This is a genomic window from Niabella yanshanensis, from assembly GCF_034424215.1.
Classification (GTDB): domain Bacteria; phylum Bacteroidota; class Bacteroidia; order Chitinophagales; family Chitinophagaceae; genus Niabella; species Niabella yanshanensis.
In genome coordinates, this window is record NZ_CP139960.1 from 4,556,044 (window position 1) to 4,613,714 (window position 57,671).

Here is a 57,671-nt window from a genome sequence, read left to right on the forward strand (position 1 = left end):
GGCGCTATAAATAAATCGGCGCCATCGGGCTTTTTAAAGTTGAGCCGCACTCTCTCAAACCATGCCTGTAATCCTTGCATGTACATAGCAATCCATTTTTGTGACCCCAGGCTGTTTTTCCAGTTCGCACTATTGAAAGGAACCGAATTGATGTAAGTAGTGGCAGCTGCATCAGCGACATTCCAGAATTTCATATTTTCTTTGATAGCTGCGTTGTAAAAAGAGTCAGCAGTACCTCCCGTGCTCATGCCGCGTTGGGCTGCTTCTGCTAAGAGAAAGTTTACCTCAGACGCCGTCATTAAAATGCCCGGGAAATCAGGTGCATATACTCTTGTGCCCGGAATAGAGTATTTCTGGGCATCGCTTGCTGTTTGTGAACCCAAACCATAAGGCTTTCCAATAATGGTCTGCGATTCGGTAGCGCGCCGTGCATAAATTGCTAACCTGGGGTCGTTTAGAGATTGCATAAAATCTACCATCGTTTTGCTGACTACAAATTCAATAAGCGGACGGGCAAAGTCATTGTATGGATATTGGTTAGGGGCCTGACTTGTATAAGGAAATAATGCATCATCTGTCGATGCTACAATTACCCCATTTTTAATAGCCGCTTCAATCGCTGTTTTGGCTTCACCAGCTTTTACATCACTCATGCGCATAGCAATTCGCAGGATCAGGGAATTGGCCAGTTTTTTCCATTTAGTGATATCCCCCTTATAAATTACATCTCCAGAAGCAAATGATGGCTTTTCAGGATCTAATGCAGCCTGGCATTCATTTAGCTTTCTGATGAGGTCACTATATATTGTGGCTGCATCATCGTATACCGGCGTAGCATTTTCTTCTCCAATTGCCTCGCTGTAAGGTATGTTACCGTAGGTGTCGGCAAGGATATGGTATATCCATACGCGTATAATACCTGCGATAGCATTCTGATTAGCTACCGGTTCGGGAATAGGTGCATTTTCATTAATAATCGTAATCTCCTTTAAGTCTTTTAAAGAACGGCTGTACAAAGACCAAAGCGTGGAATTACTCCCTTCGTCCAGATTATATCTACTGTTTTCTTCTTTATCGGTAGCGGCCCAATATTGAGCATAGTGCATGCCGACTCTATTGTTGACAATCGAGTTGTAAAGAATATCTGAAGCACTTTTTTCAGCAGATAAAATTAATTGTTCCGGTGTTGCAACAGATGGTTTTACTGGATCTGTATTTAATGTATCGAATTTGCTACATGAAAAAATAGCGAATGAGATAGCAAGTAAAAATATTTTATTATGAAGTTTGTTCATGCGTTTGCTTTTTATTGTAGAGCTATATTGAAATGCTTGCGGACTTTAAAAGCCGATATTCAGGTTGAGTCCCATAGATCTGATAGACGGCAGTGCTCCCCCTTCCAGTCCCTGGATATTACCGGTTCCGTTAGTGATGGCCGAAGGGTCTACATTCGGCGCATTGGACTTAATCAACCAAAGGTTTCTCCCGTATAATGATAGTGTGATGTTGTTAGCACTTATTTTCTGGGCCCAGCTATCGGGTAACTGATAACCCAGCGTTACTTCCCTTAGATAAACATAACTGGCATCATATACATTTGCAGCGTTAATATTCCGGCCAAAATTATTTTTAAAATGGTCATTGGCCGATATGGTCTTGGAGTAAGGTGTGCCATCTTTTAATACACCGGAAACATTCACCCCGTTTTCCCGGATATTACCAGCTGCTGTTTCTTCCAGTAAACCTGAATACTGGCCATACATATTAGTGTAGGAGAAGAACTTGCCACCCTGGCTAAAGTCCACAAGTGCGCTTAGTGTGACATTTTTGTAAGCAAATGTATTAGATACGCCACCAACGTAGTCGGGGTATACGCTTCCCAGGGGAACAACAGTTGAGGTTTTCACATAATGACCTAAGGTATCGATTACCTTCTGGCCGTTGAGATAGGTATAGTCAAAACCTACAAGAGTACCCAGAGGTTGTCCTTTTACAGCAACTATAGAAACCTGGTTTAAACGGCGCTCGGTACCAATAGTTATTTTATCTACAACTTCTCGGCCATTTTGAGCAAGGTCTACTACCTTGTTCCGGTTCTTGGAAAAATTAACGCCAATGTTCCATTTAAAGTTTTCTGTTTGTATGGGTGTTCCGTCGATACGCAGTTCAATTCCCTTGTTACTAACACTACCCGCGTTTATAACAAATTGGTTGTACCCGGAAGTTGGCGACACATTTACCGGTATGATCTGATTTCTGGTAATGCGGTCATAGTAGGTGAAATCCACACCCAATCGGCTGTTAAACATTTTGAGCTCTATGCCTGCTTCTTTTTCAGTGGTTTTTTCAGGGAGTAGATTAATGCTGTTCTTAATATCATCTGCGGTAAGGTAAGGAACCCCATTGAATAGTTGCGGTGAGCTGTAAGTCTGTAAAATTCTGTAGGGTTCCGTATCACTTCCTACTTGGGCAATGCCGGCTCTTATTTTACCAAAGCTCAACCATTTGGCGTCTTGTATCCACTCAGAGAATATGACAGAAGTAGAGGCCGAAGGGTAGAAATAAGAATTATTGGCCGAGTATAAAGCCGAAGACCAATCGTTTCTTCCGGTCAGTTCAAGAAAGATGGTGTTATTATAACCTAAAGAAGTAGTCCCAAATAAAGAATTGATTTGCTTGCGGGGCATTGACTCGATTATTGTAGGAGGCGCAGATATATTACCCAATGTGTATACTCCCGGGGTGATTAAACCGGCACCAGCCGGGGTAGATCCGGTAAACAAACGTACAGTTTGTTTCATAATGTTACCTCCGACTGTCGCGCCTAAATTGAATCGTTCTCCCAGGTCTTTTTTGATATTTGTTGTAAACATATAGTTCACTTCACGGAAGTCAATGGTGTTACGGGCATAACTCCCTACAAAGTAATCTTTGGCTGATCTTTCTTCCTGTAGTGTGTTGTAGCTGTCCATAAATGCCTGTGCATTAAAAGATAGCCAATCCAGTGGTTTATATTCCAGGCCAACGGAGCCGAACAACCTGCTACGGTCATCATTCTGATACTCCATAAAACGTGTCCAGTAAGGGTTATTGGCGAACAGAGGTTTAGGATTGTCAAAGCGGGTTCGGTTCCAGCTGATCTGGCTGCCATCTGCATATTGATAATCTTTCATACGCTCCATGTCCCATTGGCGCTGTCCGTATTCACTAAAAAGATTCATCACATTTTGCCCTGTAAAACCCGTTCCCGGTCTCCCTTTCGCCTTGGTGTAGGAGTAGCGTACTCCAGCCGAGGCAATCAGATTGTCTGCAATTTTATAAGTTCCGTTCAAACCTAGGTTGGTTCTTGAAAGTCTGGAGTTGGGTAACACAAAACGTTGGCGGGTGTCGGCAAACCCGATGCGTATAGCGCCTTTGTCGTTGCTTCCACCAACACTTACACTATTAGTCACCGTAAGTCCAGTTTCGAAGAAGCTTTTGATGTTGTCGGGATTAGGTGACCATGGGGCTGTTCTACCAAAATCCGGATTACCCTTTTCCCTGTCAAACGACCAGTAATGACGAACCAGGCGTCCATCGAGGGCTGGCCCCCAGGATTCGTCAACTCCATATTCAGGTAACAGGTCATATCCTCCGAGAACGGGGTCGTTGTAAGTGGGAGAATTACCGCTTAAAAACTGTTCAGGATTTTTGTTATAGAATAATGTGTCGAATGTTGTTTTAGATCCGCCGCCATAGCTGTTTTGGTATTTGGGTAATACATAAACTTTGTCTGTTTGAACATTAAGACTATAATTAACCCCTATTTTGTTTTTACCTCCATTGGTTTTCTTGGTGGTCACCAATACAACACCATTTTGTCCACGGCTGCCATATAAAGCGGTTGCAGCTGCGCTTTTTAATACTGATATCTGGTCGATATCATCAGGGTTGATATCCTGTATCGGACTACCATAGTCAAAACCTCCACCGCCGATTTGCTGGCCATAAGAATTTGTATTTAAGTTGCTGAAGGGGATGCCGTCTACCACGAATAATGCGTTGTTGTCACCCAGTATCGATTTAGGTCCTCTGATAGTTACCTTGCTGGAGCCGCCCATAGAACCTGTATTAGTCGCTATCTGCACACCGGCTACACGTCCTGCCAGGTTGTTAACAAAGTTGGTTTCCTTTGCCGTTTGAATATCGCTGCCATCTACTTCAGACACTGCATAGCCAACCGCCCGGCTTTTTTTGGAAATACCTAATGCGGTTACTGTTACTTCTTCGAGTTGTTCGGGTGCGGTTTGCTGTAACTGTATCGTTAATGCGTCGGCAGTAGTAAGCATCCTTTCCTGTGCGGCAACACCAACAGCAGAGAAGCGTACTTTGGCATTGGGGATAAAGGGAATTGAGAAACTGCCGTCAGCCCCAGCAGTGTATAATTTACCATCTGGATATTCTATACTGGCAGAGGGCAGCGGTTCTCCTGCACTATTAGTTACCGTTCCCTTTATAAAAACGGTATCGCCATTATTAGTAACTGCGGGGGTCGTAGCAACGCTGTTCTTTCCTGCCGCTGTACTGTCAGTTAGTGTAGCTGCCTGTTTTTTAGCAGAATCCACCACTGTTTGCGCCTGGCCGGCAATGGTATCTTTAATACTACTGCTTTTTTTCCAGGGGCCTACTTCAATCTCACTATTGTCTTTAATGTTGATCAGCACGCTGTCTGTGGCAGGGGCCACAAAAAACAGGTTTAAATTCAGCAGGCTGTTCCTTATTTGTATGGAATCGCCCTTGTTGGCTTTTAAACTAAAAATGCCATCCATATCCGTTTTTGCGGTATCGGCCGACCCTGTTTTATAAAGGTAAGTGTCGCTTAAGCCGATGCCTGTTTTGCCGATTACTTTGCCATTGATATTTTGCGCCTTCGACAGGTTAGAACAGGAAATGAAGATTGCAATGAAAAGTAATACACGGTTTAGCTTTAATAACATAGTTTGTTCGATAGGGTTTGGTAAGAGTATCTATTGCCTGCCAACCCTAACAATAATTTAGCCAAAGGTTTGTTTAAGAAATTAGAAATTCGTTAAAACTCAAAATAGAAAATGCCTGCAAGAGAAATCTTACAGGCATTTGAATAAAAATTAATTGCTTATGTATACTTGATTAAGCTACTGCTTTCTTTACCAGGTCTGCCGCTTCGCTTAATAAGATAGCAGATTGCACTTTTAAGCCACTCTCATCAATTAGCTTCTTGGCTTCTGTTGCGTTGGTGCCCTGTAATCTAACAATGATAGGAATTTCAATGTTGCCCATGTTTTTATAAGCTTCGATAACACCTGCAGCAACACGATCACAACGAACGATACCGCCAAAGATATTGATCAGGATCGCTTTTACTGCAGGATCCTTCATAATGATCTTGAAACCAGCTTCAACAGTTTGTGCATTGGCAGTACCACCTACATCCAGGAAGTTGGCAGGCTCACCACCACTCAATTTAATCATATCCATGGTAGCCATAGCGAGCCCGGCTCCGTTTACCATACAACCTACATTACCATCCAGCTTCACAAAGTTCAGGTTGTGTTTGCCGGCTTCTACTTCAGTTGGGTCTTCCTCAGTAATATCTCTCAGTGTCGCCAGGTCTGCATGACGAATCATTGCATTATCATCCAGGCTCATCTTACAATCTACTGCAATGATCTTATCATCAGCAGCTTTGAACAGCGGGTTGATCTCCAGCATGCCGCAGTCTAATCCTACATAAGCGTTGTATAAATTAATAACAAACTTTACGCAGTTTTTAAAAGCTTCACCTTTTAAGCCCAGGTTAAAGGCAATTTTTCTTGCCTGGAATCCCTGAAGGCCACCTGACGGGTGAACCAACTCTTTGAATATTTTCTCAGGAGTATCATGCGCCACATCTTCAATATTCATACCACCTTCGGTACTGTACATGATCACATTTTTACCACTGGAACGATCTAATAAAATAGAAAGGTAAAACTCCTGCCTTTCGCTTGGGCCATCATAATACATATCCTGGCCTACAAATATTTTGTTTACTACTTTACCCGCCGGGCCGGTTTGAACAGTTACCAGGGTACCCCCTAATATGCCCTGGGCAAACTCCTGGATATCTTCTAAAGATTTTGCAACTTTTACACCATTAACGCCTGTTTCTTTTACGGTGCCTTTTCCACGACCACCGGCATGGATCTGCGCTTTCACAACAGCAAACTTACTGCCGCTGTCAGTTTTTATCTTACGGTAAGCTTCCTCAGCTTCCTGAACAGAACTACATGCGTAGCCTTCCTGCACGGGTACATTGTATTTTTTTAATAACTCTTTCGCCTGATATTCATGAAGGTTCATAGTAAAAAACTTTTGGCACGAAGATAAGAGGAAAGTTTAAAGTTTGTATTCAAAGTTTAGCTCAAGGCCCTGCTTCACAGATTGAATAGGCTGTTTCATCGAATATTGCTTTTTTGTAAACAATGTTTTTGCAATTTTCAGTTTAAATTTTTTCAATATGAAATGCTTAAACATGAAACTATTATTAGTGAGTTTAATCACCATGGGGTTGGGTGTGGTTGCCAACGCTCAGACATCAACGGTTTCCAAAGATTCAATCAGGTTGTTGCAGTACAATAAGGACTTGGCAAAACTAAACGTAGATCTATACGAGGAAAAAATAAAGCTCGCGCAGAGTCAAAATGATCTGATCGGTCTCAGAACCGATTTACAGAAGGCTAATGAAAAGGCCGAACAGTCGGCAGCGGATAGCAAAAATGCTGCTGCGAAGATGTCAGACAATGTAGGTGATAAAGCTGCAGCCAAAAAAGCAAAAAAAGACGCAGATCGCGCAGCCGGCGATAATAAACAGGCGGTGAGGCTTACATCGAAAGTGGCTGATAAAGAGGAGCGTTTTATCAGGTCCGAAAAGAATATCAGCGAGATCCAAAAAAAGATCGACCGGCTGACTGCTCAATATAACAAATAGTCGCTCCGTATCTCAACAGAAAGAGTCTGCTACTATGGGCAGGCTCTTTTTTTTCAGTCAACGGTAAGCATCTATATCCACTTCCTCCAATGGTGATCCTCCATCAATATATAATTTCCCGCCTGGTTGAAGCAATTTCGCGATATTTTTTTAAGGCTGCCGCTTCTTTGCCGGAATGTCTGCCGTCCAGGGCTCCTACACGAATGGCAAATGCCAGGTTAAACGGCTCAACTGCAGTTTGAAGTGTCAATGTTTCAATGGCCGCCTGGATAAAACTGATTTTTCCTGCTGAAATAGCTTCTTCACAATTTTTCTGCGCCTGCGCGATAGCTTTTGCAGACCGGTCGATTCCCATAATATAAATAGGATCGAACCGGTAAGCGATCTCTCTGGCCGCTATACCGGTACCGCAACCAATCTCCAAAATACGCATGCCGTCGCGAAGCGGCAGCGCATCAACAATGTCTAAAAGGCGTTTGGATACCGGTGGTGTCATAACTAAACTGTTTAAAGCAGGAATCTTTAATTTTCAGGTTGTTGTAAGCGCATTTTCAACAAAGGGTAATCTAATCCCAGATCATCCTTGTCTGATCTTTCATAAATACTAAAACCACGTTTCAGATAAAACCTGACAGCTTTGGTATTCTGCTCATTTACATCTATCCAACACGCCTTATGATCATTTAGCGCGAAGCGAATTAATTTTGTTCCGAGGCCTTTGCCTGCATACCGGGGCTCAATAAAGAGCATTTCTATCTTACGATTTACTATTGATATAAATCCAGCCATTTGATGCCCATCCAGCAGGCAATAAACATTCAGAACACTGAAATCCAGTGCTCTTAAAATATTTTTAATCGTATCGAAATCTTTTTGAGCCAAAAAATCATGAGTGGCTAATACCGATGTTTCCCAAACCGAGAGGAGGGATGTTCGATAGGAATCGTCGTATTTTACGATCTGAAAGTTCATACTAAATGAAGCGATTTTTGAATATAGAACCCGTATAATCTTAAAATATTAATAAAACTACGGCCTGCAAAGGTATTAACGTTTTGAACTTCTGCTAAGCTATTCCCTTTCACTATATTTGCTCACTTAAATAATATCCCAATGAGTGAGATTATTGTGCAAAAAGTAAACGAAACAGCTGCTTTTTTAAAGGCTCAGTATGAAGGACAGCCACAGGTGGCGATCATATTGGGAAGCGGGCTTGGGAATTTTGTACAAAAAATAAAAGTAGAAAAGGAAGTTCCCTATACTGATATACCCAATTTTCCGGTATCTACTGTTAAGGGACATTCGGGTAAATTGATCTTTGGCGAGCTTTCGGGTAAAAAGGTTGTTGCCATGAGTGGTCGTTTTCATTATTATGAAGGGTATACTCCGCAGGAAGTTGTATTTCCGATAAGGGTGCTAAAGATGCTTGGCATACAAACGCTTTTGTTAAGCAATGCAGCCGGCGGCGTTAACGAAGCTTTTAGTGTAGGGGATATTATGATTATTAATGATCATATCAGTTTCAGCACCCCTAATCCGCTTATTGGTAAAAACGTAGAGGAGTGGGGAACCCGTTTTCCCGATATGAGCGAGCCTTATAAAAAACATTTGATTACCAAAGCAAAGCAAATAGGTGAGGCAGCTTCCATAAAATTGCATGAGGGAGTTTACTTTGTAGTAACAGGACCAACTTTCGAGACCAGGGCGGAGTACCGGCTGATCAAAATCGTTGGAGCTGACGCGGTTGGGATGAGCACGGTGCAGGAATGTATCGTAGCTAACCATATGGGAATGGAAGTTTTTGCAGTGAGCGTAATTACTGATCTGGGTATCAGGGATGAAGAAAACGTAATTACCCATGAGGAGGTGTTAGAGGCTGCTAACGCCGCAGAGCCTAAACTGGCGCATTTGTTTACCGAGTTGATAAAAGCTTTATAGAGATTTAATGAGGGGTATCTTTTTACTGGTATTTATTTTTGTGGGCGTTTCTGCATATGCTCAAAGTCCTGTCAGGGGTGTTAGCGACAGGTTCAGAGGTATTGCGAATGCCGGATCAGGAGCTGATTCTATAGGGCGAAGGAACAAGTTTGAAGATTCGGTAACCATTAGTTATCGCTACCTCGATACGGCGAGAGCCTACCGCGTGGATTCCTCGATCAACGATTTTACAGTAAAATATCCCATTCCGGCAGACTATTACCACCTTTCTAATACAGGGGCGGCAGCGCAGTCTTTTTTATTTGCCCCCAATATGAAATCCGGCTGGGACGCGGGTTTTCATGCCTATGATATTTATAAATTTACAGTAGATAAAGCCCGATTTTTCACAGTTACCAGACCTTACTCAGAAATCAGTTACATGTTAGGTACGCGCAGCGAACAGATGATTGAGCTGATGCATACACAAAATATTAAACCTCAGTGGAACGCCAGTATTCATTACAGGATGGTGGGTGCCCCGGGTATTTACCGCAATCAAAAAACCAGTCACAATAATTATGCTATCACCAACTGGTTTCAAACCCAGGACAGGCGATATACGAATTATGTAGCCATTATCGCCAATAAGCTGAAAGGCAGCGAAAGCGGGGGGATACTTAACGATCAGAATTATATAGATAACCCTGATTTTGCGGACCGCTCTACGGTATATACGAAGTTGGGAGGAGAGTCTGGGTTTGGATCGGGAATTTTTAATACAGATATTTCTACGGGCAATACCTACGAAGATTTCAATGCAATTATGCGTCATCAGTATGATCTGGGGCGTAAAGATTCACTGGTGAATGACAGTACCGTCATACCCCTGTTTTTTCCCCGCGTCCGTTTAGAGCATACTATACGGTATAGTGCATATAAATACATGTTCTCCGATGCGAGCCCCCGGCCAGAATATTATAGTGAATATTATGATATGCCTTCGGTAAACTCCCTTTTTCGCAGGGAAGACTTTTGGAAGGAGCTGATGAATGACTTCTCTATTTACACGTTTCCCGATGAAAAGAACACACAACAGTTTCTGAAAGTAGGGGTTGCCTTGCAAAATCTTACCGGTATATTCAGGGATGGAATTACAGAAACTACGGACGGGATTAACTATGCTGATGATAAACAGAATAAAGGTTACAACCTGATGGGGCATGGTGAGTATCGGAACCGTACCAAAAACCAACGTTGGGATCTGTTAGCCAGGGGTAACATGTATTTTGTCGGGATGAATGCCGGGGACTATGATGTGGCGGCAAGTATTCAAAGTTCTTTCGGGGATAAAATCGGATCGCTTAAATTAGGTTTTGAAAATGCAAACCGAACGCCTTCCTATGTAACGAACGCCAATAGTTCCTTCTACTTTATGAGGGATACTGTAAATCTCAGAAAGGAGAACAGTTCACACCTGTATGCTACTTTATACCAACCCCTGCTCAAGTTACGATTAACAGGGAATTACTATCTGGTGAATAATTATACGTACTATACTGATTTTTATAATATCAACCAGGCCGCTCTTTTTAATTTATTACAGATATCTGCGCATAAAACCTTTGCATTTGGTAAAAAACGTCAATACAAGTGGATGACGGACAATTATTTTCAACAGGTAATCGGGAACGGACCTGTTAATGTGCCTTCCTGGTTAACCCGTAACCGTATTATGTATGAGGGTAATCTGGGCTTCAATAATCTCAAAATTGCAATGGGCTTCGATACAAGGTATCGCACTAATTATAAAGCTAACAACTACTCACCTCTGCTGGGACAGTTCTTCTACCAGGATAGCACTACAGTGAAATACAAACTTCCTGATATTGCCGCTTTTGTTCATTTCCGGATTAATTCTTTCAGGGCTTTTTTGCGTGCCGAAAACCTGAACACATTCCGAAGCCTGGTTGGGGTGGATGGCAAAACTTCTTACGGCTTTACCAACAGCAACTTTGCAGCGCCCGACTATCCTTATGCAGGAATGATTATACGATTCGGTATTTTTTGGGGCTTTGTTAATTAGTTTATTTCGCATCAATCATAGGGTTGTAGATGCGAAGATAAATTGATGCAGCCCGCTTCATGCAAAATCTGGATCAATCGATTCAATTAACCGCCTCTTACGATTATTAATAAGTTCAGATATCAGCTTTCGGGATTCATTGCTGACCGAAATCCATTACTTCCCCGAAAATGTTGTTCTCTTAACCGGTTGTTACAATGAAACGATAAAATAAGCTTTCGTATTACAATTTGTTTACTTTGAATTACGTCGTGTGGTTAGTTATCGTTCGTATGAGACCGTTTGCATTGACTGAGGGCAAAAAAGGGGTGGTTCCAGCGCAAAAAAACATTATTTTCCGGCATCAATATCAGTGATAAGAATTAATTTTAATGATTACTTATATATCGCTGTGCTACTACTGTCATGTTGAGGAAAAGCAAAAAGAATGTAAAGTTTTCTGTTGAGGAAGTTATTAACCTGCTGAACAAATCCTCCCGGGGAGCTTTGGTAGGCAGCATGGTAGCTGCTTTAATATGTATGATGTATTTTGCCGGCACTGTAAAAACCGGACTTCCGCTGATAGTTGATGTTTTTATCGTAGTGGGAGTATCGCTGATGCTTCCTTTTTTAATATTTGGATTGGCATACTATATATATACGGTTATTCAAAACGTCAATAAGTATATTGTTATTGCTGTCATTGGAACATTTTTATTTACCAGGTTTTTACCGGATGAAAAGTTTAACCGGCCCTTTATTTTTTTAGAGCTTATTTCGGGTATACTCGTCGGTATCGCATTCCATCTTAAAACCCGACTAATTGTCAGGTGGTTGTTCGTTTGCCTTGCAGTAGCAATTAACGTGTCGATGTTCGCCTTGCTCGTTAGTAAAGGTAGCACGCATGCTTTACCGGTTACTGATCGGTATTGGGAGCAAAAAGCCAGTAAACATCTTACATCTGTCGAAGATCCGATAAAACACCGCCCCTTCGCCGTTAAAGAGTTTAGCTACGGATCGGGTACAGATAAGCAGCGGGCTGAATATGGGCCCGATGTTCAATTGCGAACAATGCCAGTCAATGCCTCTCCATTTATGCAGCCTGCTTCAAAAATTAAATCTTTATTGAGAAAAACCTATTGGGGATTTGGCCTTGATCAATTGCCATTGAATGCAAGGGTATGGATGCCGCAGCAACCCGGTACCTTCTCCCTGGTCGTTTTTGTACATGGCAATCACTTAATGACCGATTATTCGGAAAAAGGATATGCTTACATGGGAAGCTTACTGGCCAGCCAGGGATTTATAGTTGTATCTATTGATGAGAATTTTTTAAATGAAAGTTGGTTTAATGATTTTTGGTTTACCGAAGTAAACGCCAGGGCCTGGTTGATTTTAAAACACCTGGAATATTTGCGTACCTGGAGTGCAAATCCCGGAAATCCTTTTTACCGACGGGTTGATATGAACAATATCTGCCTTGCTGGGCACTCGCGCGGCGCGGACGCAGTTGCGGTGGCGCTCACCCTCAACGGGCTTGACCGGTACCCGTATGACGGGCAGATTAATTTCAATTTCAGATTTTCAATTAAAAGCATTGTACAGTTGGCTCCCGCCGGCCGGCAATCACCAGGATTTGAAATCCCCCTTGAAAATAGTGGTGCTAATTTCCTGATTTTGCATGGGAGCCATGATCAGGACGTCTATTATTGTGAAGGTATCAGGTCATTTAACCGGGTTAAGACGGATACCGCTCACAAGAATCTTAAAGCAATGCTTTATATATATAAAGCTAACCACGGGCAATTTAACAGTGTTTGGGGTATAAAGGATTTACGTTTCCCCAACCAGTATTTTGTCAATTCTGCCGGCCTGTTAAGTGGTGCAGATCAGCAACGCATTGCGGGCACCTACGTATCTGCTTTTTTAAAAGCAACTATGCTAGGAGAAAAAAAATATATACCTTTTTTAAAAGATTGCAGAACCGGTTTCGATTTTTTACCGCGCAATTACTATGTAAGCCAGTTTGAAGACTACTCGTTCCGCTACCTGGCAGATTATGAGGAAGATCAAAACTTACGAACAACGGATTTACAAGGCTGTTTCATAGAGGCCGGTAATTTGAAAAAATGGTATGAAAGAGTATTACCCCTCAGAAACGGAGATGCATTGGGCCAGGAAAATAAAGGAGTGTTCCTGGAATGGGGTAATGCGAATAACCCGGTCCCGCCCTATTATACCATCAATTTGTCCGGCAGCTTACCTGGAGCCAGGATCCCCTGGAATTCTGAAAATTTATTTTTTTCCATTGCTAACAATAGCGATCAAATTAATCAGGTAAACTTTTCTATTGAATTGAGGACCCCAACCAGGATTTATAGAAAATCTTTTAGTGATTTTTATACAGCGGCCCCTTTGCTAAAGACGGAACTTGCGAAATGGAACTATCTGTCAGATCTCAAAAAAGATATGCCGGTTGAGCGGGTACTCCAGTTTATTCAATTGCCTTTTTCTGCATTTAAAGAAGCTGATGCCGACTTTAATCCCCAGCAGATAGAGCAGATCAGTTTTGTATTTGATAAACAGCCTGCCGGCTCCGTTATCATCGACAAAATTGGATACAATTAGCCAGGCTGTCTTTCTGAAAGAAGAAGCCCCGGCGCCTGTTATTGAACGTTGCCATCTAAATCCTGCTTAAACACACCGGCATCCATTTTATTGAGATGCATACAACTGGTTCGTATTTCCGCTGGCCGGAAGGGATGACAAACCATTGTAATAATTTTTGATACCGGGTTACTATAATGTAGGATATAGGTTATTAAAGCACTAAATAAAATAAAAAGCCGCCCTTTTGAGGCGGCATTTATATTTGTGGGTTTCTGATGTTATTAACCAAAGATTCCTTTTCGCAGGCTCCTGATACCTTCACCGATTTTAAATCCGTTGTGATATACTTCTATTTTATAATCACCGGCTTTAAAACCTTCTAAATTTTTGATAGGGAAAGAAACACCTTTGCGGGTACCGGTTTCATATTCTACAGGAATTTTTGCTGTGAAGTTCCTGTCACCATCCTGGCGGGTAGTCATAGCGCCGGAGCCTAATTCAGAATTTTGAACGATAGCGCCCTTAGGATCGGTAACAATCACATAAAGATCAGCCGGACCAGATGTAGTAATCCTGTTTTCGATATTAAACGCGATCTGCAGTTTATCTACCTTCCTGGCAAAGCTGGTTTCTCTTTCCTTACCATTTTTTCTTTCTTTTAAAGGGGTAACTGACATACCTGAAGCTGCCAGTGTACTGGCTACATCAACCGTATTCGCCAATTCATCATTTTCTGCAGTGCGCATATCAAGATTCTGGCTCAAAACATTTTTTTCAGACGTCAAATGTGTGTTACGCGCTGTTAACTCCTGGTTCTCACCTTTAAGTTGTGTAACCTGAGCTTCCAGCCTTCCGATCTGCCCATTCAATTCGCCTATTAACTGACGCGCTCTTTTTAAATCAGCAGCTGTTGCGTTATTGTCGCTTAATATTTTATTGATTTCAGCCTTTCTTGAATCGATTTCTTTTTGCAGGGCTGTTTTTTCGCCCTGCAGATTGTTGTTCGCCCCTGTAATTGAATCCAGGCGCATTTCTGCCAGGTTGAACATTTGTCTTAGCGAATCTGATTCAGACATAACAGTTTCGGTTTGCGCATCAGTACCAGAAAAGACATTTCCGCCTTCACTGCCTGAATTTTTATTCCAAAGCATAAAACCCCAGGTTCCGAGTAATGCGGCTACTAAGAGGCCGATAATAAGGTTTCTACCACCGTTGGAACTAGAGGGCGTATTATTGGATGGCTGCTGAGAGGCAGAGGGATAATTTGTGTTTGCCATAAAACAATAATTTTTTAATTTAAAAACTGCACTAAAAAAACTGCAAATTAATGCAGTAGGTTAAAGAATTTCCTAATATTTTTAAAAATGTCTTTTCAGTGGAAACATAAATTATGCCAAACCAAGAAAGCTTGGCGCTATCATCGTTATTTTGATAATATTTTGGGATTTAAAATTATCTTGCGTGCATGTCTGTGGATAAGGTAATATCAGATTGGAAGAAAAGTGCTTATAAACCAGTGTATTGGATAGAAGGCGACGAGGAGTTTTATGTCGATCAGCTGGTAGATTATGCTGAGCATCATATATTAAATGAGAGTGAAGCCTCTTTTAACCTCACCATTTTTTACGGGAAGGATGCCGCCTGGCCGGATGTTTTAAATGCCTGCCGTAAATATCCCATGTTCTCCGACAGGCAGGTAGTAATTGTAAAGGAGGCCCAGCAAATGAAAGATGTGGACAAGCTGGAGCCGTATATTCAAACACCTCTTTCATCCACCATATTGGTGGTGGCGTTTAAAGATAAGAAACTCGATTCGCGTACCAGGTTTGCTAAACTGGTAAAAGACAAAACAGAATATATAGTTACCAAGAAATTATATGATAATGCATTGCCCGAATGGGTAAATACAGTTGTAAAGAATATGGGGTATACCATTTCGCCCAAGGCCAACAGCCTGATTGTAGACCATATTGGTAACGACCTGAGCCGGATTAAAAATGAGGTTGATAAAATACTCATTAATCTGGGCGCCCGGAAATCCATTACTGAAGAGGATGTGGAGAGCTATGTAGGTATCAGCAAGGAATTTAATGTATTTGAATTGCAGAACGCTATTGCTACACGTAATCTGGCAAAGGCTGTACGTATCATCCAGTATTTCGCTGCCAACCCCAAAATAGCGCCCATACAACTGGTACTGCCATCTTTGTATTCTTTTTTCAATAAAACCTATATGGTTTACGGCGCTTCCGGCGGAGAAGATGCTATTGCCAAGCAGATTGGCGTCGGGCCTTTTTTTGTAAAGAGTTATTTACAGGCCTCAAAAACGTATAGCTTCAGAGATGTAGAGAAAATATTGCTGCTGTTACATAGCTATAACCTCAAAAGCCTCGGCATTAACACCGCCAGGGTAGAGGATGCGGAGCTATTAAAGGAAATGGTGGTAAAGATTATGATGTAGGTTTGATAAGTTGGCTGGTTGATGGGTTTAAAAGTTGAGAAGGTTGAAGAGGTGATAAGGCCACTGCCATTCAGCAGATCATTCAGAGCATCCATGAACCGTATCCGGTCCCGCACATCCCACATCCATCAAATAACCAATGTTCAACGCAAAGACAATTGTCATCCGGCAAACCAGCATCCAGTAACCAGCATCCCCTTCCCGGCGATAACTTTTAAGTCCCGGCTATAATCCCTTATCTATGAACGATCACCTATAAAATTTCATCTGCTTTCTGTCTGCTATCAACTGTCCGCTGTCGTCCCTCCTTATTCCTCCTGTCCCATCCACATAGCCCCACCCACGCTGTTACGTGCAGCTCCGGTTACCGAGCTTAGTACATTATATTCTTCGCGCCAGCGTAATACGCCAATCAAAGCCATAATCAACGCCTCTTTGTATTGGACCAGTTGCTCATCCGGGATGACCACCTTTATAGATCCCAGTGCTTCCTGTAAGCGCTCTATCAGATAGCCATTCAATGCGCCTCCACCAGTTACCAGTAACTGTTCTTCCCCGTCGGTGGATACCCGGTGGGGCATGATGGCATTTTTGATCTGTCTTACAATATGTGCCACATAAGTATGTAGCGCATCTTCAGTCGAGAGCCCGTATTTTTTGATAATGGGATATACGATATCAGTGCCAAAGCTATTAGCTAATGATTTGGGAATCGGATGGGTGTAATAAGCCAGCCCGTTGAGCTCATTCAGCAGGGACTGGTTGATCTGGCCACTTCTGGCAAGCGCGCCGTCCCTGTCAAAGTCCTGTCCGGCTTCCTGAGCCAGCATATTTAAAACACGGTTGGCTGCACAAATATCAAAGGCCTTATACCCCTCATTGCTGATAGAAATATTGGCAATGCCGCCGATATTGAGAAAGTATTGGTAATTCGAAAAAAACAATTGCTCCCCAATGGGTACAATAGGCGCTCCCTGCCCTCCAAAGGCAATGTCCATCGCCCTGAGATCTGTAACAACCGGTAATTGCGTTGTTGCGGCAATAGCAGCTCCGTCTCCCAGTTGTGCTGTCATTTTTTTTGAAGGAATATGAAACGTAGTATGTCCATGTGATGCTATAACGGCCACTTTAAACTGCAGCTGGTATTTTTCTATAAACTCATTAACACGCGCTCCAATATAATGGCCATATGCGGTATGCAAAAGCTGGTAATCTAATGCGGACAGCGAAGTGGCATTTTTTAATTGATCGACCCATTCACTACTGTAAGGAACACAGTCGGCATGAACCAGCTCATAACTCCATTTGCCTCCATTCTCTAAAATTTCGGCAAACACAATATCCAATCCGTCGAGAGAGCTACCGCTCATTAAGCCTATAGCACGATAAACCATGATAGAACTAAAACATTTTAAGTAATAAAAAGAACAGGAATGTGTTGACCTGTGAATGGAGCTATAGCGGGTATAACGCCTGTCTCACTCAACAACAGCGCCTGCCCCACGGGGCGATCATTTATATTCTCAGGCCAGGCTCATAAAAAATATAAATCCTGTATGTTTGCGAAAGTAATAAAACACACCAGTAATTATATCGCTCAACAAAAAAAGCCAATACCAATGATCATAAACTTAAGTGAGAATCATAGCCTGCTGAGTAACTGGGTAAGCGAATTAAGAGATGTGGAAGTGCAAAATGACCGTATGCGGTTCAGGCGCAATTTAGAACGTATTGGTGAAGTGATCGCTTATGAAATCAGTAAAACACTACCTTTCGAAATAGTGGAGACGCAAACGCCTTTAGGTATTTCTAATAGTAAAAAATTATCAGAACAGCCGGTATTGGCTACCATTTTGCGTGCAGGCTTAGCCCTGCATCAGGGACTGTTGAGCTATTTCGATAAAGGAGATAATGCATTTGTATCAGCTTACCGCAAGCATCATAAGGATGGCAGCTTTGAAATAGAGATTGAATATATAAGTACGCCGGAGCTTGATAACCGTATTGTTATTATTTCGGATCCGATGCTGGCCACGGGAGCTTCACTGGTGAAAACCGTACAGTTTCTTAAAAATGAAGGCAAACCCAAAGACATTCATATCGCTGCTGCAATTGCCTGCGTAGATGGTTTGGAATATGTAACACGGGAAGTACCTGAAGCAATCATCTGGTGTGGAGATATCGATGAGGAAATTACAGCAAAGGGCTATATCGTTCCAGGGCTGGGAGACGCCGGAGATCTCGCTTACGGCAATAAAACACAAAATTGATCTGTAATCGTATAATAAACTAATGGAAGCAGCCTGCAGGACTGCTTTTTTGTCTGTGGCCAAGTTTTTTAAAAGTTTGATGCTGTGGGCATTACTTATTAATATTTAATGGCGTTGCATGAAAAAAATCTAAAAAAAATTAATGATCATTAATTACTGTTTATGTACTTTTCCGGTTAACGTAAATTTTGGTGCAATATGAATCAATCTACCAACCGGTTTCTGGACCTGGTTAGCAAACGAAATGCAGGAGAACCGGAGTTTCTGCAGGCCGTTACCGAAGTAGCAGAGTCGCTGATACCTTATATAGCGTCGCAGCCTAGATATAAAAACAGTAAAATATTGGAGCGTATCGCCGAGCCGGAGCGCGTGGTTATATTCAGGGTTGCGTGGTTAGATGATAAGGGTGAGGTGCAGGTTAACCGGGGCTTTCGCGTTCAGATGAACAGTGCGATAGGTCCTTACAAAGGTGGGCTGCGGTTTCATCCTACTGTTACACTCAGCGTATTAAAGTTTCTTGCTTTTGAGCAGGTATTTAAAAACAGCCTGACCGGTTTGCCTATGGGCGGAGGAAAAGGAGGGTCTGACTTTGATCCCAAGGGGAAGTCTGAAAACGAGATTATGAAATTTTGCCAAAGTTTTATGACAGAGTTGTACCGGCATGTAGGAGATGATGTAGATATTCCGGCTGGTGATATCGGTGTGGGTAAAAGGGAGATCGGCTACTTATTTGGACAGTACAAGCGAATCACAGGTACTTTTAATGGTGTATTAACCGGCAAGGCTTTTGAGTGGGGCGGTAGTTTGATACGGCCCGAAGCAACTGGCTATGGGCTGGTTTATTTTGTGGAAGAGATGCTGAAGGACAGGGAAGAGACCCTCGTTGGTAAAAAGGTACTCATTTCCGGTTCAGGTAATGTAGCCCAGTTCGCGGCGGAAAAATGCATCAATCACGGAGCTAAAGTGCTGACGATGTCCGATTCTGAAGGATTTATATACGACCCGTTGGGGATAGACCTGGAAAAGCTGGAATTTATCAAAGAACTTAAAAATGAACGCAGGGGCCGTATTAAGGCGTATGCAGATCATTTTGGCTGTGAATATCATGCCGGGGAAAAGCCGTGGAAGATCAAATGTGATATAGCATTGCCGAATGCCACACAAAATGAACTGGCATTAGCAGATGCAGAAATGCTGATTAATAATGGTTGCTATTGTGTTGCCGAAGGGGCTAATATGCCCTGCACACCTGAAGCGGTAGCCGCTTTTAATAATGCCAGAGTTTTATATGCGCCGGGTAAAGCGGCCAATGCCGGCGGTGTAGCGGTTTCGGGCCTGGAGATGTCGCAGAATTCATTACGGTATAGCTGGGGAAGGGAGAAAGTAGATCATAAGCTTAAAGCGATCATGACGGATATTCATCATATCTGCGTTAAATACGGTAAAGATGAGCAGGGCCATATTAATTACGAAAAAGGGGCTAATGTCGGTGGATTTGTAAAAGTTGCCGAAGCCATGTTGTCGCAAGGGGTAGTGTAAAACGGATAGGCAGGCAACCGGGCAAGCAGGAGACCGTTAATTGTAGTATCATTGTGCAAATTATCGCTATGTCTGCACAGGTTTATCTTATTCCCACTTTTTTGCACGAGGAGGCATTACATGTACTGCCAGCCTATTTACTGGATGCAATCAAAAAATGTAATGTGCTTTTTGTAGAAAATGAGCGCTCAGCCAGGCGGTATATCAAGCAGTTAAAAAAAGAAATTGTTATTGACGACTATAAGTGGTTTACGATTGGCAAGGCAGAGCAGGAGGTGGTTCAGGCTTTCCGGACCTGTTTAAAAGAAGGTCAAACTATTGGCATTATCAGCGAAGCCGGTTGCCCGGGTGTAGCCGATCCGGGACAGCTGCTGGTAGGGGTAGCTCAGGAAACCGGGGCGACGGTTGCGCCATTAGTAGGCCCCAGTTCTATTTTACTGGCGCTGATGGCCAGCGGCATGAACGGTCAGCAATTTGCTTTTAACGGGTATCTCCCCATAGATAACCAGCAAAGAATAAAAACCGTAAAAGAGCTTGAGGTTGAATCCAATAAGAAAAATAGCACGCAGATTTTCATTGAAACGCCTTACCGTAATAACCAGATGCTGGAAACCCTGTTAAAGGCCTGTCAGCCCGCCACCCAAATATGCGTAGCTGTTAATATTACCGGGCCTGATGAAGTAATTAAAACGCTTACGGTGCAGCAATGGAAGCAGCAAACCATCGAATTGCATAAAAAACCGGCAATCTTCCTGTTAAAAGCCTGATACAGGTGCTGCCTCCTTCATAGAGATGATGCTGTCTACAATATACCGGGTGTTGCCACGCCAGGGTAAAGCGCCGTTATATTCTTTATAATGCAGGTCAAATCTTTTGCCTGAGTTCATTTTCAGGATATCAAATACTTTTTTGTCTTTAATGGAAAATTCGAATTCGTTGGACTGAACGCCACCGGCCGCAGAGCCTCTTATGCCTTCCTGTATCAGCTTGCCTTCGTAAGTTTTAAAAATCTGGCCTTTTTCCACCGCAAAATTTAAATAACCCGACTTTACGCCGTCTGAAGTATAAGGGTAGTAGAACTTCCAGTAGATATATCCGGCTCCCAGCAGTAAGATCAGCAAAATAGCCATGAAAAAGTACCTGGCGCAGCCACCGCGTTTTTTAGGCGGCACGGTTGATGCTGGAATAGGTTCTATAGGCATAAAAAGGTTTTATTAATTAAACTTTAATAATACAATATTAATTTATTGCACTAAATTTGCGGCTCTAAAAGTACTATTTGTTTTTATATGAACAATCTTTTAAGTCATACCAAACATTTCATGTTTCACCCCGACATTACAACCGGTGTGTACGCGGTAGGCTTTGATGTGTTTATATTTTCGCCACGTCCCCAACGCTGTTGTCCTCTATTCTGACAGGACATACCTATCGCCAAAGGCGCCTGTCAGTGGAAAAATTCGGAACCTAACAAACTTTCGGGCAGGCACCCAACACAATTTAGAAATACAAATAGTGGACAATCAGGAAATTATAGTAAGAGTAGCTGTCTCTGAAGATAAAAAATATTCTACGATCATTACCGATGAGATGGAATCTTCGGCTAAGGCGAGAGGCACCGGTATCGCCAAGAGAAGCCCGGAGTACATCGAAAAAAAGATTGACGAAGGCAAGGCCGTTATTGCCCTTACCAAAGGTGGTGATTGGGTAGGGTTTTGTTATATAGAAACCTGGAGCCATAACGAATATGTAGCGAACTCTGGTCTTATCGTTTCGCCTAATTTCCGCAAAAGCGGCGTTGCTAAAAAAATCAAGCAGACTATTTTTAATTTAAGCAGGAAGCTATATCCCCAGGCGAAGATATTTGGTCTCACAACCGGGTTGGCTGTCATGAAGATCAATAGCGAACTGGGATATGAACCGGTTACTTATTCGGAATTAACGCAGGACGAGCAGTTCTGGGCGGGATGTAAGAGTTGTGTCAATTACGAGATCCTGATGAGCAAGGAAAGAAAAAACTGTATGTGTACGGCTATGTTGTACGATCCCAAAGATCATTACGAGCCAGAAGAAACAAAAGCTTTTTTTGAAGAGAATCAGTCGAGCCTGGAGCGGTTATTACGTTTCAAGCAGTGGAAATTTTTAAAGCCTTTTCGTCGCAAAGAAAAAAATGGCGGTGGCGGCTCCTCGTTAAAAGTATTTTTTAATTCACTTTTTCATTAAAATAAATTATTAGATGGCTAAAAAAGTTGTTTTAGGTTTCAGCGGTGGTTTAGACACTACTTTTTGTGCAAAGTATCTAACCGAAGAAAAAGGCTATGAAGTACATAGCATCATCGTAAACACCGGAGGTTTTAGTGAACAGGAGTTAGAGCAGGTAGAAGCCCATGCTAAAAAGCTGGGGGTGAAATCGCACAAAACAGTGAACGCTGTTAAAAACTATTACGATTCCATCATCAAATACCTGGTATTTGGTAATATTTTAAAAAACAATACCTACCCCTTGAGCGTATCTGCCGAGAGGTTGAGCCAGGCGCTTCATATAGCTGATTACGCAAAACGTCTCAATGCAGATGCAGTTGCACATGGCAGTACAGGTGCGGGTAACGACCAGGTGCGTTTTGATATGGTGTTAAATATCATAGCACCGGGTACAGAGATCATGACGCCGATCCGCGATCTGAAATTGAGCCGTGAATCGGAAATTGAATACCTGAAGAGCAAAGGTGTTGAAATGAACTTCGAAAAAGCCGTTTACTCAATTAATAAAGGACTTTGGGGCACCAGTGTGGGTGGAAAAGAGACGTTGAACTCGAAAGGATTATTGCCTGAAGAAGCATGGCCTACACAGGTTACGAAAACAGGTAGCGAAGAGATTAGCCTGGAATTTGAAAAAGGCGAGTTGGTGAAGGTAAATGAGAAAGCTTTCGATCACCCTACAGAAGCTATTCAATATTTGCAAACGATTGCCGGTCCTTATGGTATCGGGCGTGATATTCACGTGGGCGATACGATCATCGGTATTAAAGGCCGCGTAGGATTTGAAGCAGCAGCTCCTATGCTGATCTTAAAAGGACATCATGCGCTGGAGAAACATGTGTTAAGTAAATGGCAGTTACAGTGGAAAGACCAGGTGTCGCAGTTTTACGGAACCTGGTTGCATGAGGGGCAGATCCTCGATCCCGTAATGCGTGATATGGAAGCTTATCTCGAAAGCAGCCAGCGCAATGTGACAGGAAAAGTATTTATACAGTTACATCCGTATCGTTACCAGATAATAGGTATTGAAAGTGAGTTTGACCTGATGAACAGCGCTTTTGGCAGCTATGGTGAAATGAACGCCGGCTTTACCGGCGACGATGTAAAAGGCTTTACCCGTATATTTGGTAATCAAACAGCCATTTACCACCTGGTAAAAGAAAGCGTGAATCAAAGAAACGCAAGCGAATTCTAAATCGAGCTGACAGTTAATAGATGACAGTTGACAGAAAAAGTCATAGCTATCATCCGGCCTCTGTCAACTATCAACTTTATAATAATGATAAACGTAGGAATCATTGGCGGAGCAGGATATACAGGAGGAGAGTTGATTAGGCTACTGATCAACCATCCTGAAGTACATATCAGCTATATTCATAGTCGCAGCAATGCTGATAAATATGTTTATGAAGTACACAAAGACCTGATTGGCGATACTGATTTAAAGTTTAACGGTGAGGTTTTACAGGATATTGATTGTTTATTTCTTTGCCTGGGACATGGCGAATCTACAAAGTTCCTGCAGGAGCAGCCTATCAACGAATCTATCAAAATTATTGACCTTGCTAACGATTTTCGTTTAAGAAAGGACAATATACAGGAGGCTATTAACCGGACCTTTGTATACGGTTTGCCCGAGCTTAATAAGGACTCGATTAAAACGGCTCAAAACATTGCAAATCCCGGCTGTTTTGCTACAACCATACAACTGGGCTTATTACCTCTTGCCAAGGCAGGGTTACTAAAAGATATCTATACAACAGGTATAACCGGCAGTACAGGGGCCGGACAGTCGTTAAGCGCCACTTCTCATTTCAGTTGGAGGGCCAACAATATACAGGCTTATAAAACCCTGACGCATCAGCACCTGGGAGAAATAGGCGAATCCTTACACCAGCTTCAGGGTGATGATACCGATTTTGATCTGAGTTTTGTTCCCTGGCGTGGTGATTTTACCCGCGGTATTTTTGTAAGCTCTACGGTTACTACCGATCTGGCTTTAGAAGAGCTGTATCCCTTATTTGAAGATTTTTATAAAGACCATCCGTTTACACAGGTAAGCAAAACCCCTGTTTTCTTAAAGCAGGTGGTAAATACCAATAAAGCGGTTATACATTTGGAGAAAGCTGGTAATAAACTGGTAGTGCACTCTGCGCTGGATAACCTCTTAAAAGGTGCCAGCGGACAGGCCGTGCACAACATGAACCTGGTATTTGGGCTGGATGAAACGTCCGGATTAAGATTGAAGCCGGTTGCTTTTTAGCAGATCCGTTTTATCAGGAGCAGTATTAATTAGCAGGCTGGCGATTGTTGAACGTGTTGATGCTTTTAAAGCGAATCAGTAATTTCACTGTTCAGAGAGTTATTCACTTATGGCTAAATATGAACGACTAAAGATCGGTCGCGGGTATATCAGCGGCTATTGTTCCATTTTTCTTTCAATTCTGGCGCTGGGAGGTATGCTGTGCTTCCGGTATCCCGAACGGTTAACGACGCCTGAGTTCAGGGAAATATATACCGGTGAAAGCATGGCCACATTGATTACGGCAGTGGTGATTGGTGCTTTCTTTTTTGCTTTGTTGAGCCTGATCTTAAGCAAAAGAATCAAACTGGCTGCCATTGGAGCCGGTTTGTCTGGTATCGCAGTTCTATTAGGAGCCTTTGGTGTGGAAGGGCGTAGTGTTGAGAAAACTTCCTGGCATATAGGGTTGGATTGGTTGTTATTAGATCTGCTGTTGATGGCCGTTATCTTTGTGCCGCTCGAATTGTTCTTTCCTAAACGCAATCAACAATCGAGGTTTCATGAAGAGTGGAGAACCGACCTGGTTTATTTCGCAATCAGCCATTTGTTCATCCAGTTTTTCGGGGTGGTCACTCAAAAGCCGGCTATGTTGTTTTTTGGTTGGATCGGGCTGGATAAAATACATGCCTGGGTAGCGGATCTTCCGTTTATTTTGGGCTTGTTACTGGCATTTTTTGCAACCGACCTGTTTCAATACTGGGCCCATCGTATTTTCCATAACCATGTGTATTTATGGCGATTTCATTCGGTGCATCATTCTACCCAAAATATGGACTGGCTGGCAGGTAGTCGTACCCATTTTATCGATATATTTTTTACCAGGGCCATGACTTTTGTACCTTTGTATATACTGGGTTTCTCGCAGCCCGTGTTTAACGCTTATATCATTTTCATCGCAGTGCATGCAGTACTGATTCACTCTAATGTCCGGATCAACTTTGGCTTCCTGAAATATATCTTTACAACACCTCAATACCATCATTGGCATCATTGCGAGGATCCTAAATATTACGGTAAAAATTTTGCTTCTATTTTCCCTTTCATTGACTGGATCTTCGGCACCTATTATTTACCCGGTAAAGAATGGCCTGCAGGTACCGGTGTGCGCGAAGCTGAATATCCTAAGGGATTTGTAAAGCAAAGTATTTATCCTTTTACTAAGAGCCCTTTTGATAGTAATTTGAACATGGATGAGCAGAGTGACAGGTAGTTTGGCGGTGGATGTTTAATGAGAGATAAAGTACGTGCTATTGGCTGTTTCTCAGTATCCTTATTCAAAATAAACCTTTACCGTTTGATATAGCAGCTGGTTCTGCATAATAGCAGAAGAGCGGCTGGCCTTGTCTGAATACCCTTTTAAGCCAAATAAGCCAGCAGCGTTCCCCTTGTTGATCGCAATTTCAAGATAGTCGGCACTATTGAAAAGCGCCAGCTTTTCTCCTTCAGGAACATCAGCGTAAGACTCGCTGATTTTATTGATCATTTCATCCCGCAGAAAAACAATTTTAAAACCCCGACCCTGACGCTGGTCTTCAAATTGCATTTTCGTAATGTTTACCACAACATTTTCAAAATTGTCGATGAAGATGATCTGCCCTTCGATAAAATTAGCGCTCTCCAGTGGCAGCAAAGGGTTTTTCTCCACAAAACTTACATCCGGAATTCCTATTTTCTGAATCGACTCTCCATTGGCCAAACGGGCGATAGTTTCTGCAATAACCTTCGTACAATATAGTGTATTCTTGTTAGCGGCTTTATCCAGTTTAATGCCCATCACCATATCCGGCTTTTCCTCCAGTATCATATTCAATAAACCATTGTCGGCGCAAAATATATATTGATTTTTATGAAATGCCAATAAAAGGTTTTTGGGCTTTTTATCAAAAAGATTAACCAGGATGATATGGTAGGTGAATTCGGGGAAGTTTTTAAAGGCTCCCCGGCAAACATAAGAGGCCTGAGGAAAATTAAAGGGTGCGATATTATGAGAAATATCTATAAGTTGCAGATCATTGCTTGCTTGCAGCAGTTGAGCTTTTATGGCTCCGATAAGGTAGTCGTTATGCCCGATGTCTGATGTAAGTGTTACAAAGTTCATTTAGGAGTTACTGCCAATCCGCTTCTTTATTTAGCGTGCAATTTATATATTTTTTTATTATACGATACCTGTTTGTGTGCGTTGTTATAAAGCCTGCTTACTTTATCAATTCTTTATTTTTAAAATAGAACTTGTGCACCAGTTTGTCGGCCAGGCCGGGAAAGAATTTATTCAGGAATACTGTTTCTTTACCTGTAAATGTCAGTACCAGGGTTCTTTTCTTCTTCCTGATCGCATTCAATAGTAATACCGCACATTCTTCCGCTGTCATCATCTTTCCTTCATCCATGGGGTTCTCTTGCTGTTGTTCTCCTTTATCGTTCAATGCATGGTCCCTTATCTTTGATGCTGTAAAACCAGGGCTTACCCACATTACATGTACGCCGTCGTCTTTTAATTCCGTCTTCAAAGATTCCAGGAAGCCCTGAAGCGCAAATTTGCTGGCTGAATACCCCGTTCTACCCGGAAGTCCCCTGTAACCGGCAATAGACGAAATGCCCACTACAGTGCCCTTGCTTTCGATTAAGGCTGGCAGTGCAAATTTCGTGCAGTAAATGGCGCCAAAAAAGTTAACGTCCATTACTTTTTTAATCACATCCAGTTCGAGTTCTTTAAACAGGCCACGCATGCTGATGCCGGCGTTGTTCACCAGTAAATCTATCCTGCCGAATACTTTCAAAGTAGAGTCGATAAATTTTTTACAGTCGGCTTCCTGGCTTACATCTGCTACCAATGTATGTAAAGGGAGCGAAGGATGTTGCGCCTGTAGTTCATAAAGCTTGTCGTGACTGCGTCCGCAGGTGGCCACTTTGGCGCCATAACTGAGCAAGGTCTCTACAAGAGCCCTTCCAATGCCATCAGTACCACCGGTTATAACCGCAACTTTGTCTTTGAAATGGACATTCATTCAAACAGGATAAGATGATTTTGGCAAACCTACTTATAAAACGGCAAAAACCAATATAGACGGCCCTTTTGATTTTTGTAAATTCTCTTGTATGTTTTTTATTGCCCGCCCGGACGACACCAGTTCGGACGTGTCTTTGGTCTAGAGTAATCTTTGGTGTGATTTTTCTTTCTCCTTTGTGTAATTTAGAAAGAAAAAATTACTTGTCGTTTAGTTTCAAATATCAAATCATGATTAGATCGGTTTGTATTGTATTGATAAGTCTGCTATCCCGGCACGCCGTAGCCCAACAGGCCTGGATAAGAATTAATCAATTGGGATATGCAGGCAGTGATGTAAAAGTGGCCGTACTGGTTGCTAAGGAGCAACGTTCTTTAACACACTTTACTCTGGTAGATGCCGGTACAGGCAAATCGGTTTGGTCCGGACCCTTATCGTCAAGCGGGGCTTATGCAGCGTTTCAGCAAAGCTGGCGACTTGACTTTTCATCATTCAGCAGAGAAGGTGTTTATTACCTGGAAGCCGGAGGGGTGAAGTCTCCCGGGTTTCGGATACAAAATAGGGTATATAACGGAACCGCCGATTTTATTTTAAAGTACATGAGGCAGCAACGAAGCGGTTATAACCCCTTTTTAAAAGATAGCTGTCACCGGCAGGATGGCTTTATTGTGTACCATAAAGACCGCTCCAAAGATTCCACCTATATAGATGTTTCCGGTGGCTGGCACGATGCGTCTGATTATTTACAATATCTCCCTACATCAGCCAATGCAACTTATCAAATGCTTTTTGCTTACACACAAAACCCTCAAAGTTTCTCAGACCATTACGATGCCCGGGGCAATGAAGGTGCTAATCAGATTCCTGATATCATCGATGAGGCCAAATGGGGTTTGGATTGGCTGGTAAAGATGAACCCGGGCAAAGAAGAATATTATAACCAGTTGGCTGATGACCGGGATCATTCGGGGCTGAGACTTCCTACGCAGGATAGCGTGAAATATGGTCCAGGCAAGGGATTGTCCAGGCCTGTTTATTTTATAACCGGGCAACCACAGGGGGGGAAATATAAAAATAAAACAAAAGGAGTAGCATCTTCTGCGGGCAAATTTGCCTCGGCTTTTGCTTTGGGTGCTATTGTGATGAAAGAGTTTTATCCTGCATTTGCCCGGACGCTCATTGCAAAAGCCAAAGACGCTTATGCTTTCGGCCGGCTTTATCCGGGTAATACGCAAACCTTATCTGTGAAAGCGCCTTATATTTATGCCGAAGACAATGATGCCGATGATATGGAGCTTGCAGCGCTTTCGATATATCAGCTAACGAAGCAAAAAAAATACCTGGATGAAGCGATACAGTATGCAAGGGTGGAGCCGGTTACCCCATGGATGGGTGCTGATTCGGCAAATCATTATCAATGGTATCCTTTTGTAAACCTGGGGCATTACTGGGGCGCCCGGCTGGATCCCGATCACAGGGATGAATATATTTCTTTTATGAAACAGGGTATCGATAAAGTGGTGGCGCGCGGTAAAGGAACTCCTTTCTTAAACGGGGTTCCGTTTATCTGGTGCTCTAACAACTTGGTTGCAGGCATTTTAACTCAAATGCATTTGTACAAAAAGCTAACCGGTGATCAACGTTATAGCATGCAGGAGGCGGCATTGAGGGATTGGTTACTGGGTTGCAATCCCTGGGGAACCAGTATGATCTGTGATTTGCCGGAAACGGGAGTAGCTCCTAAAGATCCGCATTCGGCTTTTACTTATTTATATAAGTATAAAATCTCCGGAGGCCTGGTGGATGGTCCTGTATATGGCAGCATCTGGAATAAGCTGATCGGTATAAAGCTATATGCAGAAGATGAGTTTAAAGAATTTCAATCCAATCTCGTAGTTTACCATGATGATTTTGGCGATTATTCTACCAATGAGCCAACTATGGACGGAACGGCAAGCCTGAGTTATTATTTGTCGTCATTACAGGATAATAGGAATCTAAAAGAAGTACGTGATGCTGAAGGAGCCGTTATCAAACTCAATCCGGACAAGAAGAAAATTTATTTCCTTTTTTCTGCACATGAATTTGGAGAAGGCGGTACCAGAATATTAGATGCATTGAAAGCGAACGGGGTAAAAGGCAGCTTTTTTCTTACGGGCGATTTTATACGTAATAAGGTTTTTAAAAATATCGTTCACCGGATTGTTCGCGAAGGTCATTATCTGGGTTCACATTCTGATCGTCATTTGCTATATGCTGACTGGAATAAAAGGGATTCTTTATTGGTAACCAGGGATTCATTTCAGTGTGATTTGGACCGGTCTTTGTTGGAATTGAAAAAGGTTGGTGCAGGTAAGGGGCGTTGGTATTTACCACCTTATGAGTGGTATAATAAAGAAACGGTGCGATGGTGTAAGACGAATGGACTTGAGGTGATCAATTTTACACCTGGCACAGGTACTAATGCAGATTATACATGGCCGGATTTGTTCAATTATCGCAGTAGTGATAGCATACAGCGGAAGTTATGGGAACGGGAGCAGCAGCAGGGCTTGAACGGGAATATGATTTTGGTCCATTTAGGTACAGATCCGCGCCGGAAAGATAAGTTGTACAATCATCTGACGGAGATGATTATTTACCTTAAGAAAATGGGTTATTCTATAGCGCGATTACCCTGAACGAAAAAAAAGTTTGATTTTATTTCAAAAAAGTTTGGTGCAATGGTATAGGGTTTCTATATTTGCACTCCCAAACGGGAAAACAAGAGGTTGTCCCACCGGACTCCTTAGGAGATTTCGTAGCTCAGTTGGTAGAGCACAACACTTTTAATGTTGGGGCCCTGGGTTCGAGCCCCAGCGGAATCACAGAAAAGCGCATCGCAGGATGCGCTTTTTTTATGCTCTTTTTTTACTGCTCCGGTCTGCGGGGGATCAGGGATCAAGTTGAATATTGGGGAGGTGTAGGATCAGGCATAAATTTTCGCTAATCGAAAAAGGAAGAAGTTGTTATCTCTGACGCCTCTTGGGGAAGCTCTGAAAGCTTTAGCCAGCTTAACACCGCTAAATACAAAGGGGCATTAAGATAGTACCCGATAATTTTATAGATCGTTACCTGTTGTAAAAGAAGCTTTCAGAAGCGATGCTACTTTTTCCTGTAAAACAGGCACCAGATTTTCCTTAAACCAACTATTTTTCTTTTGCCAAATATTGTTTCTGGGTGAGGGGTGCGGCAAAGGAATATAATGGGGCAGGTACGCTTTATAATTTTTTACTGTCTCTGTTAAGGTGATTTTAGTATGGCTTTTTAGGTAGTAGCCCTGGGCATATTGCCCGATCAATAAAGATAGTTTCACCTCTGTCATTAATCTTAAAACCTTCTCATGCCATAAGGGTGCACATTCCGGCCTTGGGGGAAGATCTCCTGAATTCCCGGTGCCCGGAAAACAGAAACCCATGGGGATAAGCGCAAAGATCTTTTCATTATAAAATATTTGTTTATCAACCCCAAGCCATTCTCTTAAATTATTGCCACTGGCATCATCCCATGGAATGCCACTACTTTGAACCTTTTGACCTGGAGCCTGACCTATTACTACAATTTTTGAAACTGCGCTCGCCTGGATAATCGGCCTTGGTGTATTGGGCAAAAAATCTTTACAAACAGTACAATCTCTAATCTCTGCAAGTATTTTGTCCATTTTATGATGTATAAAAAACAACCTGAATCAAAACTGCTGGTATGAAATTATTGATTTAATTGGTTCGGTTGGCAATTTCTTTATAAATGCCGATATCAATGAAGTGTTGTTCAAACGGGGCATATCTTTTTTGTCATTCTTCCGGGTTATACCGGCATGAAGAAACAGCCCCCGCTTTATAGAACAAGGGGCCGTTTGCTTCGCGGGTGTTTATTTCATTATTCGCCCTCAGCTATGTCCTGCTTTTGCGATTTCCGGGTTCTAACGGGTGTGCCATCCATCTTTACGATTTTAGGTGTAAAGCGTCCAACGATATCTACTAATGCCTTTTGCCCTTTCATCACTTCTTCAATATCCTTATAGGCAAAAGGCGCTTCGTCCAAACCGCCGCCCAGCAAGGTGACATTGTGTTTTACCAGTTCATCCCTCAGCTGTTTTTCCGTAATACTTTGCATGGCCTTGGTACGGCTCAGCTTTCTGCCCGCGCCATGCGAGGCAGAGTTGATAGATGCTGCTTCACCTTTACCCTTTACGATAAAACCTGGTGCCGTCATGCTGCCCGGTATAATGCCCAGCACGTTTTTACCGGCCGGTGTGGCACCTTTACGATGTACAATCACTTCTTTACCGTCCAGTATTTCCTTCCAGGCAAAATTGTGATGGTTTTCTACCATCTTTAAAGGTTTGCGACCCAGTTGCTTTGCTATTTTATCATGTATGATATGGTGACAGGCCGATGCATAGTCGCCTGCCAGGTTCATGGCCAGCCAGTATTCCTGTCCTTCAGCTTCAGCCATGTCCAGCCACGCCAGGTTTTTCGCTTCCAGCGGTAAACGTCTTTTGCTGACTGCCACTTTGGTATAGTGATTGGCGATATTAGACCCAAGACCTCTTGATCCTGAGTGGGAAAGCAGTCCGAGGTATTGCCCTGCCGGTAATTGCAGGATGCCATCCGTTTCGGCAATGCTTACCTCACCAAATTCAACAAAATGATTGCCGCTTCCACTGGTACCCAGTTGTTTCCAGGCCCGTCCATGTAATTGCTTTAACAAAGGCAGTAAGCCAAAGGCTTCATGATCCATCACTTCGTGATCAGCGGCCTGTTTAAACTGGGCGCCGCTACCAAATAGTGTCGCTTCATTGATCTCCCTCGCGAAATAATGCTCGCGTTGCACCAGCTCCTGGGGGTTGATGTCAAAAATGCTCAGGCACATCCTGCAGCCAATATCCACGCCCACGCCGTAAGGGATCACAACGTTTTCAGTTGCCAGTACGCCTCCAATAGGCAGCCCGTAGCCGTGATGGGCATCGGGCATCAGTGCACCCGCTACTGCTACCGGCAATTTAGCCGCCGTATACATTTGGTGCATGGCGCCTTCCTCTATATGTTCCTGTCCGAAAATATTAAATTGGATACCTGTTTGATTCAGCGAAATGCCATTGTGCTCTAACTCTTGTTGAGGCAACAGTTGATTAGCAATGACACCTAATATTTCATCAGTACTATAGTCTTGCGGTGAAGCCAGAATGCTGCTTAAAACGGCCAGCGCTGTTTCTTTGCTTTCATGTTTGTATGCTTTTTGCATAATATTCATAGCGATCGAAATAACGGGCCCTTCGGGATAACCGATATTTCTTAATTCCTTTCCGGTTAAGCTTAATTTGCTCATAAAATGTTTTTTTGAGCGGGATTCTATCCCCTCTGTTTGATAATGTAAAATTGTAGTATAACTGTGCAATGTTTTTGCACAGTTTGTATTTTTATGGGCAACTGTTAACTTATGTTGCCGGTGTTGTTCGATATGTAGTTATAGTACACGCATAGCGGAGATTGATACAGAATTGGCGATTAGGTAACCCTGCGTCTATGTTTATTTCTTAAGAACATTCAATGCCGATAATGTGCCGTCAAAAGATGTTATAAAATAGCGTATAAAACATCCGACACTATAGCATCGGATGTTGTCTTATTTTGGGGCCACAAAGATCTGTTTTAACTGTTCCAGCAAAGCGCCATTCCCATTTACGCTGATATTGCTGATCTTGTCAGCAATTTTTTCAACGTATTCCAGTTCCTTCAGCTTCCACAGCACTGCATTTTCTTCCATTAGCTTTGCCGTGTTTAACAGGCTTCTCGTACTGGCCGTTTCTTCCCGCCTGGTAATGGTGTTGGCCTGTGCTTTCTTTTCAGCTACCAATACCTGGTTCATGATCTCTTTCACATCGCCTGGGAGGATGATGTCCCTGATGCCAAAGTTTAGTACTTCAACACCCAGCGCAAATGCTTGTTGAGTAACAGCGCTCATTACAAAGGCTCCGATAGCTTCTTTCTTTTCCAGGAGCTCATCAAGGCCATAGCCGGAAATGTATTCACGCAACGCGAGTTGAAGCGCTACATATAATTGCTTATCGTAGTCTTTGTTTTGCAAAATAGCTTTCTCAATATCAGCAACCCTGAACTGGGCCCAGGCATTGATACGTAAAGCTGCCTTATCTTTGGTTAAAATTTCCTGCCCGTTGATCTCAAGCTGTTGTTGCCGGCTATCGACCCTCGCAATAAATACGGGAACCGCATTTTTCCACCAATAGTATACACCGCTGTCGAGCCGGCTGTTGTATTGGCCATCTACAAACAGCACCGCCTTTTCAAAGTTTTCAATGGTTACAGTTCTTACGAAAGGTTGCACCAATGCGTGTTGCAGCAGGCTTCTGTCTATATCGGCTGGAATATCTAAAACGGCAGTATTTACTTTTAGAAAGCTATAGTTAATAGCAATGGTTTTCCAGAAGGCGTATTCTCCCGCTTTTAAAGCAGCTTTCAATAAGCCGTTTTCAAATTGCAATACTAGCTCCTGGTCTTTTACCGTAAATACTTCCAGCATTGCTGCCAGCTCATCATCCTGTAACAGGAGGTTTAAAGCAATAGGTGGATTGAATACGCCCTGCCGGTTGTAAATGGTAACAGTTTCGTTCCATAACCAGTATGAGCCTTCAGTAATGAGGCGCTGGTACACGCCGTTCCTGAATACAAGACCCGTTTGATAGGCGTTGATTTTTACCCTTTTCATAATATATTGTTTTTGGTTTTAAACATTATTAATATCAGTAGGCATTCCAGGCGGCAACCGATACACAGCGGAGAAAAACGAACTGAGATTTCAGATCATGCGGTTCTTCAAAAATTGCTGCAACGGCCGAATTGCTACATTTTATAAAAAAGCGAATGCCATTCAAATCAGGTCAGCTTTCCTGCAGGCTTAGTACCGGTGGAGGCTATAACTTTTGCTCTACGAAATAGCCTCCGGCCGCCTGGCGCTTTACTGAACGCATTGATAAAGCAGTGCGTGCTGCTGTTTCCAGATTTTCAGTCTGGTGTTCTGCCATTGAACCATCCGAACTCATCGGAACGGGATTCGAACCCGTATAAAAGTCTGTTGCTCTACCTGGTTGAGCTACTTCGTACAAAACGAAGGGGGGAGTCGAACCTCCAACACACAGATCCTGGCGCTATACTTCGTGTATCCATAACAGCATACAGAACGTTACTACGCCTGCACTGTGCTGCCTGCAATACAGCTACCTGGTTTATGCATACCGGAGCAATAGCTTGTTTTGCCTTCCGGCTATATGTTGATCAAAGAACTTTTTTGTTGTTGCTAAACAAAGATTTATGTAGAACTGTGCAATCATTTTGCACAGTAAAAAATTATTCTTTATTTTTCTGAAAATTTCTTTCATGCCTGTTAACAGAAATGCTTTGATCCGTTATCGCACCATCGATAAATGTCTCCAAAACCGTCGTCGTAAATGGACGATTGAAAACCTGATGGATGCCTGCTCCGATGCCTTATACGAATATGAAGGCATCGATAAACCGATCAGCCTGCGTACCATCCGGATGGACCTCAACGCGATGCGGAGTGATAAGCTCGGATATAATGCGCCGATTATTGTTGTCGATAAAAAATACTATACTTATGAAGATCCGGGTTTTGCCATCACTGATATTCCTCTTACAACCCAGGATTTGGGTGTGTTGCAGGAAATATCCCAACTGCTCCGACAGTTTAAAGGTTTCAGTCATTTTGATGAAATGAATGACATGCTGTATAAACTGGAGGATAAGATCTATAGCGAGCACCACGATCAGCATGCCATTATTGATTTCGAAAAGAATGAGCAACTTACCGGCATTGACTGGCTGGATCCTTTACACAAGGCCATCATTAATAAACAAACCATTAAGCTCACCTATCAGTCCTTCAAAGCCCGGCAGGCAGCAGATATCGTACTCTACCCTTATTTATTGAAAGAGTACCGCAACCGCTGGTTTTTATTGGCCATGAACCGAAAGGGTAAGGAGATTGCCACATTTGCATTAGACAGGATGCAGGCTATTACTGTACTGCCTGGTGAGCCTTATCGTTTGCATCGCAGTTTTCATCCACAGCTGTACTTTAAGGATATTGTTGGTGTAACCCGCAATATAGGAGATAGTCCCATCAAAATTACTTTTTTAACCAATGCTGTTCAGGCACCTTATATTAAAACCAAACCTATCCATGCATCTCAAACTATTGTGGAGCACACCAAAGATGGTATCATATTTTCCATTACGGTAATTCCCAATTTTGAACTGGAACGCGAACTGATCGGTTTTGGCGAAGGTCTTACTGTTCTGAGCCCGCTTTTTTTTGTTCAGCGAATTAAGAAGAAAGTAAAATTGCTGTATGATAACTATTTTGCAGAAACCAATGAATGATCAGTAATAGAGATCGAGATGCCACGAATGCACTAATATGTCTGAACGGTTGTGACATGCTCCGGGCTTTTCTTTCGAAATGCAGCTCTAAATTACTTCGATCGTCCTGTATAGGCAATTTTCGAAGTGTCAATTCCTGGCGTCTTAGCGACCTGGCGGTTAAGGGCTGTTTGTTTTTGATCCGCTCATTCTAAATCCAATTACCTTTTTATCTTCAACTGGTTCGGCTTACTTAATACTATTGCCAGCTATCAGCAGGAGATCGCATAGCCGCCGTATCATGCGGCTCATGCTGATCTTTCGCTGCTGATGTTTTACATGATGTTTTCATCAGGTTGTCAACGGAGCTGTACTTCGGCCGGGTGTCTGTTGTCCTCGTGCGTTGCAGAAGACATAGGCGTTGCTTCATCCCAATTTTCTTTTCTAAATATTATTTTTAACAGATGATAGATAGTCATCACAATTATTAAATACATCATAATATTTGTTTTTAAAACAAAGAACCCGATCTGAAACAGACCGGGTATACTCAATGATAGGTATATGAACTATCACTTTGAAGGAGGAATCCGGTACTGTAATATATTATTGGGTTTTATGAAGGCAAAGCATGTCCGTTCATCAGTAGAATATACTGTTGTGCCAGCTTCATAAAAGCTATAACTGTTGTGTCGGGTATTATTGTTTCGGGGTTTACATAAAATCATTTTTAAATTCTTGTTTTTAATTTGCCGGGCAGAAAAAAGCCCCGCCTGTTGGGGCGGGGCCTGTGTATTTTCAATGCTTTTCGTTAATAAAACGCATGATACATCAATACCCCAGCCCCACTGTAGCCCAACGGGCTAAAGCATTTCGCTGAATTGACATGTATTGTGCGTTGCATTGTTATTGTTTTTATTTGCTGAGCAAAGGTTAAATAAATTTTTGAAAATCAAATAACGTCCAGAAACTTTTCTTAAAAGTTTTTTCTTAATACTGTAAAGAAGAAAAGGTAACCTTAAGTATTAATATTTTTTTCAGTTAATGAAACAAAGAGTGACTTAAGATACCGGTAGCAGGCAATGGACGACTAGCCCGCAAGAGATCTTTTTACAAATTCCCGTTTCGATTTAGATACCGGAATTCTGGTATTGTTGCGTAACAGTAAACTGGCCCCGTCTTCTTTCAACAGGCTTTTAATGTATTTGGGATTGACCAGATGTGTCTGGTGACAACGAATGAAGCCACGCGGTGAAAGCAGTTCATCATATTCTTTAAGCGGCCGGGAGACCAATATTTTTTCGTTGTTGTTCAGGTAGAAAAGAACATAAGAGTTTTGCGCTTCACAATGCATAATATCTCCAAGCTCTACATAACGCGTTTCTGTGAATAATGGAAGGGCGATGCGCTGAAAGCCCCGATCGGCATTTTTCAACTGGTTGATCAAAAAATCGACCTGGGAGACGCGCTGTTTCTCCAATGCTCTTTTGCGAACTTTTTGTACAGCAGTCAATAACTCTGACGCGTCAACGGGTTTCAGTAAGTAGTCCAGCGCTGCATACTTGATGGCTTCTATGCCGTATTGGTGATAGGCCGTTACAAAAATAACTTCAAACGACCGGGGGGTTACCCTATTCAGAAAGTCAAAAGAGGTTTCGTTTCGTAGTTGTATATCCAGAAATACCAGGTCCGGCTGATATTCCTGTGCCAGCAACACTGCATCGTGGACGTTGCCAGCCGATCCTTCAATGTTAATTTCAGGGAAGTTGCTGTTGAGTAGCCTGGACAGGGTTTCTACGTTATGATATTCGTCATCGATGATAATTGCTTTCATGCCAGCCAGTCATTTAAAGTGATTTGCACAAGCGTTCCTTTTTTATCGGTACTGACAGATAGATGGATCGGAGTGGTTTTGTAAATATCATTCAGCAGGCTGATCCTGTTTTCAGATAGCATTGATCCTTTACCTGTTGAGGTACCGGGTGTATAGCCCTTCCCATTGTCGCGGATACTGATCAATATGTCGGACCCACTTTTTTCAAATTGAATGGCGATGTTACCATCAGGTACAGATGAAACGCCATGCTTTACGGCATTCTCTGCAAAAGGTTGGATTAACATTGCAGGGATTTCGGTATTAATGGCGTCCATGTCTCCGCAGGTTTCAATAATATAGTGGAAACCAAATCGCATTTGTTCCATTTGTAAATAGTCATCAAGCAGCTGTTTCTCATCTGCTAAAGATATAAGTTCCCGTTCTGAATCATTTAAAATTTTTCTTGAAAGCCTCGAGAACTTAGCCAGGTATTTATCTGCCGCAGCAGTATTATTTTTCTGCAAAAGGTTTTGTATCCCCGAAAGCGCGTTATAAACAAAATGGGGGTTTAGCTGCGCCCTTACTAAATCCAACTTGAGACGACTTTCTTTCGCAGATTGTTCCTCATATAACAGGCGGGCTTTTTGCCTTCGTTTCCGGTAAAGAAGCATAATAATAAAAGGAACGGACAGCAATCCCAGGGCGCTCAATACGACCATCACCCAATCTTGCAAGCTACGGGTGTGGAGCACCGTGTAGTTAAGCGTGACGCTTTGGTCGCGAAAAACATGTGCGAATCTGGTTGAAGATCCAGGTTGCAGAAATCCGGGTATAACGGCCACCCGGTACTTTCCTGGTCTGCTAAGATGCTCCAGGGGGATAGGTATCGTATAGAATGATGATCCTATGTTCACCGGTAGTTCTTTCAATAGTGAATGGGGACGGGAATTGCTGGTGTTGATCTGTTCCCACTGCCGGTTTAGTGAAATAGAATCGTCGGTTCCCTGGTAGTTGCGAATAATAAATGCGTGATACAGCGTCGGCTCATTGTCAGTAGCGAGGATTAGTTGCCCGGAACGGATATCCTGCTGTTCATTCAGGTCAACAGTTTTTAATGTTTTCGATACAAGTGGTTTAATATCGGTGTATGCCGAGCTGTCCGGCTGATGCATAATTTTTTTTGAGGGCTTGTAAAAGTGGTAGAAAGCAGCAACGGAGGGGCGGGTTATCAATTTCGTACTCACGATTTGGGTTAGCAGGCTTTCGGGATCATTAATATGATAAGCCTGCAGGTACAATACCTTGTTGTTACAGTCAACCGGTGGCAGGAATATATTGGTTTGATAGGAACCGTCCCGTTCGTTTTGCCTCACCGTCCTTCCCTTTACCCGTTGCCAGTTAGCGGTTGCGGCGCTATCCTTTTCGAAAACGCGAAAACGTATGTCTTCGATCTTCACGTTGTGATTGACCGACAGCGATATATTAATACGGCTTGTATTGAGAAAGTAAACAATATTTACCTGCCTGGAAAGTCTGTTGACAGGGTAGTAGTAAGTAGTGCTGTCGTCGGCAGTTGATACAGATAGTCTAAATATCCAGCCCCCGTCCGGCTTCTGTGCAGTTACGCTGCCATATAGCAGCGGCTCCTTATTTTTCATCACGGTTGGGTAATGCACCATTGTCTGTGCCTGGGTTACCAGACTATACCAGATCATTGAAAGCAGGAGTGATAGATGTCGTTTTTTTTTCATAAAATATTTTGGACGAAACTATCATCCGGGAGATCTGTACACAACCAATAACTTGTAGTTGCTTTGTTTGAGTCAGTATTTGGGTCCATTGGGTTGATAGCTGATGCGTCTGGCGTGATTTTTATGTTTTGTGGTACTCATCGTTGCTGGCTTGAAATTTAAGATACTATCTATATAAATATCAACCATTTAATCATAAAATTCCTGTAAATATTTGTAAAGATTTTGTTGTAACGGGATTCAGCTTTAATTTTCCTGTTTTCGAACCGAATTAATAACAGATGAAATATAAAATTTTGATGTTCAGATACTGCCTGCTTCTTGCAACTGCATTATGGGTGAACAGCCTGTCTGCACAAAATGTGGTGAATCAACTGGAAAGTTATGCAACTAAATTCAGTCCGGAGCGGGCCTATCTGCACTACGATAAATCCTCTTATTCACCGGGTGAAACGATATGGTTTAAAGCTTATGTATTGAATGAAATCAGTCCGGCTACTGATAGTAAGAACTTTTATATAGACTGGATTGATGAAAAAGGAAAGATTCTGCAACATACGGTAGCTCCCCTTGTAGATGGCCTTACCAACGGGCAATTTGATATTCCTGCGGAGTATACAGGGCGGTCGTTATCGGTAAAAGCTTATACCAGCTGGATGCTCAATTTTGATTCTTCTTTTCTTTATCGCAAGACAATTAATATTCTCAATAAAGATTCTATAAAGTCGATTCAAAAACCGGTGGTAAAACCCGTGCTTGACTTTTTCCCTGAAAGCGGTGATCTTTTAGCTGGAGTTCCCAATAAAATTGCATTTAAAGCTATTGATCAATGGGGACGCCCGGTTAAAATTAAAGGTGTGGTTGCCGGTGGCGATGGGAAAGTTATCGATAGCCTCCGGACACAGCATGATGGAATGGGCTTTGTGTTGCTGAGTCCCTCTGCAGGTTCGGCTTTTACTGCCCGGTGGAAGGATGAGCAAAACAAGGAATATACTACGCCGCTCCCCGAGGTTAAAAAAAGCGGCGCTCATTTGGAGGTAAAAGTGGCGCCTGGCAAAAGAGAATTCAAAGTAAACCTGTCACCCGATATTGCAGCAGCCTCGGACAGCGTTTATTTGGTTGGTACGATGTTTCAGCATCCTGTATTTACCATTGCTAAAGCAACAAAAAGTGATATCGTGGGTATTGTACCTACCGCTAATCTTCCCTATGGTGTATTAACTATCACGGTGTTGGATAAAAGCTGGAAGCCATTGGCTGAACGCATTACCTATATTGATAACAATGCTCCCTATATTTTTAAGCCAGAAATGGAAGTGGTTCGTTGGGGATTGAGTTACCGGGCCAGGGACGAAGTCAGAATAACGGTTCCGGAGAATGTTGCTTCTTCACTATCTGTATCCGTAACGGACCTTAATATTGATGCGGATACCAGTGATAATATTTTATCGACTTTAATGCTGACCAGCGAACTGAAGGGTAAGGTGAATAATGCGGCGTACTATTTTACCAATCCCTCTGATGAAAAACAACAGAAGCTGGACCTGGTAATGCTTACCAATGGATGGCGCAGGATCAATTGGCAGCAGATCGCTTCCGGCGTTATTCCCAAAGTTATTTATCCAAGAGATACCTCGTATATGTCTTTATCGGGTACTATAACAGGCATCGTGCCGGGGTCTATAGGAGATGGCGCTGCTGCGATGATGATCCTTACGCAAAAAGATCAGCAGAATAAAATGTTGCTGGTACCGGTGCAAAGAAATGGTACGTTTAATGACCCATCGGTTATACTTTTTGACACCGCCCAGGTTTATTACCAGTTCCAGGATAAAAATCTTAAGGGAGCTACCGCACAGTTCTTGCCCAACAAGCTTAGAACGCCGCCTGTTGGTAAGTTCAATACTCACTCATTATTTCCTGATACGACCGGATTATGGCGACACTTACTGCTCGCTGCGGAATTGAGTGATAATATACGCAAAAGCAAGTATAAGGAACTGGAAGCGGTAACAGTTCAGGCCAAGGCTAAACCTCTGATCGATCAGATGGACGAAAAGTATTCCTCCGGCTTATTCAGTGGTGGTGATGCAATTCGTTTTGACCTAATTAATGACAAGTTTGCAATGGTGGGAGATATCTTTACCTACCTGCAGGGCAAAGTAGCAGGACTGCAGATAACGGGACAAGGTGCGGGAGCCTCCCTGAGCTGGCGTGGCGGCAGCCCACAAATTTATGTAGATGAAATGCCTTCTGATATCAGTATGGTATCGTCCATTAATATTACAGACGTAGCGTTTATAAAGGCTTTTCGCCCGCCATTTATGGGCGGATTTAATGGAGGCAATGGTGCAATTGCCATTTATACAAGAAGGGGTAATGATGTGAAACGGGAGCCGGGTGCCGGCATACCCAGTGCGAGGGTAGAAGGGTATACCAATATCCGTGAATTTTACTCGCCCAAATATTTAACGCCAGAACCCGCTCCGGGAGCGGACCGGGATGTGAGAACCACATTGTATTGGAATCCTAATGTAACCATTGATCCCCGTACTAAACAGGCGGTGATCTCATTCTATAATAACGATGTAACAGACGCTTTTAGAGTAGTGATACAGGGCATGACCGCTGATGGCAAAATTGCTTACCTCGAAGAAAGAATGGAATAAGTTTGTTTGAATTAAATTGAACCATAAACAGGAAGTCCCGGTAACTTAAATTGCCGGGACTTTTTTAATCATCTTAAAATCAGTTAAGGTAATAATTCAACGCCGTCCAAAACAATAGATTCCGCGTTGATTCCCAGGCTGATGGAGCCCGCATAGTCGTAGTTGTACGGTGAGTAAGACTCTGATATACTGGATATGATTGCTTTTTTTAGCAAGGTTTCTTTTTTAGCTTCTTTCCCATAATTATCGGTCATGGTAACCAGGATATCGTAGCTGGCTTTTTTGTTTTTGAGGGCCAGTAGCAGATCCTTTTCAAGCTTAAGGGGTGTAACAGAATAGTAAATATATTTTTTGGGTGCGTAAGAGCTATCCTCCACATAAACCTCCCTGTTGATACTATAGCTGGAGGACGCCAGTGCTGTTTTGACGGTTTTACCATTGAACGAGAAGCTCATTTCAATGGAATAGCGTTTTTCGTTCTGCGCCCATAAACCTGGGCTCCACAATGTTACAAGAATCAGGATAAGACCTAAGGTAAACTGTTTTTTCATTTGTCTATATTTAATATGAGTAATAGAACAACGAAAATATATTTTTCCCGTTTAGCATCTCAATCTTACTACCTTTGAATATATTTAATTTTTATATGAAGAAAATTTTATTAAGTCTAAGTCTGGGCTTATCTTTTGCAGTGTCTGCTCAAACCACCACTGCTATTATTAAAGGGACCTTAAAAAATATAAAAGAGGAAGTGCCTTTCCTGTTTTATTCTTACCGGAACGGTGACGATGTGGTAAGAGATAGTGTGCCAGTTAAAGATGCCATGTATACCATATCGGCAGAGGCCGAAATGCCTTTAATGGTGAACCTTTCTATTATCAGTCCTTCAAAAAGAGGAGCCAGTAATAGTACCGCTTCAATATTTGTAGAAAAGGGCGTGAATACCGCGGTTTCCATTGATTCTTTTTCAAATATCTCTGTGAAAGAATCCAAAGCTAATGCTGAGTATTCAAAACTTAAATCGGATATCAAGCCTTTTCAAAAGCAGATGCGTGAGTTGACAGCAGAATATCCTAAATACCGGGAGGCCAATGACACCGCTGCTATGAGAAAAGTAGAAGAGGGGTACGAAGTCCTCCAGAATCAAATGAATGAAGAGGTATATGGAGCCTATGTTAGAAAGAATCCTTCATCCCCTGTTGCATTATACGCGCTGGGGCAGTATGCCGGATATGATATTGACGTTGCTAAAATTGAGCCCTTATACAACACGCTGCCGGCAGCTGCCCGTGGTACTGCAGCAGGACAGCGCTTTGGCAAAAAGATAGCTATCGCCAAAGCAACAGCCATTGGAGCTATAGCTCCCGAGTTTTCTCAAGCCGATACATCGGGCAAAATGGTTTCGCTCGCATCATTCCGCGGCAAATATGTGCTGGTAGATTTTTGGGCCAGCTGGTGTGGGCCCTGTCGTGCCGAAAATCCTAATGTAGTAGCAGCATTCGATAAATATAAAGACAAAAACTTTACCGTGCTGGGTGTTTCCCTGGATGATGAAGAAAGAGACGGGCAAAAAAAATGGTTAGCAGCTATTGCCAAAGATCATCTCACCTGGACGCATGTTTCCGATTTGAAGTTCTGGGACAACGCAGTAGCCAAACAGTATGGTATACAGGCTATTCCTCAAAATCTTTTACTGGATCCGTCTGGTAAGATCGTAGCTAAAAATATAAGAGGAGAGGAGCTACAGACGAAGCTGGAGGAGCTAATTAAATGATGTTAGCGACAAATTTTAATAATGGCCCCCTGATATGGGGGCTTTTTTGTGCCCGATTTTATGCAAACGATTGATCAGTTTTTTGTACTGAAGCATCAATAAATTTGTTGAAGCCCCAACAAATTATTTTATGATTAAGCTACTGTCATTTTGCTGTTTATCGTTTTTGATAAGTGTTGTTCACAGCCAGCCTGTGCTATTGCCTATAGGTGGTAATGCCTGGACCTTAGATAATTCCAATAGCCTGCGGATCAGGAATAATGGAATTACCCGCTGGCAGGAGGATAATGCGGGCTTTGCAGCTTATATACGGGTAACTCGGCCCGGATTGGTAAAAGTTGGGCTGGAGACGGATAAGCTGTCGTCAGCTTCGCAATTATGGGTTTCCATTTCAGGAGACACTAAAACGATAACTGTTAATGATAAGGATACGGTGCATTGGGCAGGAGAGTGGGTATTGAAAGATAGCGGCTATGTAGCTATCTTGGTAAGAGGGCTTAAAAAAACAGGAACTGAGTATCCTGTTGTTAGGGCACTGAAGCTGGAGGGCACTGCCATAACCAACCAGGCAAGTTATACCAAAAACAACGACGGAAATTTTTTTCATTGGGGCAGAAGAGGACCTTCCGTGCATATGAATTACCAGTTACCAAAGGGCGTCGACGCGGAGTGGTTCTATAACGAAGTGACCGTTCCCAAAGGTAACGATGTGCTGGGTTCTTATTTCATGGCGAATGGATTTGGCGAGGGGTATTTTGGCATGCAGGTAAACGGGCCTTTAGAAAGAAGGATATTGTTTTCGGTATGGAGTCCTTTTCATACGGATGATCCCAAAGCTATTCCGGAAGACCAAAAAATAAAGATGTTGAAAAAAGGAGATGATGTGTATACTGGTGAGTTTGGAAATGAAGGATCCGGTGGGCAAAGTTTTTTAAAATATAACTGGAAAGCTGAGGATACACAAAAATTTTTACTTCACGTAAGGCCCGATGGAGCGTCGCATACTATTTATACGGCTTATTTTTTCGATCAGGAAAAAAATAACTGGAGACTGGTGGCCAGCTTCAGAAGGCCAAAGCTAGCTACCTATTTAAAGCGTCCTCACTCGTTTCTGGAAAATTTTAATCCGGATATGGGTAATATAGAGCGTAAAGTGTTTTTCGGTAACCAGTGGGTGCTCGATACAAACGGCGAATGGCACGAACTTACTAAAGCTACTTTTACCGCAGACAATACGGCCCGGATAGGATATCGTAAAGATTACAGTGGGGGCGCCAATGACCAACGGTTCTTTTTAAGAAACTGCGGGTTCTTTAACGATTATACTCCTTATAATCAGGTTTTCGAGCGAAAGCCAACAGGTAAAAAGCCGCAGGTTAACCTGGAGCAACTGCCATAAACCGTATTTTTCTACTCCTCGTTATTAAAGTACAGCTTATAAAAACGGCCCTTATCGTCTTCGCCATGTTCAATCATTTCGCGGTTGCCATGAATATAGATATGAAAGTTTTTGTCGAGCTTGATCACACTTTTATAAGCGCGGTTCTGGCTTTTTACAGCGGCAGGTGAAATAGAAAAGTTTTCGGCGATATCTATATCTCTTTCGGCTGCATAATGTTGTTTGTATTTGTCAAAGCTTTCAATAAAGTCCTGGTGATGCAATACTTCATTATTGAAAGTTTCCTGGTCGAAATGTTGTTTCTCCTTAAAAAAAGCCATGCTGCGATTGAGCATGTCGGCCTGGTCGGCCTTGGTTACGTTGTATTGCTCGGGTAAATGCTCTACAACATAAGTTTTGTAGAGCGCCATGGTGTTTTCGGTATTGAAATATTGATCCTGCCTTTGCTGTATACGTAAGAAACTATCCGTCCAGTAGCGGGCTTCAGCCGATTTGCTCTTGGTATCCACCACCGAAACGATAAAGCCGTTTTCCCGGTCGGTATTATAGATCATACAGCCTTTATCCAGCTTGTTAATATTAATTCCCTGTTCGCTTTCCATTTCAAATGCGTCCTCAACAGGAAACACTTTTAAGAAAGGTTCTTTCTGCTCTGATTTAAAGATTCCAATTGCATCTACCGTTTCGCCGTTCAGCAAACCTTCCCTAAAGTAAACCACGTACAGCTCACCACCTTTAACATTGGGGTGATTACCCAGGTTATATAAATGCTGTGCCAGCTGTTTCGACTGTAAAAGCGTTTGCTCGGGGTTGTCGAATATGGAGCAAACCGATTTCCATACGTCATTATTGCTGATATGTCCTTCACTGAAGAACTGGAAGTATTCCTCCGATTTAAAAGGCGTTAAAAAATACTTGATCAGCAAATCTTTTACTTCCGGGTCAAGCACCAGTTCTTTTTTGGAAAGGGTTAAATATTCCCCTTCAGACTCGTTACCAACATTATGAACGGCGATATGGGTAATAGAACTTCCTTCGAAATACTGCATGTGGTCTTATTTTAAAGGGCTGCAAGGTAAAGAAATGTTGGGAAGTTGAGTAGCAACAATGAGAGCTGATAAGTTAAAAGATTAACAGGTCTTCCATAATGGCACCAACCTCATATCATTTTTTAGTTTTACACGAAAAGATGTACTATTTTAGAAGAGCCATAGATAGCGAGCCGCTTTATATAGTCTTTGCTAAAAATCAATATATGAAACGCAGAAAATTTCTTCATTCTTCTTTTGCGGCTGCCGCAGGTGTTACAACAATCGGCGCACATGCATCAACCGGCAAAGAGGCCGCAGTATTAAAGGAAGTATATGAATGGCGCGAGTACGAACTACAATTTGGCGCCGATAAAAGTTTGCTGGAGCAATATTTAAAAACGGCATTGATACCGGCATTCAATAAATATGGAGTAAAGGCGGTGGGGGTATTCAAGGAGTGGAAGGAGGCTGAGCCAGCCAGGCTTTTTATACTGATTCCTTATTCTTCTGCTGAAAGCTACTTTTCCGTAAATGCCATGGTTAAAAAAGACCCGGATTATATTAAGAACAGCACTGCCTATAACAATGTACCGGCTGGCAAACCCCTATACAATCGTTTTACTTCCTCCCTGATGGCCGCTTTTGATGGCTGGCCGCACATGACTGTACCGGCGGGTGTATCCCGGATATTTGAATTAAGAACCTATGAGGGGTACAGTGAAGATGCGGTAAAAAGGAAAATAAAGATGTTTCATGACGGCGAGTTTCCCATTTTTAAAAGGGCAAAACTGAACCCGGTGTTTTTTGGTGAGGTAATTGCGGGCGACAGGTTACCCCGTCTTACCTATATGGTTACCTGTAACAATATCGAAGAACGCGACAAAGGATGGGGCACTTTTGTGGCTGATCCTGAATGGAAAAGGTTGATAACCGACCCGCAATACGCAAATACCATTTCAAAGATCAGCAATGCTTTTTTGGTACCCACACCCTATTCCCAGGTATAGCCGGCCTGCGGGCTTTGAGCCTGCAAGGGGTTGTCATAAAGCCAGCTATTAATAGCATTCCTGTCATCTTATTTTATCGTACCTTTGCACGCCTCCAAAGAGGTTTTAGAATATGAAGCATATTAGGAATTTCTGCATTATTGCACATATCGACCATGGTAAAAGTACCCTGGCGGACAGGCTTTTACAGCAAACCAATACCATTAGCGACCGGGAGATGATGGACCAGGTATTGGACGATATGGACCTGGAGCGCGAAAAAGGCATTACCATTAAAAGTAAGGCCATCCAGATCAATTATAAATCAAAAGCAGGCGAAGATTATACGCTGAACCTGATTGACACCCCGGGCCACGTGGATTTTAGCTACGAAGTGAGCCGTGCGCTGGCAGCCTGTGAAGGTGCTTTGTTGCTGGTGGATGCAACGCAGGGGATTCAGGCTCAAACAATTAGTAATTTATACCTGGCTATTGATAATGACCTTGAAATTATCCCTGTCATCAATAAAATTGATATGGATGGCGCGATGATCGAAGAGGTAAAAGACCAGATCATTGAGCTCATCGGCTGTAAGCCGGAGGATATTTTGTTGGCCAGCGGTCGTACAGGATTAGGAATTGAGGAAGTGCTGGAAGCTATTGTTGATAGAATTCCGGCTCCTGAAGGAGATGAAGCAGCGCCTTTACAGGCATTGATCTTTGACAGCGTATTTAATAGTTTCCGTGGTATCATTGTGTATTATCGTATTCTGAACGGGACTATTAAGAAGGGCGATAAAGTGAAATTTGTAAGCACCGGACAGGAATATGAGGCAGATGAGATCGGTATCTTGAAATTGAAGATGACCGAGAAGAAAGAAGTTCGTGCCGGTGATGTAGGATATATTATTACTGGTATTAAAAATGCGAAAGAGGTAAAGGTAGGGGATACCATTACTTTAGCATCAAACGCTAACCCCGAACAAATCAAAGGCTTTGAAGAGGTGAAACCCATGGTATTTGCGGGTATTTACCCGGTTAACACCGATGAATTTGAGGAGCTGCGCGACTGTATGGATAAACTGCAGCTGAACGACGCTTCTTTAACTTTTGAGCTGGAAACATCGCAGGCGCTGGGCTTCGGTTTCCGGTGTGGATTCTTAGGAATGCTGCATATGGAGATCATCCAGGAGCGCCTGGAACGTGAGTTCAATCAAACCGTAATCACTACGGTACCCAACGTAAGTTTTATTGCTTACACCACGAAAGGAGAGAAAATTACTGTGAATAACCCGTCAGAGTTTCCTGATCCGGTTAAAACAGACCGTATTGAAGAGCCGTTTATCAGGGCACAGATCATTACCAAGCCAGAATACATCGGTAATATTATGACGCTTTGCCTGGGTAAGCGGGGCTTTCTCATTAATCAAAGCTACCTGACTACCACCCGTGTAGAGCTGGTTTTTGAGATGCCTTTAACGGAGATTGTGTTTGATTTCTATGACAAGTTGAAGTCTCAAACAAGAGGTTATGCCTCTTTTGATTATCACCCGATAGGATACCGTGATAGTGATATTGCCAAGATGGACATATTACTCAACAATGAGAAAGTAGATGCTTTAAGCGCATTGATTCACCGCAGCCGTGCACATGAATTTGGTCGTAAGCTTTGCGAAAAATTAAAAGAATTATTGCCACGCCAGCAGTTCCAGATCGCCATACAGGCAGCCATTGGCGCGAAGATCGTGGCGAGGGAGAATATCTCTGCAATGCGTAAGGATGTAACCGCAAAATGTTATGGTGGTGACATCAGCCGTAAGCGTAAATTACTGGAAAAGCAGAAAGAAGGTAAAAAGCGTATGCGCCAGATTGGTAACGTAGAAGTGCCGCAGGAAGCGTTTTTAGCGGTATTGAAGCTGGATGATTAGTGTGGATAGTTGAAAGGTTAATCAGTTGACTGGTTGAAAGGGAAAATTTCCAGCCTTAAATTTCAAACTTTAAACTTTTTCTTTACTTTTGCGACCCTTAGTTCCTATATATCTTCAACTTTGAATCTTAGTTAAAGAAAAGAAGTATTTGAAGTCGGGGGGGTGGGAAAGAGTTCTTAAAAAGATTGATACAATAAATGCCCGGGTGGCGATCCCGATAATTCGGGAGGTAGACGCAGGAAGTAACCATTTACTGTTGTCTCAAGTCACCCAATAAAATGCCCGGGTGGCGATCCCGATAATTCGGGAGGTAGGCGCAGGAAGTAACCATTTACTGTTGTCTCAAGTCACCCAATAAAAATGCCCGGGTGGCGATCCCGATAATTCGGGAGGTAGACGCAGGAAGTAACCATTTACTGTTGTCTCAAGTCACCCAATAAAAATGCCCGGGTGGCGATCCCGATAATTCGGGAGGTAGACGCAGGAAGTAACCATTTACTGTTGTCTCAAGTCACCCAATAAAAATGCCCGGGTGGCGAAATTGGTAGACGCACTACCTTGAGGTGGTAGCGCTGCTAACGCGGCGTGCAGGTTCGAATCCCGTCTCGGGCACAAGCCTTTCCAACGAAGTTGGAGAGGCTTTTTTATTTTGAAACGTCAAAAGCTTGCTTTTGAAAGCAGGAAAAATAAAAAAGCCTCCGCACGGCAGTGGGGGAAAGGCTTGAGTAAGCCCCTCGTGAGTATTAGGGATCATGAAATAATCCCGGTTGAGTTGAGATATCATTTTGAAACGTCAAAAGCTTGCTTTTGAAAGCAGAAAAATAAAAAAGCCTCCGCACGGCAGTGCGGGAAAGGCTTGAGTAAGCCCTCGTGAGTATTGGGGATCATGAAATAATCCCGGTTGAGTTGAGATATCATTTTGAAACGTCAAAAGCTTGCTTTTGAAAGCAGAAAAATAAAAAAGCCTCCGCACGGCAGTGCGGGAAAGGCTTGAGTAAGCCCCTCGTGAGTATTGGGGATCATGAAATAATCCCGGTTGACTGAGATGTCATTTGAAGCGTCAAAAGCTTGCTTTTGGAAGCCGGAGAATAAAAAAAGCGCCGTTCATTCTGGTCCCAATGCTTTTAAGAATGACACGCTACCCTTTAATTAATCTCATCAATTTTCACGTCGTGAGGATTGGGTGCGCCTTTTCCGTTTTCAAGAAGATCTTTTAAGCTCATCAGGAAGATAGCCCATTTGGTACTGCAATGATGCATAAATTCCGTAACTTCTTTCCAGCCCTCATGTTTAAATAGAACAACGATATAATCATCAGCCTGCTTTAATTGCCAGCTGATCACGGATCCTATCCATTGCGGTTCCCCGGCAATAACTTCCCATTGAACCAGTTCTGTGCTAAGTGTCTTTACCCGCATGTCAAAGCCCCCTGCTGCAAAACGGAAAGCGATGGTTCCATCTACTTGGCCCGGGTTGCCACTGGTGTCTTCCGTCCACCAGCCCCTGAGCCCCTCCAGCGTTGCAAGGGCGTTGTATACTAAGTTAATGTCTGTAACTTTTACTGCAATACGATGTAAGATGTCTGCCATAACAATTGTCTTTAATAATTTATAATGATATAGGCAAAACTACATGGGGCTGTTCAGACCGTGGATACCCGAAATGGACATCTTGGCGGGCTGATTTGGACAATCAGCAGCACTACCAAGGATAATTTGCGGGTGATTAAAATATAGAACGCTCTTTATTGTACTTGCTCTTATATTCCAGTGGTGATAAGCCGGTGATTTTCCTGAATATTTCTCGGAATGCCTTCATGTCTGCATATCCAACTTCATACATCACTTCACTGATCGTTTTCCTGGTAGATTCCAGTGCTTTTTTGGCGAACTCTATCTTCACGCGTTGCAGGTATTCCAGCGGTGTATTACCTGTTGCTTTGATAAACCTCCTGTCAAAATTCCTGCGTCCGACAGCGTACTTTCTCGATAAGGCTTCAAAGGAAATCTTTTCGTAGTAGCAGCTTTCAATATATTGCTGTGCTTGTTGCACAACAGGGTCATCATGTGACTTTTGCCCGTTAAAGATGACGAAGTCAGACTGAGAGTGCCGGTCAATATCGATCTGGAAGATCTTGGAACAGTATACCGCGGTAGCCCGGTCGTAGAATTTTTCAACCAGGTATAAGATCAGGTTCAGGAAGGAGTAACCACCGCCGTTGGTATAAATCCCGTTTTCGTCGGTGATCAGCTTTTCAGTTTGTACCCTTACCTTCGGAAAAAGACCTTTGAAATGATTGGCCGTGTTCCAGTGTAATGAGCAGCTTTTCTGGTCCAGGAGCCCGGTGGAAGCGAGCAGGTAAGCGCCTGTGCACATGCACGCGAGCTCGGCTCCCTGTTTGTATTGCTGCGTCATGAATTTTACCAGCGGTTCGTTCTCTTGGGCCAGCCCATTAAAATCAGGCGCCACCGCAGGTATGATGATCAGGTCGGTTCCTTTGATATCAGCAACATTACATTGCGGCATGATCTGCAACATTCCCTTTATAAATTGGGATTGGGTTGCAACACCCGCCAGTTGAATGTCAAAGACAGGCTCCTGTCCGTGCTCCCTGCGGTAGTTATTAGCTCCCGAAAAGATATGATAAGCGCCGATAATACAGGAAATAGTATTGGGACCTGCCTGCGTATCCGGTACCAGTATGGTCAGATGCTTGCTCATAATGGATTACTTGATTTACAAAGCTAAACCTTTGTGTTGTCCAAAACAACCCCCGACAATGTCTGAAATGCTCCTGTTTGCGGTTCCTTTTGGCTATACCTTTAGGTCAAAATAAAGTATAATGAGTATTTTATCCTTTACCACTACCCCCGCAATTCATCACCGCCTGCTGATTGAAAAATCGCCCGACATTGTATATGCAGCGCTGACCACACAGGACGGATTATCAGGCTGGTGGACACCGGATACTATCGCCCTTCCCAAAGTAGGATCGGTATCGCGGTTCAGCTTTGGTCCGGACTATTACAAGGAACTTGAGGTGGCTGATCTGGTACCCGGAAAACTGGTTCAATGGCGTTGCCTGAAAGGTTTTGACGATTGGTTGGGTACGGTAATTACCTTTGAGCTGGAGAGGCATCCGAAAGGAACAGTTATTTTGTTTCACCATGAGGCATGGAAAGCCTATTCCAAAGAGTTCGCTTCCTGCAGTTTCGATTGGGCGCTATTTTTACGGAGTTTAAAGCATCTTTGTGAAATAGGTAAAGGCTATCCTTACCCTGACTTTAATAAAGTTTAAAAGATATATATACCGGATCGATCCCCATGAAGGTGTAGCTGCCGTTTTATTGGCCTGATTTGAAGCAGGATCTGGTTACCTGTGAAAAGTTGAAAGTAGGTATGGACAAGTATAGATATTTATATCTGTCCACAACTTTGTTGCACCTGCCAACAGATGGATATCGGTTGGGGACCTGATGTCTTCTGTGATTTTTCACCAGCATGATTTTTGAAGAACTTATTAAATTTGTAACGCACTTCAAAAGCCTTCTAAATGAAAATGAATCTAAACCCTATCCGTTCTAAAAAGGACTGGATAACCCCTGAAACCACAGAAAATCATATGAACGGTAATGGTGGTGGCGGCCCCGATTTTGCCAGCGAGCTTCCTAATGGCTCGTGAAATGGCTATTGTTATTGGAAGTGTAGGCAAAAATGAAATGGCAGCTGCATCCCTGAAGCGGGCGCAGGAATGGGTTGCCTCTGCTTTCCCATGCGAAGTATTATCTTACTATCAGGATGAACATACTTTTATTGGGGTAGCGGGGGGTGTTATTTCCTGCACAGGTGATTACGTGGCAGTGGTGGACGCCCATTTCAGCCCGGAACATGTGATAGATCTCTACCGCCAATATGGTGAGGCCTGTGTGGATCAATTGGAAGGGAGTTACTCTTTTGTGATTTGGAATCGTTCTTTAAAGAAACTATTGCTGGCTGTTGATCAGATGGGCGCGCGCCCTATGTACTACAGTGATAATGAGGATTGCTTTTTGTTTGGCTCACAATTCGATGGAGTTCTGGCGGCATTGGATATTCAGCCTGTTTTTAATCCCGATTGTATATGGGAGTATATCAGAAGGAATATCGATGCAACTTTGACTTATGCGAACGGTATACATCGATTGACAGCTGCGGGTTATTTTTACTTTGGTATCAATGAAAAAATAAGGGTGCGGCAAGCGTCAGGATTTGCATATCGAAAGGTTGATGCTCCCCGAACGGATGCCGGTTGGGTTACTGCTTACCAGGAAGCTTTGAGGGACGCGGTAACTGATACCTTACTTCCTGATATAACGATAGGTGTAACCTTAAGCGGTGGACTAGACTCGTCTGCAATAGCCTGCATACTTGCTAAACAGTTGGCCCGGGCAGGACGGACTTTACATTGTTTTTGTGCAACAGTACCGGAGGACTTTCCAGATTCGATTACAGATGAACGAATATATATGCAGGCAGTTGCTGACAAGTATCCCAATATAAAGCTGCATTTTATTGATATACCCGACACCGGTATCTTCGACGGGCTAGACGAGGCAATAAAGACGGAACCTACTTTACCGAATATCTTTCATTATCATGATCGCGCGATCCTGGAAGCTGCTAAAGCCTGTGGAGTGAAGCAGCTATATACAGGTTACGGGGGTGATTACTTCGCATCCTGGTCGGGTGATAGCGTTGCTTTTGCATATTGGCAAAAGCAACGCTACAGGAAAGCTTTCAGGTTACTAAGGCAGCGTGCCTGTGCCGAAGGGATTTCTTTGAGACGTTCTTTTTATCGCAATATCGTTCGCCGTAGCAATACTTTAAAGTGGTTACAGGGGAGGTTGCGAGAAAGAAAGATCCATTCCCTCGAGCCTTCGAAGGTACTTACCTGGAAGTTGAAAGGCGTGACGGAAGGAGAAATAGCACGTCTGGATCATAAAAAGCAGATGGCCTTAATCATTCGTAATGGCAGTATGGGGCGCATTATCTCAGGTATCCATGCAGCGGCAGCCAGGTATGGAATTGAATTCAGATTTCCTGCTTTGGATCTTAACCTGCTTTCCCTCCTGGCAGCGATGCCACTTGAATTATTCGTGATGGATGGCAAGCGACGTGGGATGATACGAAAGGCCATGCGGGGAGTAGTTCCGGATCTGGTTCTTGACCGAAATGACAAACAGGCTTATAGCCCTGGATATCATCACCGGTTTAAAAATAGTCAACAAACGATCTGCGAACTCTTGTACCCTGAGACACCACAACCATACGGGCAATTTTTGAATCTGCAACCACTTCGTGATTACTATCATCAGTGGCTGTCGGGTACAACCTCCCAATATGTACCAGGCTCCGATATCCGTTTTATGCAATGGATGACTATTTTGTTGATACTCCGGGGCAAATTAGGTCATGAGTTGTTGTACGATATCTGGCCGAATGTCAAAGCGGCTCAATGAATACTGCAAAGAGTAAATGTTGTAATGGAATAAAAAAATCCTTACTTGTAATAGTAAGGATAATATTGGATAGCCATGAATGGTTTGCGTGTTACCAGACGGGGTGTAGCTGTTACTGACTATGACTGAATGAACGCTAAAAGATCTTTATTGATCGTCTGGTGTTCTGTAGTTGGCATTCCGTGTGAGAACCCGGGGTAGGTAATAAGTTTTCCGTTTTTAAGTAATCTTGCAGATTTTAAAGCTGAATTTTCTATCGGCACAATTTGGTCATCTTCTCCATGCAGCACCAAAACCGGTAAATTAACTGCTTGAAGATCTGCTGTAAAGTCGGTTTCAGAAAAAGCTTTGATCCCATCATAATGAGCAACGATCCCACCCATCATTCCCTGCCTCCACCAGTTTCTCTGTATGCCTTCTTTTATAGCCGCGCCAGCCCTGTTATAACCGTAGAAGGGGAAAGTTAAATCGATATAAAATTGATTCCTGTTGTTGAGTGTCTGTTCCCTGATGTTGTCGAAAACCTCCATGGGGACGCCGTCAGGATTAGTAGCACTTTTAACCATTACAGGAGGAACAGCGCTGATTAAAACGGCTTTTTTTGCTCTTCCGCTAGCGTATTTATTCACGTAACGAATTACTTCGCCGCCACCTGTGGAATGACCGATATGTACCACGTCTTTCAAATCTAAAAATGAAACCAGTTCAGCTACATCAGAAGCGTATTGTTCAATAGTATGATTATAGATGTTCTGGCTGGATCGCCCATGACCCCTTCTGTCGTGCGTTATTACACGGTAGCCTTTTTGTAAGAAGAAAATTACCTGCGCATCCCAATCGTCGGATGATAAGGGCCATCCATGATGAAACATTAGCACGGGTCCTTCCCCCTGATCTTTATAGAAAATTTCGGTTCCGTCTTTTAATTTTAGTGTGCTCATTTTGTTTAAGTTTAATGTTGTGATTTGGTATATGAAATATTTTTGTTGTAATTGGTAGCGAATGTAGCGCAGTTAAATCCAAATCATCTTAACCCAGGTTAAGATCGCTCGTTTCTAATGCATTTTATTTAAGCAGCTTAAGGCACTGCAGGGTTCAAACAGTTTCCGGTATAACAGGGAGGCAGCGGTGTTGCGTATTAAAAAGCCTACGTTTGTAAGCGGAATAAACCCCTGGTATCAGGGCTGAAAGCGTTAAATTAAACTTACCCGCGCGCCTTGTAAACCTGTTCTTTGGGCTTTTTATCTTTTGTCAGCTGGAACTATGACATATCCGGATATTTCATCACAAGAATCAGTAAACTGCTCCTATCTTTATAACAGGCTCTATATTTGTATATAGGTCTGAAAATATTAACCCCATTCAGTTAAATCCTGATGAAAAAAAGTACTCTAAACCAACGTCTTCTACTGATATTAATTCTGGCAACCGGCTTTGCTTCCGGGTTGGGAGCTCAGAATGTGGACAGCGTTTTTAAAGTTGCCCGTGAGGCGGCTTTCGAAAGGAAAGATTATACTACAGCTATCCGGCTATCTAAAGAGGTGCTATGCGTAAGTCCTGGTTATACAGATGTCATAACTTTTCTCGGGCGGCTATATACATGGAATAAACAACCTGATAGCGCCCGCCTGTATTTCAATGAGGCTTTACGCCAACAGCCCGATTCTGAAAATGCTTTTGCCGGACTGGCCGATATGGAGTACTGGGCCGGAAATTATGGACCTGCATTGGTTGTCGCCGGCAACGGGTTAAAAGTATTTCCGCGTTCGGAAACCTTATTGCTTCGTAAGGCCCAGGTTCTTTATGCTCAAAAGGAATATGCGGCAGCTATACCGGTTTTGGATACCCTTCTGCAGGTTCATAGAAAAAACAGCGAAGCCCGCCGGTTGGCTGTTCAGATCCAGGATCATATTGCTAAAAACGCAATAGGCGTGAGGTATGATTATATCCACTTTGATCAACAGTTTCCTGATCCCTGGCACCTCGCTGCTATAGACTATACCCGGCACACAAAAGCCGGGGCATTTACGGCAAGAGTGAATTATGCCAACAGGTTTGCCGCTGGAGGACTGCAGTATGAACTGGAATCTTATCCCCGGTTCTCCAAAACATTTTATGGCTACCTGAATATGGGCTATTCAGATAATAAAGTGGTATTCCCAAAGTGGAAAGCAGGCGCGTCACTATTTGCCAACTTACCCAGGGCTTTCGAAGCAGAACTGGGTGTGCGTTACCTGTATTTTAACAGGGATGTTTTTATGTATACACTGTATGCCGGTAAATATTATAACAGTTTTCTCTTCGGTGCCAGAACTTTTTTAACACCACAAACTTCCTCAATTACACAAACCTATAGTGTTATGGCCCGTTATTATTGGGGCGGACCGAATGACTATGTCGGCGTGTTGCTGGGGTCAGGCCTTTCACCTGATGATGTAAGGAGTAATGTGCAATTAAACAGCGGCTATAAAATGCGCAATTATAATGGCGAGATCAATGCAAGATTTTCGGTACAACAGCTGAACATTGTTACCGCCAATTTTTCACTTCTTAACCAGGAGTATTTGCCTGGACAAAAAGGGAACCAATTGCAGTTCGGACTGGGGTATATTCGCCGGTTTTAGTTTTTACCCGGTATGATTGGTGTTCCAAATCCTTGCCGGGTCATTTCGCCCCATGCATTCTTTTTACGCAGGTAATCAATATACCCTTTGATAGCAGCCCATACCACGAAGGGATGGAAAATAAAAGGCTCGGTAAGCGCTGTTAGCAGTAGCTTCATCATGTCGGTGCGGCGCCGGTACATATTGTATGTCGTTACTTCCATAAAAGCTGCAAATGCAGCGTATAGATAACCGAAGGACACGATGAATGCCAGCAGGGCGATAAACACATGCCAGTTGATCAGCTGAAAAATCGCCATCAGTAAAAAAACAACAATGCCGAAAGCCTCGATTAAGGGC

At 42.9% G+C, this 57,671-nt stretch carries 45 protein-coding genes and 2 tRNA genes (2 of these 47 only partly in view); 25 read left to right on the plus strand and 22 right to left on the minus strand.

Annotated elements, in window-relative coordinates; genetic code table 11:
• The 3 genes from U0035_RS19000 to sucC all read right to left on the minus strand — a co-directional run.
• Positions 1–1,295 carry the 5' portion of a SusD/RagB family nutrient-binding outer membrane lipoprotein gene (locus U0035_RS19000; protein ID WP_114790530.1) on the minus strand. The gene continues 157 nt to the left of window position 1, outside the view, so only the first 1,295 of its 1,452 coding nucleotides appear in the window; its start codon is at positions 1,293–1,295; its stop codon lies beyond the left edge, outside the window.
• Positions 1,296–1,340: 45 nt separating this feature from the next.
• A complete protein-coding gene (locus U0035_RS19005) occupies positions 1,341–4,976 on the minus strand; it encodes a SusC/RagA family TonB-linked outer membrane protein (RefSeq protein WP_114790531.1) in 3,636 nt (1,211 codons plus the stop codon).
• 172 nt (positions 4,977–5,148) lie between these two features.
• Entirely contained in the window at positions 5,149–6,360 is a 1,212-nt protein-coding gene (sucC, locus tag U0035_RS19010) for an ADP-forming succinate--CoA ligase subunit beta (protein ID WP_114790532.1), read from the minus strand.
• A 172-nt stretch (positions 6,361–6,532) separates the two neighbouring features.
• Between sucC and U0035_RS19015 the strand changes: the two genes are divergently transcribed.
• On the plus strand, positions 6,533–6,988 hold the full coding sequence (locus tag U0035_RS19015) for a hypothetical protein (RefSeq protein ID WP_114790533.1): 456 nt from the start codon (positions 6,533–6,535) through the stop codon (positions 6,986–6,988).
• 103 nt (positions 6,989–7,091) lie between these two features.
• Here the strand turns inward: U0035_RS19015 and U0035_RS19020 are convergent, their stop codons facing one another.
• Positions 7,092–7,484: a class I SAM-dependent methyltransferase gene (locus U0035_RS19020; RefSeq protein WP_211316406.1), complete on the minus strand. Its 393-nt coding sequence runs from the start codon at positions 7,482–7,484 to the stop codon at positions 7,092–7,094.
• A gap of 26 nt (positions 7,485–7,510) precedes the next feature.
• Positions 7,511–7,960, minus strand: coding sequence for a GNAT family N-acetyltransferase (locus U0035_RS19025; RefSeq protein WP_114790534.1), 450 nt, complete (start codon positions 7,958–7,960; stop codon positions 7,511–7,513).
• A gap of 141 nt (positions 7,961–8,101) precedes the next feature.
• Between U0035_RS19025 and U0035_RS19030 the strand changes: the two genes are divergently transcribed.
• The 3 genes from U0035_RS19030 (at position 8,102) to U0035_RS19040 (ending at position 13,598) form a co-directional block, all read left to right on the plus strand.
• Entirely contained in the window at positions 8,102–8,926 is an 825-nt protein-coding gene (locus tag U0035_RS19030) for a purine-nucleoside phosphorylase (protein ID WP_114790535.1), read from the plus strand.
• A gap of 7 nt (positions 8,927–8,933) precedes the next feature.
• Positions 8,934–10,991, plus strand: a complete 2,058-nt coding sequence (locus U0035_RS19035; RefSeq protein ID WP_114790536.1) for a putative porin — start codon at positions 8,934–8,936, stop codon at positions 10,989–10,991.
• Between the two features lie 405 nt (positions 10,992–11,396).
• On the plus strand, positions 11,397–13,598 hold the full coding sequence (locus U0035_RS19040) for an alpha/beta hydrolase (RefSeq protein ID WP_114790537.1): 2,202 nt from the start codon (positions 11,397–11,399) through the stop codon (positions 13,596–13,598).
• 263 nt (positions 13,599–13,861) lie between these two features.
• On the opposite strand, the gene U0035_RS19045 is transcribed toward U0035_RS19040, so the two are convergent.
• On the minus strand, positions 13,862–14,857 hold the full coding sequence (locus U0035_RS19045; RefSeq protein ID WP_114790538.1) for a DUF8428 domain-containing protein: 996 nt from the start codon (positions 14,855–14,857) through the stop codon (positions 13,862–13,864).
• 188 nt (positions 14,858–15,045) lie between these two features.
• On the opposite strand from U0035_RS19045, the gene holA reads away from it, so the two are divergent.
• Positions 15,046–16,041, plus strand: coding sequence for a DNA polymerase III subunit delta (gene holA, locus U0035_RS19050; protein WP_114790539.1), 996 nt, complete (start codon positions 15,046–15,048; stop codon positions 16,039–16,041).
• Between the two features lie 308 nt (positions 16,042–16,349).
• On the opposite strand, the gene U0035_RS19055 is transcribed toward holA, so the two are convergent.
• Positions 16,350–17,435 (minus strand): anhydro-N-acetylmuramic acid kinase, encoded by a 1,086-nt coding sequence (locus U0035_RS19055; RefSeq protein ID WP_114790540.1) that lies wholly within the window; start codon positions 17,433–17,435, stop codon positions 16,350–16,352.
• Between the two features lie 225 nt (positions 17,436–17,660).
• On the opposite strand from U0035_RS19055, the gene upp reads away from it, so the two are divergent.
• From upp to U0035_RS19070, 3 genes are all read left to right on the plus strand, one after another.
• A complete protein-coding gene (upp, locus tag U0035_RS19060) occupies positions 17,661–18,311 on the plus strand; it encodes a uracil phosphoribosyltransferase (protein WP_114790955.1) in 651 nt (216 codons plus the stop codon).
• A 198-nt stretch (positions 18,312–18,509) separates the two neighbouring features.
• Complete coding sequence (gene gdhA, locus U0035_RS19065; protein WP_114790541.1) at positions 18,510–19,850, plus strand: NADP-specific glutamate dehydrogenase; 1,341 nt, start codon at positions 18,510–18,512, stop codon at positions 19,848–19,850.
• 68 nt (positions 19,851–19,918) lie between these two features.
• Positions 19,919–20,617: an SAM-dependent methyltransferase gene (locus U0035_RS19070; RefSeq protein ID WP_114790542.1), complete on the plus strand. Its 699-nt coding sequence runs from the start codon at positions 19,919–19,921 to the stop codon at positions 20,615–20,617.
• Here the strand turns inward: U0035_RS19070 and U0035_RS19075 are convergent.
• Positions 20,606–21,052 carry a hypothetical protein gene (locus tag U0035_RS19075; protein WP_211316407.1) on the minus strand — a complete coding sequence of 149 codons (447 nt, stop codon included), beginning with the start codon at positions 21,050–21,052 and terminating at the stop codon, positions 20,606–20,608. The genes U0035_RS19070 and U0035_RS19075 overlap by 12 nt on opposite strands.
• A 313-nt stretch (positions 21,053–21,365) precedes the next feature.
• Here U0035_RS19075 and U0035_RS19080 point away from each other — a divergent pair, with 313 nt between their 5' ends.
• The 4 genes from U0035_RS19080 to U0035_RS19095 all read left to right on the plus strand — a co-directional run bounded on the left by U0035_RS19080 (position 21,366) and on the right by U0035_RS19095 (position 25,621).
• Positions 21,366–22,073, plus strand: a complete 708-nt coding sequence (locus U0035_RS19080) for a GNAT family N-acetyltransferase (RefSeq protein WP_114790543.1) — start codon at positions 21,366–21,368, stop codon at positions 22,071–22,073.
• Between the two features lie 13 nt (positions 22,074–22,086).
• Positions 22,087–23,304 carry an argininosuccinate synthase gene (locus U0035_RS19085; protein WP_114790544.1) on the plus strand — a complete coding sequence of 406 codons (1,218 nt, stop codon included), beginning with the start codon at positions 22,087–22,089 and terminating at the stop codon, positions 23,302–23,304.
• Between the two features lie 84 nt (positions 23,305–23,388).
• Positions 23,389–24,372 carry an N-acetyl-gamma-glutamyl-phosphate reductase gene (gene argC, locus U0035_RS19090; protein WP_211316408.1) on the plus strand — a complete coding sequence of 328 codons (984 nt, stop codon included), beginning with the start codon at positions 23,389–23,391 and terminating at the stop codon, positions 24,370–24,372.
• A gap of 109 nt (positions 24,373–24,481) precedes the next feature.
• Complete coding sequence (locus U0035_RS19095) at positions 24,482–25,621, plus strand: sterol desaturase family protein (protein WP_114790545.1); 1,140 nt, start codon at positions 24,482–24,484, stop codon at positions 25,619–25,621.
• 60 nt (positions 25,622–25,681) lie between these two features.
• Here U0035_RS19095 and U0035_RS19100 read toward each other — a convergent pair whose 3' ends face one another.
• Together U0035_RS19100 and U0035_RS19105 are read right to left on the minus strand one after the other, a co-directional pair.
• Positions 25,682–26,509, minus strand: a complete 828-nt coding sequence (locus U0035_RS19100; protein ID WP_114790546.1) for an SAM hydrolase/SAM-dependent halogenase family protein — start codon at positions 26,507–26,509, stop codon at positions 25,682–25,684.
• 97 nt (positions 26,510–26,606) lie between these two features.
• Entirely contained in the window at positions 26,607–27,416 is an 810-nt protein-coding gene (locus tag U0035_RS19105; RefSeq protein WP_114790547.1) for an SDR family oxidoreductase, read from the minus strand.
• 230 nt (positions 27,417–27,646) lie between these two features.
• Here U0035_RS19105 and U0035_RS19110 point away from each other — a divergent pair, with 230 nt between their 5' ends.
• Together U0035_RS19110 and U0035_RS19115 are read left to right on the plus strand one after the other, a co-directional pair.
• Positions 27,647–30,097, plus strand: a complete 2,451-nt coding sequence (locus U0035_RS19110; RefSeq protein ID WP_114790548.1) for a bifunctional glycoside hydrolase family 9 protein/polysaccharide deacetylase — start codon at positions 27,647–27,649, stop codon at positions 30,095–30,097.
• Positions 30,098–30,210: 113 nt separating this feature from the next.
• Positions 30,211–30,283 (plus strand) — tRNA-Lys (locus tag U0035_RS19115).
• Positions 30,284–30,516: 233 nt separating this feature from the next.
• On the opposite strand, the gene U0035_RS19120 is transcribed toward U0035_RS19115, so the two are convergent.
• The 3 genes from U0035_RS19120 to U0035_RS19130 form a co-directional block, all read right to left on the minus strand.
• Positions 30,517–31,116: a uracil-DNA glycosylase family protein gene (locus tag U0035_RS19120; protein ID WP_114790549.1), complete on the minus strand. Its 600-nt coding sequence runs from the start codon at positions 31,114–31,116 to the stop codon at positions 30,517–30,519.
• A 218-nt stretch (positions 31,117–31,334) separates the two neighbouring features.
• Positions 31,335–32,786: an RtcB family protein gene (locus U0035_RS19125; protein WP_114790550.1), complete on the minus strand. Its 1,452-nt coding sequence runs from the start codon at positions 32,784–32,786 to the stop codon at positions 31,335–31,337.
• Between the two features lie 297 nt (positions 32,787–33,083).
• Positions 33,084–34,184 carry a slipin family protein gene (locus U0035_RS19130; RefSeq protein WP_114790551.1) on the minus strand — a complete coding sequence of 367 codons (1,101 nt, stop codon included), beginning with the start codon at positions 34,182–34,184 and terminating at the stop codon, positions 33,084–33,086.
• A 668-nt stretch (positions 34,185–34,852) separates the two neighbouring features.
• Here U0035_RS19130 and U0035_RS19135 point away from each other — a divergent pair.
• Positions 34,853–35,878, plus strand: coding sequence for a helix-turn-helix transcriptional regulator (locus U0035_RS19135; protein ID WP_114790552.1), 1,026 nt, complete (start codon positions 34,853–34,855; stop codon positions 35,876–35,878).
• Between the two features lie 338 nt (positions 35,879–36,216).
• Here U0035_RS19135 and U0035_RS19140 read toward each other — a convergent pair whose 3' ends face one another.
• The 3 genes from U0035_RS19140 to U0035_RS19150 all read right to left on the minus strand — a co-directional run bounded on the left by U0035_RS19140 (position 36,217) and on the right by U0035_RS19150 (position 39,424).
• Positions 36,217–36,357 carry a hypothetical protein gene (locus U0035_RS19140; RefSeq protein ID WP_162817828.1) on the minus strand — a complete coding sequence of 47 codons (141 nt, stop codon included), beginning with the start codon at positions 36,355–36,357 and terminating at the stop codon, positions 36,217–36,219.
• Positions 36,358–36,947: 590 nt separating this feature from the next.
• Positions 36,948–37,691 (minus strand): LytR/AlgR family response regulator transcription factor, encoded by a 744-nt coding sequence (locus tag U0035_RS19145; RefSeq protein WP_114790553.1) that lies wholly within the window; start codon positions 37,689–37,691, stop codon positions 36,948–36,950.
• Positions 37,688–39,424 (minus strand): sensor histidine kinase, encoded by a 1,737-nt coding sequence (locus U0035_RS19150; RefSeq protein ID WP_114790554.1) that lies wholly within the window; start codon positions 39,422–39,424, stop codon positions 37,688–37,690. Before U0035_RS19150 ends, U0035_RS19145 begins: the two co-directional genes overlap by 4 nt.
• Before the next feature lie 281 nt (positions 39,425–39,705).
• Between U0035_RS19150 and U0035_RS19155 the strand changes: the two genes are divergently transcribed.
• Positions 39,706–42,093: a hypothetical protein gene (locus U0035_RS19155; protein WP_245957691.1), complete on the plus strand. Its 2,388-nt coding sequence runs from the start codon at positions 39,706–39,708 to the stop codon at positions 42,091–42,093.
• 83 nt (positions 42,094–42,176) lie between these two features.
• On the opposite strand, the gene U0035_RS19160 is transcribed toward U0035_RS19155, so the two are convergent.
• Positions 42,177–42,644 carry a hypothetical protein gene (locus U0035_RS19160; RefSeq protein WP_114790555.1) on the minus strand — a complete coding sequence of 156 codons (468 nt, stop codon included), beginning with the start codon at positions 42,642–42,644 and terminating at the stop codon, positions 42,177–42,179.
• Positions 42,645–42,739: 95 nt separating this feature from the next.
• Here U0035_RS19160 and U0035_RS19165 point away from each other — a divergent pair, with 95 nt between their 5' ends.
• Together U0035_RS19165 and U0035_RS19170 are read left to right on the plus strand one after the other, a co-directional pair.
• Entirely contained in the window at positions 42,740–43,867 is a 1,128-nt protein-coding gene (locus U0035_RS19165; RefSeq protein ID WP_114790556.1) for a TlpA disulfide reductase family protein, read from the plus strand.
• A 130-nt stretch (positions 43,868–43,997) separates the two neighbouring features.
• Positions 43,998–45,266 carry a DUF3472 domain-containing protein gene (locus U0035_RS19170; protein WP_114790557.1) on the plus strand — a complete coding sequence of 423 codons (1,269 nt, stop codon included), beginning with the start codon at positions 43,998–44,000 and terminating at the stop codon, positions 45,264–45,266.
• 11 nt (positions 45,267–45,277) lie between these two features.
• On the opposite strand, the gene U0035_RS19175 is transcribed toward U0035_RS19170, so the two are convergent.
• The gene (locus tag U0035_RS19175; protein WP_114790558.1) at positions 45,278–46,315 is read right to left on the minus strand and encodes a nucleoid-associated protein; all 1,038 of its coding nucleotides are present in this window, start codon (positions 46,313–46,315) and stop codon (positions 45,278–45,280) included.
• A gap of 206 nt (positions 46,316–46,521) precedes the next feature.
• Here U0035_RS19175 and U0035_RS19180 point away from each other — a divergent pair, with 206 nt between their 5' ends.
• The 3 genes from U0035_RS19180 (at position 46,522) to U0035_RS19190 (ending at position 49,822) form a co-directional block, all read left to right on the plus strand.
• Positions 46,522–47,304, plus strand: coding sequence for an NIPSNAP family protein (locus tag U0035_RS19180; protein WP_114790959.1), 783 nt, complete (start codon positions 46,522–46,524; stop codon positions 47,302–47,304).
• A 112-nt stretch (positions 47,305–47,416) separates the two neighbouring features.
• Positions 47,417–49,210, plus strand: a complete 1,794-nt coding sequence (gene lepA / locus U0035_RS19185) for a translation elongation factor 4 (RefSeq protein ID WP_114790559.1) — start codon at positions 47,417–47,419, stop codon at positions 49,208–49,210.
• 526 nt (positions 49,211–49,736) lie between these two features.
• A tRNA-Leu gene (locus U0035_RS19190) sits at positions 49,737–49,822 on the plus strand.
• Between the two features lie 533 nt (positions 49,823–50,355).
• On the opposite strand, the gene U0035_RS19195 is transcribed toward U0035_RS19190, so the two are convergent.
• Together U0035_RS19195 and U0035_RS19200 are read right to left on the minus strand one after the other, a co-directional pair.
• Entirely contained in the window at positions 50,356–50,799 is a 444-nt protein-coding gene (locus U0035_RS19195) for an SRPBCC family protein (RefSeq protein WP_114790560.1), read from the minus strand.
• Between the two features lie 136 nt (positions 50,800–50,935).
• Entirely contained in the window at positions 50,936–51,931 is a 996-nt protein-coding gene (locus tag U0035_RS19200) for a GlxA family transcriptional regulator (protein ID WP_114790561.1), read from the minus strand.
• Positions 51,932–52,052: 121 nt separating this feature from the next.
• Here U0035_RS19200 and U0035_RS19205 point away from each other — a divergent pair, with 121 nt between their 5' ends.
• The 3 genes from U0035_RS19205 (at position 52,053) to U0035_RS19215 (ending at position 54,708) form a co-directional block, all read left to right on the plus strand.
• Positions 52,053–52,508: an SRPBCC family protein gene (locus U0035_RS19205; protein ID WP_114790562.1), complete on the plus strand. Its 456-nt coding sequence runs from the start codon at positions 52,053–52,055 to the stop codon at positions 52,506–52,508.
• Positions 52,509–52,763: 255 nt separating this feature from the next.
• Positions 52,764–52,892, plus strand: a complete 129-nt coding sequence (locus U0035_RS19210; RefSeq protein WP_262510847.1) for a hypothetical protein — start codon at positions 52,764–52,766, stop codon at positions 52,890–52,892.
• Position 52,893: 1 nt separating this feature from the next.
• A complete protein-coding gene (locus tag U0035_RS19215) occupies positions 52,894–54,708 on the plus strand; it encodes an asparagine synthase-related protein (protein ID WP_162817829.1) in 1,815 nt (604 codons plus the stop codon).
• Between the two features lie 119 nt (positions 54,709–54,827).
• Here the strand turns inward: U0035_RS19215 and U0035_RS19220 are convergent, their stop codons facing one another.
• A complete protein-coding gene (locus U0035_RS19220) occupies positions 54,828–55,649 on the minus strand; it encodes an alpha/beta fold hydrolase (RefSeq protein ID WP_114790564.1) in 822 nt (273 codons plus the stop codon).
• A 435-nt stretch (positions 55,650–56,084) separates the two neighbouring features.
• On the opposite strand from U0035_RS19220, the gene U0035_RS19225 reads away from it, so the two are divergent.
• Positions 56,085–57,332, plus strand: a complete 1,248-nt coding sequence (locus U0035_RS19225; protein ID WP_114790565.1) for a YaiO family outer membrane beta-barrel protein — start codon at positions 56,085–56,087, stop codon at positions 57,330–57,332.
• On the opposite strand, the gene U0035_RS19230 is transcribed toward U0035_RS19225, so the two are convergent.
• Positions 57,329–57,671: the final stretch of a glycosyltransferase family 2 protein gene (locus U0035_RS19230; RefSeq protein ID WP_114790566.1), read on the minus strand. It continues 1,094 nt past the right edge of the window; only the last 343 of its 1,437 coding nucleotides appear in the window; its start codon lies beyond the right edge, outside the window — the gene reads right to left on this strand; it ends in the stop codon at positions 57,329–57,331. The two genes, U0035_RS19225 and U0035_RS19230, sit on opposite strands and share 4 nt — an antisense overlap.

Excerpts from the sequence above, each read along its gene's own strand:
- holA (WP_114790539.1), top strand. The coding sequence starts at position 15,046 with ATGTCTGTGGATAAGGTAATATCAGATTGGAAGAAAAGTGCTTATAAA.
- U0035_RS19200 (WP_114790561.1), bottom strand. The coding sequence starts at position 51,931 with ATGAGCAAGCATCTGACCATACTGGTACCGGATACGCAGGCAGGTCCC.
- U0035_RS19085 (WP_114790544.1), top strand. The coding sequence starts at position 22,087 with ATGGCTAAAAAAGTTGTTTTAGGTTTCAGCGGTGGTTTAGACACTACT.
- U0035_RS19105 (WP_114790547.1), bottom strand. The coding sequence starts at position 27,416 with ATGAATGTCCATTTCAAAGACAAAGTTGCGGTTATAACCGGTGGTACT.
- U0035_RS19215 (WP_162817829.1), top strand. The coding sequence starts at position 52,894 with ATGGCTATTGTTATTGGAAGTGTAGGCAAAAATGAAATGGCAGCTGCA.
- lepA (WP_114790559.1), top strand. The coding sequence starts at position 47,417 with ATGAAGCATATTAGGAATTTCTGCATTATTGCACATATCGACCATGGT.
- U0035_RS19055 (WP_114790540.1), bottom strand. The coding sequence starts at position 17,435 with ATGGTTTATCGTGCTATAGGCTTAATGAGCGGTAGCTCTCTCGACGGA.
- U0035_RS19025 (WP_114790534.1), bottom strand. The coding sequence starts at position 7,960 with ATGAACTTTCAGATCGTAAAATACGACGATTCCTATCGAACATCCCTC.
- U0035_RS19150 (WP_114790554.1), bottom strand. The coding sequence starts at position 39,424 with ATGAAAAAAAAACGACATCTATCACTCCTGCTTTCAATGATCTGGTAT.
- U0035_RS19015 (WP_114790533.1), top strand. The coding sequence starts at position 6,533 with ATGAAACTATTATTAGTGAGTTTAATCACCATGGGGTTGGGTGTGGTT.
- U0035_RS19160 (WP_114790555.1), bottom strand. The coding sequence starts at position 42,644 with ATGAAAAAACAGTTTACCTTAGGTCTTATCCTGATTCTTGTAACATTG.
- U0035_RS19030 (WP_114790535.1), top strand. The coding sequence starts at position 8,102 with ATGAGTGAGATTATTGTGCAAAAAGTAAACGAAACAGCTGCTTTTTTA.
- U0035_RS19130 (WP_114790551.1), bottom strand. The coding sequence starts at position 34,184 with ATGAAAAGGGTAAAAATCAACGCCTATCAAACGGGTCTTGTATTCAGG.
- U0035_RS19220 (WP_114790564.1), bottom strand. The coding sequence starts at position 55,649 with ATGAGCACACTAAAATTAAAAGACGGAACCGAAATTTTCTATAAAGAT.
- U0035_RS19035 (WP_114790536.1), top strand. The coding sequence starts at position 8,934 with ATGAGGGGTATCTTTTTACTGGTATTTATTTTTGTGGGCGTTTCTGCA.
- U0035_RS19210 (WP_262510847.1), top strand. The coding sequence starts at position 52,764 with ATGAAAATGAATCTAAACCCTATCCGTTCTAAAAAGGACTGGATAACC.
- U0035_RS19180 (WP_114790959.1), top strand. The coding sequence starts at position 46,522 with ATGAAACGCAGAAAATTTCTTCATTCTTCTTTTGCGGCTGCCGCAGGT.
- U0035_RS19170 (WP_114790557.1), top strand. The coding sequence starts at position 43,998 with ATGATTAAGCTACTGTCATTTTGCTGTTTATCGTTTTTGATAAGTGTT.
- U0035_RS19070 (WP_114790542.1), top strand. The coding sequence starts at position 19,919 with ATGTCTGCACAGGTTTATCTTATTCCCACTTTTTTGCACGAGGAGGCA.
- U0035_RS19225 (WP_114790565.1), top strand. The coding sequence starts at position 56,085 with ATGAAAAAAAGTACTCTAAACCAACGTCTTCTACTGATATTAATTCTG.
- sucC (WP_114790532.1), bottom strand. The coding sequence starts at position 6,360 with ATGAACCTTCATGAATATCAGGCGAAAGAGTTATTAAAAAAATACAAT.
- U0035_RS19020 (WP_211316406.1), bottom strand. The coding sequence starts at position 7,484 with ATGACACCACCGGTATCCAAACGCCTTTTAGACATTGTTGATGCGCTG.
- U0035_RS19155 (WP_245957691.1), top strand. The coding sequence starts at position 39,706 with ATGAAATATAAAATTTTGATGTTCAGATACTGCCTGCTTCTTGCAACT.
- U0035_RS19095 (WP_114790545.1), top strand. The coding sequence starts at position 24,482 with ATGGCTAAATATGAACGACTAAAGATCGGTCGCGGGTATATCAGCGGC.
- U0035_RS19140 (WP_162817828.1), bottom strand. The coding sequence starts at position 36,357 with ATGATGTATTTAATAATTGTGATGACTATCTATCATCTGTTAAAAATA.
- U0035_RS19135 (WP_114790552.1), top strand. The coding sequence starts at position 34,853 with ATGCCTGTTAACAGAAATGCTTTGATCCGTTATCGCACCATCGATAAA.
- gdhA (WP_114790541.1), top strand. The coding sequence starts at position 18,510 with ATGAATCAATCTACCAACCGGTTTCTGGACCTGGTTAGCAAACGAAAT.
- U0035_RS19045 (WP_114790538.1), bottom strand. The coding sequence starts at position 14,857 with ATGGCAAACACAAATTATCCCTCTGCCTCTCAGCAGCCATCCAATAAT.
- U0035_RS19110 (WP_114790548.1), top strand. The coding sequence starts at position 27,647 with ATGATTAGATCGGTTTGTATTGTATTGATAAGTCTGCTATCCCGGCAC.
- U0035_RS19205 (WP_114790562.1), top strand. The coding sequence starts at position 52,053 with ATGAGTATTTTATCCTTTACCACTACCCCCGCAATTCATCACCGCCTG.
- upp (WP_114790955.1), top strand. The coding sequence starts at position 17,661 with ATGATCATAAACTTAAGTGAGAATCATAGCCTGCTGAGTAACTGGGTA.
- U0035_RS19125 (WP_114790550.1), bottom strand. The coding sequence starts at position 32,786 with ATGAGCAAATTAAGCTTAACCGGAAAGGAATTAAGAAATATCGGTTAT.
- U0035_RS19175 (WP_114790558.1), bottom strand. The coding sequence starts at position 46,315 with ATGCAGTATTTCGAAGGAAGTTCTATTACCCATATCGCCGTTCATAAT.
- U0035_RS19100 (WP_114790546.1), bottom strand. The coding sequence starts at position 26,509 with ATGAACTTTGTAACACTTACATCAGACATCGGGCATAACGACTACCTT.
- argC (WP_211316408.1), top strand. The coding sequence starts at position 23,389 with ATGATAAACGTAGGAATCATTGGCGGAGCAGGATATACAGGAGGAGAG.
- U0035_RS19195 (WP_114790560.1), bottom strand. The coding sequence starts at position 50,799 with ATGGCAGACATCTTACATCGTATTGCAGTAAAAGTTACAGACATTAAC.
- U0035_RS19005 (WP_114790531.1), bottom strand. The coding sequence starts at position 4,976 with ATGTTATTAAAGCTAAACCGTGTATTACTTTTCATTGCAATCTTCATT.
- U0035_RS19120 (WP_114790549.1), bottom strand. The coding sequence starts at position 31,116 with ATGGACAAAATACTTGCAGAGATTAGAGATTGTACTGTTTGTAAAGAT.
- U0035_RS19075 (WP_211316407.1), bottom strand. The coding sequence starts at position 21,052 with ATGCCTATAGAACCTATTCCAGCATCAACCGTGCCGCCTAAAAAACGC.
- U0035_RS19040 (WP_114790537.1), top strand. The coding sequence starts at position 11,397 with ATGTTGAGGAAAAGCAAAAAGAATGTAAAGTTTTCTGTTGAGGAAGTT.
- U0035_RS19165 (WP_114790556.1), top strand. The coding sequence starts at position 42,740 with ATGAAGAAAATTTTATTAAGTCTAAGTCTGGGCTTATCTTTTGCAGTG.
- U0035_RS19145 (WP_114790553.1), bottom strand. The coding sequence starts at position 37,691 with ATGAAAGCAATTATCATCGATGACGAATATCATAACGTAGAAACCCTG.